53 protein-coding genes and 1 pseudogene (1 of these 54 running past the window's edge) are annotated in these 57,671 nt (G+C 36.3%); 38 read left to right on the forward strand and 16 right to left on the reverse strand.

Going from position 1 to position 57,671, the window contains the following annotated elements:
- Positions 1-370, forward strand: a 370-nt coding sequence (locus tag ACFSQ0_RS06725) for a thioredoxin family protein (RefSeq protein WP_379045988.1), incomplete at its 5' end; no start/stop codon positions are given.
- Between the two features lie 34 nt (positions 371-404).
- Here the strand turns inward: ACFSQ0_RS06725 and ACFSQ0_RS06730 are convergent.
- The 3 genes and pseudogenes from ACFSQ0_RS06730 to ACFSQ0_RS06740 all read right to left on the reverse strand — a co-directional run.
- A pseudogene (locus ACFSQ0_RS06730) lies at positions 405-695 on the reverse strand (FKBP-type peptidyl-prolyl cis-trans isomerase); the annotation flags it as partial.
- A 314-nt stretch (positions 696-1,009) separates the two neighbouring features.
- The gene (locus ACFSQ0_RS06735) at positions 1,010-2,527 is read right to left on the reverse strand and encodes a T9SS type A sorting domain-containing protein (protein WP_379045991.1); all 1,518 of its coding nucleotides are present in this window, start codon (positions 2,525-2,527) and stop codon (positions 1,010-1,012) included.
- Between the two features lie 120 nt (positions 2,528-2,647).
- Entirely contained in the window at positions 2,648-2,983 is a 336-nt protein-coding gene (locus tag ACFSQ0_RS06740) for a tRNA-binding protein (protein WP_379045994.1), read from the reverse strand.
- A 56-nt stretch (positions 2,984-3,039) separates the two neighbouring features.
- Between ACFSQ0_RS06740 and ACFSQ0_RS06745 the strand changes: the two genes are divergently transcribed.
- Complete coding sequence (locus ACFSQ0_RS06745; protein ID WP_379045997.1) at positions 3,040-3,609, forward strand: thioredoxin family protein; 570 nt, start codon at positions 3,040-3,042, stop codon at positions 3,607-3,609.
- Positions 3,610-3,643: 34 nt separating this feature from the next.
- On the opposite strand, the gene ACFSQ0_RS06750 is transcribed toward ACFSQ0_RS06745, so the two are convergent.
- A complete protein-coding gene (locus ACFSQ0_RS06750) occupies positions 3,644-4,573 on the reverse strand; it encodes a peptidylprolyl isomerase (RefSeq protein WP_379046000.1) in 930 nt (309 codons plus the stop codon).
- A gap of 111 nt (positions 4,574-4,684) precedes the next feature.
- Positions 4,685-6,883 (reverse strand): DNA helicase RecQ, encoded by a 2,199-nt coding sequence (gene recQ / locus ACFSQ0_RS06755; RefSeq protein ID WP_379046203.1) that lies wholly within the window; start codon positions 6,881-6,883, stop codon positions 4,685-4,687.
- Between the two features lie 85 nt (positions 6,884-6,968).
- Between recQ and ACFSQ0_RS06760 the strand changes: the two genes are divergently transcribed.
- From ACFSQ0_RS06760 to lptB, 4 genes are read left to right on the forward strand one after another with little or no spacing between them, the layout of a single operon-like run.
- Positions 6,969-7,931: a KpsF/GutQ family sugar-phosphate isomerase gene (locus ACFSQ0_RS06760; RefSeq protein WP_379046003.1), complete on the forward strand. Its 963-nt coding sequence runs from the start codon at positions 6,969-6,971 to the stop codon at positions 7,929-7,931.
- 3 nt (positions 7,932-7,934) lie between these two features.
- Positions 7,935-8,786, forward strand: coding sequence for a twin-arginine translocase subunit TatC (tatC, locus tag ACFSQ0_RS06765; RefSeq protein WP_379046006.1), 852 nt, complete (start codon positions 7,935-7,937; stop codon positions 8,784-8,786).
- Complete coding sequence (locus ACFSQ0_RS06770; protein ID WP_147862784.1) at positions 8,779-9,135, forward strand: carboxymuconolactone decarboxylase family protein; 357 nt, start codon at positions 8,779-8,781, stop codon at positions 9,133-9,135. The genes tatC and ACFSQ0_RS06770 overlap by 8 nt, the downstream gene beginning before the upstream one ends.
- A gap of 7 nt (positions 9,136-9,142) precedes the next feature.
- On the forward strand, positions 9,143-9,880 hold the full coding sequence (gene lptB, locus ACFSQ0_RS06775) for an LPS export ABC transporter ATP-binding protein (RefSeq protein ID WP_379046206.1): 738 nt from the start codon (positions 9,143-9,145) through the stop codon (positions 9,878-9,880).
- 2 nt (positions 9,881-9,882) lie between these two features.
- Here the strand turns inward: lptB and ACFSQ0_RS06780 are convergent, their stop codons facing one another.
- Positions 9,883-10,629 carry a CDP-alcohol phosphatidyltransferase family protein gene (locus ACFSQ0_RS06780; protein ID WP_379046010.1) on the reverse strand — a complete coding sequence of 249 codons (747 nt, stop codon included), beginning with the start codon at positions 10,627-10,629 and terminating at the stop codon, positions 9,883-9,885.
- A gap of 117 nt (positions 10,630-10,746) precedes the next feature.
- Between ACFSQ0_RS06780 and ACFSQ0_RS06785 the strand changes: the two genes are divergently transcribed.
- From ACFSQ0_RS06785 to ACFSQ0_RS06805, 5 genes are read left to right on the forward strand one after another with little or no spacing between them, the layout of a single operon-like run.
- Positions 10,747-11,820: a putative type IX sorting system protein PorV2 gene (locus tag ACFSQ0_RS06785; RefSeq protein ID WP_379046013.1), complete on the forward strand. Its 1,074-nt coding sequence runs from the start codon at positions 10,747-10,749 to the stop codon at positions 11,818-11,820.
- On the forward strand, positions 11,807-13,429 hold the full coding sequence (gene lnt, locus ACFSQ0_RS06790; protein WP_379046015.1) for an apolipoprotein N-acyltransferase: 1,623 nt from the start codon (positions 11,807-11,809) through the stop codon (positions 13,427-13,429). Before ACFSQ0_RS06785 ends, lnt begins: the two co-directional genes overlap by 14 nt.
- 53 nt (positions 13,430-13,482) lie before the next feature.
- On the forward strand, positions 13,483-13,821 hold the full coding sequence (locus tag ACFSQ0_RS06795) for a TM2 domain-containing protein (RefSeq protein WP_379046018.1): 339 nt from the start codon (positions 13,483-13,485) through the stop codon (positions 13,819-13,821).
- A complete protein-coding gene (locus ACFSQ0_RS06800; protein ID WP_379046021.1) occupies positions 13,821-14,228 on the forward strand; it encodes a DUF2752 domain-containing protein in 408 nt (135 codons plus the stop codon). The genes ACFSQ0_RS06795 and ACFSQ0_RS06800 overlap by 1 nt, the downstream gene beginning before the upstream one ends.
- Before the next feature lies 1 nt (position 14,229).
- Entirely contained in the window at positions 14,230-14,679 is a 450-nt protein-coding gene (locus tag ACFSQ0_RS06805; RefSeq protein ID WP_379046023.1) for a DUF4870 domain-containing protein, read from the forward strand.
- A gap of 164 nt (positions 14,680-14,843) precedes the next feature.
- On the opposite strand, the gene ACFSQ0_RS06810 is transcribed toward ACFSQ0_RS06805, so the two are convergent.
- The 6 genes from ACFSQ0_RS06810 to dapF form a co-directional block, all read right to left on the reverse strand.
- Positions 14,844-15,098: a hypothetical protein gene (locus ACFSQ0_RS06810; RefSeq protein ID WP_379046026.1), complete on the reverse strand. Its 255-nt coding sequence runs from the start codon at positions 15,096-15,098 to the stop codon at positions 14,844-14,846.
- Positions 15,099-15,336: 238 nt separating this feature from the next.
- The gene (locus ACFSQ0_RS06815) at positions 15,337-16,140 is read right to left on the reverse strand and encodes a hypothetical protein (RefSeq protein WP_379046028.1); all 804 of its coding nucleotides are present in this window, start codon (positions 16,138-16,140) and stop codon (positions 15,337-15,339) included.
- Positions 16,141-16,170: 30 nt separating this feature from the next.
- Positions 16,171-16,611, reverse strand: coding sequence for a hypothetical protein (locus tag ACFSQ0_RS06820; RefSeq protein WP_379046031.1), 441 nt, complete (start codon positions 16,609-16,611; stop codon positions 16,171-16,173).
- A gap of 177 nt (positions 16,612-16,788) precedes the next feature.
- Positions 16,789-17,835: an endolytic transglycosylase MltG gene (mltG, locus tag ACFSQ0_RS06825; protein ID WP_379046034.1), complete on the reverse strand. Its 1,047-nt coding sequence runs from the start codon at positions 17,833-17,835 to the stop codon at positions 16,789-16,791.
- Positions 17,825-18,355 carry a GNAT family N-acetyltransferase gene (locus ACFSQ0_RS06830; protein WP_379046037.1) on the reverse strand — a complete coding sequence of 177 codons (531 nt, stop codon included), beginning with the start codon at positions 18,353-18,355 and terminating at the stop codon, positions 17,825-17,827. Before ACFSQ0_RS06830 ends, mltG begins: the two co-directional genes overlap by 11 nt.
- A complete protein-coding gene (gene dapF / locus ACFSQ0_RS06835) occupies positions 18,349-19,131 on the reverse strand; it encodes a diaminopimelate epimerase (RefSeq protein WP_379046040.1) in 783 nt (260 codons plus the stop codon). The genes ACFSQ0_RS06830 and dapF overlap by 7 nt, the downstream gene beginning before the upstream one ends.
- A gap of 116 nt (positions 19,132-19,247) precedes the next feature.
- Here dapF and ACFSQ0_RS06840 point away from each other — a divergent pair, with 116 nt between their 5' ends.
- The 6 genes from ACFSQ0_RS06840 (at position 19,248) to ACFSQ0_RS06865 (ending at position 26,507) form a co-directional block, all read left to right on the forward strand.
- A complete protein-coding gene (locus ACFSQ0_RS06840; RefSeq protein ID WP_379046043.1) occupies positions 19,248-20,651 on the forward strand; it encodes a S1C family serine protease in 1,404 nt (467 codons plus the stop codon).
- A gap of 132 nt (positions 20,652-20,783) precedes the next feature.
- A complete protein-coding gene (locus ACFSQ0_RS06845; protein ID WP_379046046.1) occupies positions 20,784-22,232 on the forward strand; it encodes a glyceraldehyde-3-phosphate dehydrogenase in 1,449 nt (482 codons plus the stop codon).
- Positions 22,233-22,361: 129 nt separating this feature from the next.
- The gene (locus ACFSQ0_RS06850; protein WP_379046049.1) at positions 22,362-22,952 is read left to right on the forward strand and encodes a hypothetical protein; all 591 of its coding nucleotides are present in this window, start codon (positions 22,362-22,364) and stop codon (positions 22,950-22,952) included.
- A 9-nt stretch (positions 22,953-22,961) separates the two neighbouring features.
- On the forward strand, positions 22,962-23,639 hold the full coding sequence (gene trmD, locus ACFSQ0_RS06855) for a tRNA (guanosine(37)-N1)-methyltransferase TrmD (RefSeq protein WP_379046052.1): 678 nt from the start codon (positions 22,962-22,964) through the stop codon (positions 23,637-23,639).
- A 107-nt stretch (positions 23,640-23,746) separates the two neighbouring features.
- The gene (rplS, locus tag ACFSQ0_RS06860; protein WP_147862801.1) at positions 23,747-24,106 is read left to right on the forward strand and encodes a 50S ribosomal protein L19; all 360 of its coding nucleotides are present in this window, start codon (positions 23,747-23,749) and stop codon (positions 24,104-24,106) included.
- Between the two features lie 178 nt (positions 24,107-24,284).
- On the forward strand, positions 24,285-26,507 hold the full coding sequence (locus ACFSQ0_RS06865) for an NADP-dependent isocitrate dehydrogenase (protein WP_379046055.1): 2,223 nt from the start codon (positions 24,285-24,287) through the stop codon (positions 26,505-26,507).
- Between the two features lie 171 nt (positions 26,508-26,678).
- On the opposite strand, the gene ACFSQ0_RS06870 is transcribed toward ACFSQ0_RS06865, so the two are convergent.
- On the reverse strand, positions 26,679-26,933 hold the full coding sequence (locus ACFSQ0_RS06870) for a type B 50S ribosomal protein L31 (protein ID WP_147862803.1): 255 nt from the start codon (positions 26,931-26,933) through the stop codon (positions 26,679-26,681).
- A gap of 168 nt (positions 26,934-27,101) precedes the next feature.
- On the opposite strand from ACFSQ0_RS06870, the gene ACFSQ0_RS06875 reads away from it, so the two are divergent.
- The 7 genes from ACFSQ0_RS06875 to ACFSQ0_RS06905 are packed head-to-tail and all read left to right on the forward strand — an operon-like array spanning position 27,102 to position 33,742.
- Positions 27,102-27,638: a DUF4199 domain-containing protein gene (locus ACFSQ0_RS06875; protein WP_379046059.1), complete on the forward strand. Its 537-nt coding sequence runs from the start codon at positions 27,102-27,104 to the stop codon at positions 27,636-27,638.
- 3 nt (positions 27,639-27,641) lie between these two features.
- A complete protein-coding gene (locus ACFSQ0_RS06880; protein WP_379046062.1) occupies positions 27,642-28,595 on the forward strand; it encodes a glycosyltransferase family 2 protein in 954 nt (317 codons plus the stop codon).
- Between the two features lie 56 nt (positions 28,596-28,651).
- The gene (locus ACFSQ0_RS06885; RefSeq protein ID WP_379046065.1) at positions 28,652-30,373 is read left to right on the forward strand and encodes a phospho-sugar mutase; all 1,722 of its coding nucleotides are present in this window, start codon (positions 28,652-28,654) and stop codon (positions 30,371-30,373) included.
- An 8-nt stretch (positions 30,374-30,381) separates the two neighbouring features.
- A complete protein-coding gene (locus ACFSQ0_RS06890) occupies positions 30,382-32,208 on the forward strand; it encodes an ABC transporter ATP-binding protein (protein WP_379046068.1) in 1,827 nt (608 codons plus the stop codon).
- Positions 32,209-32,211: 3 nt separating this feature from the next.
- Positions 32,212-32,781 carry an RNA polymerase sigma factor gene (locus ACFSQ0_RS06895; RefSeq protein ID WP_379046071.1) on the forward strand — a complete coding sequence of 190 codons (570 nt, stop codon included), beginning with the start codon at positions 32,212-32,214 and terminating at the stop codon, positions 32,779-32,781.
- A 14-nt stretch (positions 32,782-32,795) separates the two neighbouring features.
- Positions 32,796-33,314 carry a hypothetical protein gene (locus ACFSQ0_RS06900; RefSeq protein WP_379046074.1) on the forward strand — a complete coding sequence of 173 codons (519 nt, stop codon included), beginning with the start codon at positions 32,796-32,798 and terminating at the stop codon, positions 33,312-33,314.
- A complete protein-coding gene (locus tag ACFSQ0_RS06905; RefSeq protein WP_379046077.1) occupies positions 33,311-33,742 on the forward strand; it encodes an OB-fold protein in 432 nt (143 codons plus the stop codon). The genes ACFSQ0_RS06900 and ACFSQ0_RS06905 overlap by 4 nt, the downstream gene beginning before the upstream one ends.
- Positions 33,743-33,746: 4 nt before the next feature.
- Here ACFSQ0_RS06905 and ACFSQ0_RS06910 read toward each other — a convergent pair whose 3' ends face one another.
- Positions 33,747-34,811: a WD40/YVTN/BNR-like repeat-containing protein gene (locus ACFSQ0_RS06910; RefSeq protein ID WP_379046080.1), complete on the reverse strand. Its 1,065-nt coding sequence runs from the start codon at positions 34,809-34,811 to the stop codon at positions 33,747-33,749.
- Positions 34,812-34,886: 75 nt separating this feature from the next.
- Here ACFSQ0_RS06910 and ACFSQ0_RS06915 point away from each other — a divergent pair, with 75 nt between their 5' ends.
- Together ACFSQ0_RS06915 and ACFSQ0_RS06920 are read left to right on the forward strand one after the other, a co-directional pair.
- Positions 34,887-36,098, forward strand: a complete 1,212-nt coding sequence (locus tag ACFSQ0_RS06915; RefSeq protein WP_379046083.1) for an RsmB/NOP family class I SAM-dependent RNA methyltransferase — start codon at positions 34,887-34,889, stop codon at positions 36,096-36,098.
- 2 nt (positions 36,099-36,100) lie between these two features.
- A complete protein-coding gene (locus ACFSQ0_RS06920) occupies positions 36,101-37,981 on the forward strand; it encodes an endonuclease (protein WP_379046086.1) in 1,881 nt (626 codons plus the stop codon).
- Positions 37,982-38,041: 60 nt separating this feature from the next.
- Here ACFSQ0_RS06920 and ACFSQ0_RS06925 read toward each other — a convergent pair whose 3' ends face one another.
- Positions 38,042-38,764, reverse strand: a complete 723-nt coding sequence (locus tag ACFSQ0_RS06925; protein WP_379046089.1) for a hypothetical protein — start codon at positions 38,762-38,764, stop codon at positions 38,042-38,044.
- Positions 38,765-38,897: 133 nt separating this feature from the next.
- Between ACFSQ0_RS06925 and purL the strand changes: the two genes are divergently transcribed.
- From purL to ACFSQ0_RS06970, 9 genes are all read left to right on the forward strand, one after another.
- The gene (purL, locus tag ACFSQ0_RS06930; RefSeq protein WP_379046092.1) at positions 38,898-42,557 is read left to right on the forward strand and encodes a phosphoribosylformylglycinamidine synthase; all 3,660 of its coding nucleotides are present in this window, start codon (positions 38,898-38,900) and stop codon (positions 42,555-42,557) included.
- 185 nt (positions 42,558-42,742) lie between these two features.
- Positions 42,743-44,128, forward strand: a complete 1,386-nt coding sequence (locus tag ACFSQ0_RS06935) for a glycosyltransferase family 2 protein (RefSeq protein ID WP_379046095.1) — start codon at positions 42,743-42,745, stop codon at positions 44,126-44,128.
- 185 nt (positions 44,129-44,313) lie between these two features.
- A complete protein-coding gene (locus ACFSQ0_RS06940) occupies positions 44,314-46,089 on the forward strand; it encodes an AMP-dependent synthetase/ligase (protein ID WP_379046098.1) in 1,776 nt (591 codons plus the stop codon).
- A 402-nt stretch (positions 46,090-46,491) separates the two neighbouring features.
- The gene (locus ACFSQ0_RS06945; RefSeq protein ID WP_379046101.1) at positions 46,492-46,944 is read left to right on the forward strand and encodes a MarR family winged helix-turn-helix transcriptional regulator; all 453 of its coding nucleotides are present in this window, start codon (positions 46,492-46,494) and stop codon (positions 46,942-46,944) included.
- Between the two features lie 2 nt (positions 46,945-46,946).
- Positions 46,947-49,352 (forward strand): 3-hydroxyacyl-CoA dehydrogenase/enoyl-CoA hydratase family protein, encoded by a 2,406-nt coding sequence (locus ACFSQ0_RS06950; RefSeq protein WP_379046209.1) that lies wholly within the window; start codon positions 46,947-46,949, stop codon positions 49,350-49,352.
- Between the two features lie 80 nt (positions 49,353-49,432).
- Entirely contained in the window at positions 49,433-50,623 is a 1,191-nt protein-coding gene (locus ACFSQ0_RS06955; protein ID WP_379046104.1) for an acetyl-CoA C-acyltransferase, read from the forward strand.
- Positions 50,624-50,648: 25 nt separating this feature from the next.
- Positions 50,649-52,454, forward strand: a complete 1,806-nt coding sequence (locus ACFSQ0_RS06960; RefSeq protein WP_379046107.1) for an acyl-CoA dehydrogenase family protein — start codon at positions 50,649-50,651, stop codon at positions 52,452-52,454.
- A gap of 126 nt (positions 52,455-52,580) precedes the next feature.
- Positions 52,581-54,314, forward strand: coding sequence for a mechanosensitive ion channel family protein (locus ACFSQ0_RS06965; RefSeq protein WP_379046110.1), 1,734 nt, complete (start codon positions 52,581-52,583; stop codon positions 54,312-54,314).
- Between the two features lie 117 nt (positions 54,315-54,431).
- Positions 54,432-54,722 carry a YtxH domain-containing protein gene (locus tag ACFSQ0_RS06970; RefSeq protein WP_379046113.1) on the forward strand — a complete coding sequence of 97 codons (291 nt, stop codon included), beginning with the start codon at positions 54,432-54,434 and terminating at the stop codon, positions 54,720-54,722.
- Positions 54,723-54,767: 45 nt separating this feature from the next.
- On the opposite strand, the gene ACFSQ0_RS06975 is transcribed toward ACFSQ0_RS06970, so the two are convergent.
- Positions 54,768-55,727 carry an App1 family protein gene (locus tag ACFSQ0_RS06975; RefSeq protein ID WP_379046116.1) on the reverse strand — a complete coding sequence of 320 codons (960 nt, stop codon included), beginning with the start codon at positions 55,725-55,727 and terminating at the stop codon, positions 54,768-54,770.
- Positions 55,728-55,796: 69 nt separating this feature from the next.
- On the opposite strand from ACFSQ0_RS06975, the gene ACFSQ0_RS06980 reads away from it, so the two are divergent.
- The 3 genes from ACFSQ0_RS06980 to ACFSQ0_RS06990 all read left to right on the forward strand — a co-directional run.
- Positions 55,797-56,657, forward strand: coding sequence for a diacylglycerol/lipid kinase family protein (locus ACFSQ0_RS06980; RefSeq protein WP_379046119.1), 861 nt, complete (start codon positions 55,797-55,799; stop codon positions 56,655-56,657).
- Positions 56,658-56,735: 78 nt separating this feature from the next.
- The gene (locus tag ACFSQ0_RS06985) at positions 56,736-57,551 is read left to right on the forward strand and encodes a hypothetical protein (protein ID WP_379046122.1); all 816 of its coding nucleotides are present in this window, start codon (positions 56,736-56,738) and stop codon (positions 57,549-57,551) included.
- Positions 57,552-57,644: 93 nt separating this feature from the next.
- A protein-coding gene (locus ACFSQ0_RS06990) for an LETM1-related biofilm-associated protein (RefSeq protein WP_379046125.1) crosses the window boundary here: on the forward strand, positions 57,645-57,671 show its beginning. The gene runs 1,161 nt beyond the window's last position; only the first 27 of its 1,188 coding nucleotides appear in the window; the start codon lies at positions 57,645-57,647; its stop codon lies off the right edge, out of view.

The raw sequence follows: 57,671 nt of genomic DNA on the forward strand, positions 1-57,671 counted from the left end.
TTTAGGCTTTGGTTTTGTAGCCGTATCGAGTAATGATGCTACTCAATATCCAGAAGACAGCTTTTATAACATGTGGCAATTTGCCCGAAAACACAACTTTACTTTCCCGTACCTTTACGATGAAACCCAAGCGGTTGCCCGGACCTATCAGGTCGCATGTACGCCAGATTTTTATATTTATAACGCTTCCGCGGAATTGGTTTATCACGGCCAATTAGACGATGCGAGACCGCAAAATGGTATCGCGGTAAACGGAAGAAGTGTTCGTGAAGTCTTGGATGCGTTATTCAATAGTAGGAGCATTCCAAAACCTCAAAAACCTAGTGTAGGCTGCAGCATTAAATGGAAAAAAGAAAAAAGTCACTCGTAAGGAGTGACTTTGTTGATAATGGATTTACTTAAATTTAGGCTTTGATAAGTTCTACCTCAAAAATTAACGTAGCGTTAGGCGGAATTACTCCTCCAGCTCCCTGTGCTCCATAACCTAAATGGGCAGGAATAACAAATTTGGCTTTATCGCCTTGGTTCAATAACATAATTCCTTCGTCCCAGCCTGCAATCACGTGCCCCATTCCTACAGGAAACTGTATAGGTTGGTTACGTTTAAAAGACGAATCAAATACAGTACCATCAGCTAACATGCCTTTGTAATGTACAGAAACGGTATTACCTTTTTTGGGTTTTGGTCCTTTACCTTCTTGAGTAATGGTATGTTGACAGCCGGGTTGTCGACCAGCGCCTGTTTAAACGAAACATCGTTAAATTTTACATACAGGCTTTCATCTGCATTTGTATTTGCATCATCATCAGACGAGCAGCTTGCCAATGCTGCAAAAGCGATTAAAGCAACACTTCATAAGTTTTTTTCATTTTTTTAAAAAACTGAGCCTGAAAAGTTGTACTGCCGCCTAATAAGAATAAGCATTGTAATATAAGTCTCATAGCTTAAAATGAATTTAAAGAGCGTGCACCCAGCTGGTTAAGCTGAATGCACTGCAAATAGATTGGATTAGTTTTTAATGAATTTAAAAGTTTTATTTTGCTGATTTGCTTTTACTTGAATAAAGTAAACACCAGCTGACAGGTGATTCAAATTCATCTTTAATTCTTTAGTGGTATGCACCTTTTTACCGGCCATAGAAAAAACGCTTATTTCATCAACTTGATCTATTCCATTTAGATTTACGCTACCTGCCGAGGGGTTTGGGTAGATAGAAATGGTATCTAAAATATTTTGCTCAATCCCTAAAGTACAAGTAGTATAACCATAAATGGTGTTAGGGTCTTTATCTGAGTCTATAGTCCAAGAAGTACCAGGGCTACTTGCAGGAGGCGTAAACCCATTATCTAATTGCACACAAGAAAGATTAGGACAATTGGTTGCATTAAATTGATAAATTGAAGTATTATTGGCGTTAGCCATATTTATAATTTGTAAGTTAGCGTTATCTGAAACATAAAGAGTGTTTAAAGATGGTAGCATCGAAACATCTATACTAGAGAAAAGATTATCTTGTAGCTCTAAGTGATATATGTTTGGATTATTTGTAACATCTAAAGAAGTTAAATCGTTATCTCCTATATACAATTGTGAAAGTACCGGGTTGTTAGATAAGTCTATACTGGTAAGATCATTTTCTACTAATTTTAAACTTGTAAGCTGAGCTAATGAAGAAAGATCTATAGAAGTAAAATTATTAGTATTTGCCTCTAATTCTTCTAAAACGGTATTGCTAGAAAGATCTATTGTGCTAAGATTGGTATTGTTTACTTTTAATTTTTCTAAATTAGTAAAACTACTTACATCTATACTTCCTAATGGGTTATCACTCAAATAAGCAATGGTAACGATTGATGTATTGGGTAAGGTTAAGCTAGAAGCAGTTAAATTATTAGAATATATAGCAAACACAGTTAAATTTGTTTGATTGCTTAAATCTAAACTGCTCAAATTATTTATGTGCAAGTTTAACATTTCAATAGCTGGATTATTACTTAAATCTATCGTTGTTAATTGATTAAGCCCAGCCGACAAATAAACTAAGTTGGAGTTATTAGAAACATCTAAAGAGGTTAATTGATTGTTATTTAAGCTTAAGGCCTCTAAATTTACATTGGTACTTAAATCTATCGAGGCAAGACTTTGCGTGTAGTCTGCTCCTAATGTGATAAGATTGGTAAGTCCTGTTACATCTAAAGTTGTTAATGGATTAAAGGCTATTGAAATTTTAGTTAAAGCTGTATTAGCAGTAAAATTGGCAAAACTAATATTATTATTAGCTAAGAATACTTCCGTAATATTTGTAAAAGCCTCTAAACCGGTAAGATCTTGAATGTTTAAATTAGGAGCAGAAATTACACCGGTAAAAGCCTGTGCCTCTGCAAAACTAATTTCTCCATCTCCATTAGTATTTATTCCTGTATTACTAATTAAAACATTTTTTAAATCTGGATCTGGGATGTGTACATTTTGAGCAAAAAGGCTAGCACTAGCTAAGCAAAATAATGAGAGTAATGTTTTTTTCATTTAGAGAGGTTTTTAATATTCACCCCAAAAATCTGATAATGATTAGTTTAATTTAATCAAAAATTGCTGAATGCCGTTATTTAGTTGCTGAATGCATATTATAATTTTTAAACTACAATACTAGCCAATTTGCAAGCCGTTAGGTATTTTTGTTTCGGGTTTTAATAAAACAACATCGTCTTTTTGCACTGCCCCCAAAACCAAACACTCGCTCATAAAATTGACAATTTGCTTTTTAGGAAAATTAATCACAGCTATCACTTGTTGTCCTATCAGCTCTTCCTTGCTATAGCGTTTGGTAATCTGTGCAGAAGTTTTGCGTGTGCCAAGCTCTGGTCCAAAATCTAACATTAATTGATAAGCTGGTTTTTTAGCCTCGGGAAAATCCTTTACATCTATAATGGTAGCCACCCGCATTTCAATCTTTTTAAAATCCTCCCAAACTATAGTTTCCAAATTATTTTAACTTTCAAATTAACTCTAAATGTAGTAATTTTAGATAAAACTTGTCCATGAAAAGAGAATCTTCTACTGTAAAATTAGGTGAAAAATACCACGACTTTTTACTACCCGATGCCATTACCAAAGATTTGTATACTTTTAAAGACATACAAGGAGAATTGGGCACGGTTGTTATGTTTATAAGCAATCACTGCCCTTATGTTAAGCTAGTTGCTTCAGAACTCGTTCGCATTGCCAACGATTACAGAATATTAGGCTTTGGTTTTGTAGCCGTATCGAGTAATGACGCTACTCAGTATCCAGAAGACAGCTTTTATAACATGTGGCAATTTGCCCGAAAACACAACTTTACTTTCCCGTACCTTTACGATGAAACCCAAGCGATTGCACGGGCCTATCAGGCCGTTTGTACTCCAGATTTTTATATTTATAACGCTTCCGCGGAATTGGTTTATCACGGCCAATTAGACGATGCCAGACCGCAAAATGGTATTGCGGTAAACGGAAGAAATGTTCGTAAAGTCTTAGACGCGTTATTCAATAGTAGGAGCATTCCAAAACCTCAAAAACCTAGTGTAGGCTGCAGCATTAAATGGAAAAAAGAAAAAAGTCACTCGTAAGGAGTGACTTTGTTGATAATGGATTTACTTAAATTTAGGCTTTGATAAGTTCTACCTCAAAAATTAACGTAGCGTTAGGCGGAATTACTCCTCCAGCTCCCTGTGCTCCATAACCTAAATGGGCAGGAATAACAAATTTGGCTTTATCGCCTTGGTTCAATAACATAATTCCTTCGTCCCAACCTGCAATCACGTGCCCCATTCCTACAGGAAACTGTATAGGTTGGTTACGTTTAAAAGACGAATCAAATACAGTACCATCAACTAACATGCCTTTGTAATGTACAGAAACGGTATTACCTTTTTTAGGTTTTGGTCCTTTACCTTCTTGAGTTATGGTATAATGCAAACCAGACTCGGTTTTACTCAAACCTTCGGTTAAGGCCTTTAGTTTATCCTCTTCTCTTTTCTTAGCTTCGGCTTCTCTTTTTTCTTTCTCTTCATTAAAACTCTTGAAGTTAGCAGCTGCATCAAACTGTTGTGCTTCTTCTCCAACTCGTTCTATACTTAGCTTTTCAATCTGGTCACCCTGCTCAATGCTATCAACTATATCTTGACCTTCTACAACTTCTCCAAAAACCGTATGCTTGCCATCTAGCCAAGGCGTTTCAACGTGTGTGATAAAAAACTGACTTCCGTTTGTACCAGGACCTGCATTAGCCATTGACAATATTCCTGGCTTATTATGCTTTAAATCAGGGTGTATTTCATCGTCAAATTGATATCCTGGTCCGCCAGCCCCTGTACCATTAGGATCACCCCCTTGGATCATAAAATCGGAAATAACACGGTGAAATTTAAGACCGTCGTAATACGGCGTACCTTTTGCTTTTGCATCGTTTTTTATATTTCCTTCAGCAAGACCTACAAAATTTCCTACTGTCCCTGGTGTTTTATCGTGGTGTAATTTTACCAATATTTCGCCCTTAGTGGTTGCGAACTTGGCATAGATTCCGTTTTCCATAATTTATTTTAATTTTTTAAAGTGCAAAGATAAGTCTTCTTGAGGGTTTTTCTAAAAAACAAGAAACCCAAAATTTAAAATTTTGGGCTTCTTTGCATTTATAATGTATTTCTAATTAGCCACTTCACTCATAAACTTGATGCGGTAAAGCCTGAGTTCTTCTTCTTCGTAGTCGCCATCAAACTCATCCATCGCTTCGTCTATTTTATCGCTTTCTGCCTCTAAAAAATACTCTTGTAATTCTTCTTGCTGATCTTCATCTAAAATTTCATCTATCCAGTAAGAAATATTCAGTTTGGTTCCACTATAGACAATTGCTTCAAGTTCTTTAATAAAATCATCCATCGATAAGCCTTTTGCGCTGGCAATATCGGGTAGCGGTAATTTTCTATCTACATTCTGTATAAAATAGAGCTTATTACTACTATTAGCACCGGTAGTTTTTACTACCATATCATCGGGTCTTATGATCTCATTATCTTCTACATAACGTTGTATGAGGCTTACAAACTCTTTACCGAATTTTTTGGCTTTACCTTCACCTACCCCATGAATGTTTCCTAACTCTTCAATAGAAATCGGATATTTTGAAGCCATATCTTCCAACGAAGGGTCTTGGAATACCACATAAGGAGGTACATCTTTTTTTTGCGCTACCTTTTTTCGTAAATCTTTAAGCATTTTCATCAATTGCTCATCGGTTGCACTAGCCGCTTTATTTTGTTGAGCGGCTTTGTTTTGTTCTTCTTCGGTATAAATATGATCTTCAGACATCATAAAAGAACTAGGACTTTCTAAAAAAGCTTTACCTTCTGCAGTCAGTTTTATAACGCCATAGGTTTCAATATCTTTTTTGAGTAAGCCTTTTATCAGAACTTGTCTAATTAAAGCCATCCAATAAAATTTTGGCTTTTCCTTTCCTTTTCCAAAAATGGGAAGCTCATCTGTTTTGTGCGATTTGATCATAGCGTTTACTTCTCCCACCAATGTTTTAACCAAGTCTTTAGCTTTATAAATCGATTTGGTTTTCTTAACGGTATTTAAAAGTAGAACCACTTCATCTTGGGCTTCTTTTTGGGTTTTGGGAAAACGAACGTTGTCATCCATATCGGCTCCTTCACCGGTCTCGCTATCAAAGGCTTCTCCAAAATAATGCAAAATAAATTTACGTCTTGAAATAGAAGTTTCCGCGTAAGCGACAACTTCTTGCAGTAAAGCAAAACCTACTTCTTGTTCGGCTACAGGTTTACCACTCATAAATTTTTCTAGCTTTTCTATATCTTTATAAGCGTAAAAAGCTAAGCAATGCCCTTCTCCCCCGTCGCGACCAGCTCTACCGGTTTCTTGGTAATAGCTTTCAATACTTTTGGGGATGTCGTGATGAATTACAAAACGCACATCTGGTTTATCTATTCCCATACCAAAGGCAATGGTGGCCACCACCACATCTACCTCTTCCATCAAAAACATATCTTGATGTTTAGCTCGGGTTTTACTATCTAACCCAGCATGGTAAGGTACTGCCGATATACCGTTTACTTGCAGCGTTTGCGCAAGTTCTTCTACTTTTTTTCTAGAAAGGCAATAAATGATTCCGCTCTTCCCTTTGCGCTCACGCACAAACCGAATAATGTCTGCGCTTACTTGAGCGGTTTTGGGTCGCACTTCATAATATAAATTTGGCCGGTTAAAAGAAGCTTTAAAGGTATTAGCTTTTGGCATACCTAAATTTTTCAAGATATCTTCTTGCACCTTTGGTGTGGCCGTTGCCGTTAAAGCAATTATAGGTATATCATCGCCTATACGTTTTATAATCTTGCGTAAATTTCTGTATTCTGGCCTAAAGTCATGCCCCCATTCGCTTATACAGTGTGCTTCATCTATAGCTAAAAAAGAAATTTTTTGCGAACGCAAAAAATCAATATACTCTTCTTTGGTTAAAGATTCGGGTGCCACATATAATAACTTTGTAATACCGTTTTCAATGTCGCTTTTAACCTGTTTAACTTCGGTTTTATTTAGCGAAGAGTTCAAAACGTGCGCTACTCCTTTTTCCGAAGAAATACCTCTAATGGCATCTACTTGATTTTTCATTAAAGCTATTAAAGGGGAGACAACAATTGCTGTTCCTTCTTTTATCAAGGCAGGTAATTGGTAACATAGAGATTTACCACCTCCCGTAGGCATAATCACAAAAGTGTGCTCACCATTAATAATGCTTTTTATTACTTGTTCTTGCAGGCCTTTAAATTGGTCAAAGCCAAAATACTTTTTTAGTTCCTGATGTAAATCGATTTCTGTCAAACTGATATTTTAGTGTTACAATTTTACATACCTTTGTCAGTCTAAAGATATATATTTCTTTAGTATTGGCAAATCGAAATTTAAAAAATTGATGAAAGATTCTCAAATCCTTTCTTTTGCAAAAGACACTATTAAAAATGAGGCAGCCGCAATTGCCCAATTAGAAAACTTTTTAACTCAAGATTTCCCCAAAGCTGTAAATTGTATCTATCATAGCAAAGGGCGCGTGGTTATTACAGGAATAGGTAAAAGTGCCATTATCGCACAAAAAATAGTAGCTACTTTAAACAGTACTGGCACACCGGCAATTTTTATGCATGCTGCCGATGCTATTCACGGCGATTTAGGGAATATTCAAAAAGATGATGTTGTAATATGTATTTCTAAAAGTGGAAACACCCCCGAAATTAAGGTACTCGTACCGCTAATTAAGAATTTTAATAACAAATTGATAGGTCTCACCGGTAACAAAGATTCTTTTTTGGGTCAACAAGCCGATTTTGTTCTGAATGCCTATATTGAGCAGGAAGCTTGCCCTAATAATTTGGCCCCTACCACGAGTACCACCGCTCAATTAGTGATTGGCGATGCTCTTGCGGTAAGCTTGCTTCATCTTAAAGGTTTTTCTAGTAAAGATTTTGCAAAATACCACCCTGGGGGTGCTTTAGGAAAAAAACTCTATTTGCGCGTAGCCGATATTACGGCCCAGAACAATCTACCTCAAGTAGCTCCTAACAGTAAAATTTCTGATGTTATTGTAGAGATTTCTGAAAAAATGTTAGGAGCAACGGCAGTTATTGAAAAAGGCGATATACTAGGAATCATCACCGATGGTGACATTAGAAGAATGTTGCAAAAAAGTCAAGATATCAATCAATTAACAGCTCGTGATATTATGGGCGAAGCGCCTAAAACTATCGACAACCAAGCTTTAGCTTTAGAGGCTAAAAATATGCTTGAGCACTTTGGTATTTCTCAGCTAATTGCAACAGAAAAGGGCAGTTATAAAGGTATTGTACACCTGCACAACTTAATAAAAGAAGGTATCATCTAAAGTATGGCGACAAAGACAAAGAAAAATCCTCAAGAAATGTCATTTCTAGATCATCTAGAAACCTTGAGATGGCATTTAATTCGTTCAATAATAGCAGTAGTAGGAGTAGCCTTTATCGCTTTCTTTTTAAAGGATTTAATTTTCGGAATTCTATTTGCTCCTAAGGATGCAGATTTTATAACCTATAAAGTTTTATGTAATTTGGCGCAAAGCCTTGGCTTGGATGAGAGTTTTTGTTTTAACGAAATTCCGTTTAGAATTCAAAGTAGAACTATGAGCGGCCAGTTCTCTGCTCATATGTGGACATCGATAACCACCGGCTTTATTGTGGGGTTCCCCTATATTTTGTATGAACTTTGGCGTTTTATTTCACCGGCTTTGCACCCCAACGAACGCAATGCATCACGAGGTTTTATAGTTATTGCCTCCCTTTTATTCTTTACGGGAGTACTTTTTGGTTATTATATTGTCTCTCCCCTATCTATAAACTTCTTAGGTAGCTACCAAGTAAGCGAGCAAGTGTTTAATGATATTGACTTAAGCAGTTATTTCGGATTAGTTCGCGCTTCGGCACTGGCTAGTGGCGTGATTTTTGAGCTACCCATTATAATTTACATTTTAACCCGTATAGGCTTGGTTACACCAGAGGCACTTAAAAAATATAGAAAATTTGCCTTGGTCGGAATTTTAATTTTATCGGCCATCATAACGCCTCCAGATATTGCTAGCCAAATAGTCGTGGCCATACCGGTTTTAATTTTATACGAGATAAGTATATTTATTTCGGGTTATGTCATCCGTAAAGAAGAAAAAAAATTAAAGAAAGAGAAAAATATTATCCGAAAAAATGAGTAATCAAGTAGAAGAATTTAATACGTACCGCGCCAAGATGAACACCAAAATCTTAGGTGAAAACAATAAAGTTCTAAAACGAATTTTTAATTTAGACACCAACGCTTTCGCGGAAGGAGCTCTAGATATAAAAACCAAAGAGCTACTAGGTCTAGTAGCTTCGTTAGTGTTGCGTTGTGACGATTGCGTACGCTATCATTTAGAATCAAGTTTTAAAAATGGCGTAAACAAAGATCAAATTATGGAAACCTTAAGTATTGGTACACTTATAGGTGGGACCATCGTGATACCTCACCTACGAAGAGCACACGAATACTGGGAAGAATTAGAAAACCACTACTCAAATCAATAACGATATGATGAAACTGCGCGCAGAAAACTTGATGAAATCCTATAAAGGTAGAAAGGTAGTTAAAGGCATCTCGGTAGAGGTAAAACAAGGTGAAATTGTAGGCCTATTAGGTCCCAACGGAGCAGGAAAAACCACTTCTTTCTACATGATTGTTGGTCTTATTAAACCCAATGGCGGTAACATTTTCTTAGATCAAAAAAATATTACCAATTACCCCATGTATAAACGCGCGCAAAACGGTATTGGTTATTTGGCTCAAGAAGCCTCTGTTTTTAGAAAGCTTAGCATAGAAGATAATATTATGAGTGTATTGCAACTTACCAAACTTTCTAAAAAAGAGCGTCAATATAAAATGGAGAGCCTTATAGATGAGTTTAGTCTAGGACATATTAGAAAAAACCGAGGCGATTTATTATCGGGAGGCGAACGCCGACGAACAGAAATTGCTCGAGCCTTAGCCACAGACCCAAAATTTATCTTGCTAGACGAACCTTTTGCTGGGGTAGATCCAGTGGCCGTTGAAGATATTCAGCGTATTGTCGCACAACTCAAAGATAAAAATATAGGTATCCTTATAACAGACCACAACGTTCAGGAGACACTAGCCATTACAGATAGAACTTATTTAATGTTTGAAGGTAGTATATTAAAACATGGGCAACCTGAAGACTTGGCCTCTGATGAAATGGTTCGCAAGGTGTATCTAGGACAAAATTTTGAATTGCGTAAGAAAAAACTTTTCTAAGCTTAAGCTGATGCCGATTTTCGCACAAAAACACTTAACAACACATAACCCAAGATAATACAAGGAACGGCCAAAAACTGGAAAAAACCTATACCCAATACACAAGCGAAAACAAACAGAAATCTAAACCAGTTTTCTTTAAAATTAAGGTTCTTGAACTTCAACGCAAACAAAGGAATTTCTGCATTTAAAATAATCGCGCTAAAAACACATAATCCAATCAACACTACTGGCAACTTTGTAACCGTTGCTAACCAAGATTCGGGATGGTAGTGAATTATAAAAGGTAAACTAAGAATTAATAAGGCGTTGGCGGGCGTAGGCAAACCAATGAAAGAACTGGTTTGTCGCTCGTCTATATTAAATTTAGCCAAGCGATAAGCCGAACCTAAGGGTATTAAAAAAGCAAACAAAGACCAAGCATAAAAAGATAAATTAAAAGTCTTATCCTCCCAATTACTGTATAAAATCGCACTATTGGCAGGCAAATATTGCTCCAACAATTGAAACACGATTAAACCCGGCACCAAACCACTAGTTACCATATCGGCCAGCGAATCAAGTTGTAAGCCCAAATCGCTTTTGACATCTAAAGCTCTAGCAGCCAACCCGTCAAAGAAATCGAAAAAAATTCCTAGGCATATAAAAATACCGGCTAATAACAATTGGTTATTCAAGGCGCAAACAGCCGCTATACTTCCTGAGAGTAAGTTGAGTAAGGTTATAAGGTTAGGAATATGTTTTTTCATAAGGTATTAGGTGTTTCAAACAAATCAAATATAGCCTGTACACGATAGCAAAAGCAATATAAAGCACAAAATTAAGTTAATAAAAAATAAAATAAGATATTTGCAAAAAAGAAAACCTTGACAAAACAGGCGCTTTATATTCTAATTCTACTCCTAGGCATCGGTTTACAAGCACAAACGGCTCGTAAATATTCTAACGAATTTTTAAACATAGGAGTAAACGCAGCTGCATTTGGAATGGCCAACGCCGTAACCGCCACTACAGACGACGTGTATGCTGGATATTGGAACCCCGCCGGACTCACCCGCATCGAAGATCACGAAATTGCGCTAATGCACGCCAACTATTTCGCCAATATCGCCAATTATGACTACCTAGGATCGGCTTTAAAAATAGATGACGAAAGTAGTCTTGGGATACACGTTTTGCGTTTTGGTGTAGATAATATTTTAAATACTACACAACTTATAGACGATCAAGGTCAAATTGATTATGACCGTATTAGCCTATTCTCGGCGGCAGACTATGCTTTTACGTTTTCTTATGCCAAGAATTTACCGCTCGAAGGTTTTTCTTTTGGTGTAAATGCCAAAGTGATTCACCGCATAATAGGTGAATTTGCTAATTCTTGGGGATTTGGGCTAGATGCTGGCATTCAGTTTCAAGGCAAAAACGGGTGGGAGTTTGGTGCTATGGCACGAGATATTACTACTACCTATAATACTTGGAGTATCGATGAAGATGCCTACAGCCAAGTACAAGATGCCGTTGAAGGGCAAAACCAAGAATTACCAGAAACTACAGAAATAACTTTACCAAAACTGCAATTAGGAGTGGCCAAAAATTTTCGCATTCGATACGATTGGGACATTAAAGCAGCCCTTGATTTGCAAATGCGATTTGCACAAACACAAGATTTAATAGCAACAGAAGCGGTAAGTGTAAGTCCTGCACTTGGCTTTCAAGTAGGCTACCTAGACTTGGTTTATTTACGAGGCGGTGTAGGTAACTTTCAAAATGTAGAACAACTTGAAGGCGGTTCAAAAGTTGGTTTTCAGCCAGGATTCGGGTTAGGTTTTAAATACAAGGGAATACATATAGATTATGCCTTTACCGATATTGGTGATCAAAGTGTAGCGCTCTACTCTAATGTATTCTCACTTAAAATTGACTGGCGTGTTTTTAGATAAGTTGTTACCAAAAACAGTACTTCAAAAGTTGACTTACTGCGTTTTAAGCGGTTTACTTTTGGCTTTAGCCTGGCCTACTTACGGCTTTCCTTTATTATTATTTTTAGGATTTGTTCCTTTATTATTGGTAGAGTACCAGCTGCTTCTAGAAAACAAAAAAAGCAGTGTGGTTTTAGGCTATGCTTTTACCACTTTTCTGGTGTGGAACAGTATCACCACCTTTTGGATCTACTACTCTACTGCCTTCGGGATGGTGTTCGCCTTATTGGTTAACTCCTTGCTTATGAGTTTGGTGTTTTTCTTATTTCACAAAGTGCATCACTGGTCTCACAACAACCGAATTGCTTATATTTTTCTGGTAGGATGCTGGATTGGATTCGAGTATATGCATTTGCATTGGGAATTTTCTTGGCCTTGGCTTAATTTAGGAAATGGTTTTGCTACTTATTATCAATGGATTCAATGGTATGAATACACGGGCACCTTTGGCGGAACCCTTTGGGTCTGGTTGGTTAATTTGCTAATATTTTTCAGCTTAATGGCAACGCAACCAAAAAGAATCAACATACTACGAGCAATGGCTGTTTCTTTTGTGCTTTTGCCCATTGGTGTTTCTTATCTCATTTTTCCCGATTACGCTTCCGCGGAAGCTAAAGAAGAATATATAGAGACTTTAATTTTACAGCCCAATATCAATCCGTATACAGAGAAATATAACACTACCGATAAAAGAGTGGGCGATTTATTACTAAAACTAACAGAAGAAAAAATAACTTCAAACACCCAATTAATACTGGCCCCAGAAACGGTTTTTGCCGATGGAACCAATATTGATTCTTGGTCCTTTTCAGTTGCCAAGCGACAGGTAGAAGAATTAAAAAACAAGTACCCGAATACCGCTTTTATTGGAGGCATTTCATTTTATAAACTAATCAAAGATGAGGCAAAAATTGAAAAACAAACCAATTTTGCGCGTCCTGGTCTTTGGTTTAACGACTACAATTCGGCTATTGCAGTGGTTCCCGGTCGTGAAGATGATTTTTATCACAAATCAAAATTAGTGGTTGGGGTGGAGAACTTTCCCTACCAAGATTGGCTAAAGCCTATTCTAGGAAATGTGATGATAGACCTAGGTGGTACAGTAGCTATGAAAACCACTCAACCCGAACGTAGCGTTTTTGAGCTAACCGACCAAACCAAGGTAGCTCCTATTATTTGTTATGAATCGGTTTATGGTGAATATGTGGGAGGCTATGTAAATAACCAAGCACAGATTTTGGCAATTATTACTAATGATGCTTGGTGGGAAGATACGCAAGGCCATCAACAGCACTTAAGTTATGCGCGCTTACGAGCCATTGAGCACCGTAGGGCTGTGGTTCGCAGTGCCAATACTGGTATTTCTGCCGGCATACTACCCAACGGAGAAATCACTCAAAAATTAGGGTATGAAAAGCAAGGCAGTCTTTTGGTTAACTTACCGCTTGAGAACAAAATTACTTTTTATGCCCGTTTTGGCGATTACATCGCTAGAATAGGTATATTTCTTGCTATTTTTAGCTTTCTATTGGCTTTAAGTCAAAAGTTACGAGACAAAAAAATAAAATAAGTTAATTACTAGCTTATTTTTTATTAAAATTGCCATCTAATATAAAAAACATCATGGAATCACAGAAAGTAGACATGTTCATTATGGGTAATGCCAAATATTTTGAAGGGCATCAAATACCGCAAATTCGCAAAAGACTTCTCGAATTAGATGACGACGCTTGGCTAAACCTTCAAAGCATTCAGTTTAAAGACCCTACCACTTCACTTATTGTTTCTTTGCTAGCAGGTGGCTTAGGCATAGACCGCTTTTTAATAGGTGATACCGGCTTGGGCGTAGGTAAACTAATTACTTGTGGCGGCTTTGGAGTTTGGGCCATTGTAGATTGGTTCATCATAATGGGTGCTACCCGTCAAAAAAATCTTGAAAATCTTTACAGAGTGCTATTATAATGCATAGCAGACCTAAGTTTTACACTTATTTTATAGTATTCTTAGGCGCTTGTTGGACTTGGATCGCCTTGAACCTATGGTCGATTTTTGACACATCTACTCATTGGAATGTTTGCATTTTTAAAAACACCACCGGTTTAAATTGCCCCAGTTGTGGTTTAACTACTGGGGTAATTTATTTTCTAAAAGGGGAGCTATACGCGGCACATCAAGCACATATTTTAAGCCTGCCAGCACTCTTGGTTTTAATAAGTCTTTCGTTAATTTGGTGCATAGACATAATAGGTAAAAAACGAAATCTCTTAAATTATTATAGCAAATTTGAGCGTTTACTTAAAAAACCATTATATTTAAGCATATTTTTAACACTAGTTGCTATTGTGTGGCTTTTAAACTATTTTTTTTAATATGTACCTCAAAACCGAAACCCGCATCTATGAAAGTGAGTGCGAGCGTGCGAGTAACGCCTATTTAATGTCATTAGTGGGTATTATAGTTGGCTTGCCCTTACCTATTATAAATGTAATTGCTACCTTTTTCTATTTATTGAGCCAGCGTAAAAGTACTTTTTTTGTCCGTTGGCACGCAACTCAAGCTTTAATGTCACAATTGGTTTTAGTTCCCTTTAATAGTATTTTACTGATAAGTACTATCATCTGCATTCAAACAGATGTGGGGCCTTTAAAAATATTTTATTGGTTTTATCTAGGCTTCGTATTATTACTAAATTTGATTGAATTTATTTTTACAATCGTCATTGCAGATCGAGTAAGAAAAGGCCACCATATGCGCTGGCCTATTTTGGCATCAATTACCGATTCATTGGTGAGCAAAAATCAATATTCAAACAGTTTGTAAAATCATTAATCTCCTTTATTCTGCAAGAAAAATAGCCAGTACTTATTATTGGCTATTTTTTTATAAAAGAATGGGCTAGGAAAAACTAAAGGGACAAAACAAAAACGCCAATAACAAGAAAACTTCGCTAGCCCAAACTTTTAGAATTTATTGCATCGTTTATTTTACTCCCCTTGACCTAGAGAGAAACCACGCTGACCATCAAACTCATATAGATTTTCAGTTTTAATAACATCAAAATCAGAGGCTTGTAATTCTACCAATAAATCAATCACATCAGAATAATTTATTGTTAAATACTGTGGGGTTTCATTTTTTAATTGCACTTGTTGGTTTACAAACCTACAACGCCAATGGTCTGTACAATAAGTTTCCGGGTTTCCGTTAGGAAAAACCTTTACTCTACGATTGGTTATCATTTTTAATTTTAAACTGTTGGATGTTGCTTTCTGCAAATCATAACCGCAGTTTACCGAAACAAACACAGCAGTTTATGATTACAAGCTCAGCAGTTTATAATTACAAGCTCAGCAGCTTACGAGCACAAGCACAGCTGTTTGCAATTACAAACACAGCAGTTTGTAAAAAAAACACAGCAGTTCGTTTAGAGTGAGTAATTTTAAAATTTTTGAAAATAATTTGTAGAAATAAATAATCCTACAAATCGGTTATGAGGATGCGGTTATCGCTTAATCTATATTCGAAAACAGTTTTTAAGGCCGAGGAATAAACTTTGAAATGATCTAAACCATATAGGGGTGCATATAATCTAAATGTACAAATATCGGTAGCCGTGATATACGGCGTAGTTTTTACGTGAGAGTGCATCGCTGAGCTGATTTTTTGTTCATCAGTTTTGGGAATATCTATAGGAATAAAAGTGTTATGAAACTTTCGCCAATGACTAATCTTCCCCTCTTGATCGGCAACAAAAAGATAATCATTGCCTAATGGAATTCTATTTTCTTGGCTCGTGCCCAAAATCAAATACAAACGGTATTGAGCTTCGCCTTCCAGTAATACCAAATTAGGGCTGCAACCCTCGGGAATTGTAATATCTTTATGCTGAGTAAAAATTTGATTAAGAATTTTATTTTTGATATTCCACAGATTCAACTCGGTTTTTGAAAGTGTTCGTAGTTCTTCGTTAAAACTAGGTTTTCCCTGCCCTGCAGCCGAACTAAAACCGTATTGCGCCATAACTTTTTCCTGATTATTCTCTAAAAAACTAACGTAGATACTATCGTTTTTTTCATATACCAGATATCCTCCATATTGCGCTTTTAAATGATTTTGCTGCATTAACAAATCGGTTGCCTGCCAAGCAGCCCATTCATAGGCATAAAGCTTATCGGCTTCTTGTACAATAGAATCTAATTTTTGTTGGCTAGGCAAAGATTCGCTCTGTGCGTTCATTCCGAAAGCCAAGAATATGAAAAAACTTCGTATAAAATAGGTCAAACTCAAATGGATTTAATTAATATTTCAAATTTAGCAAAAGTGACCATCCCAGTCAATTCTGAGACTTTCACCCCTCTTCTGCACACGGTTGTCTAGGTAAAACCCTATAAGTCCGCCTACGATCATCCCAATAAAAAGAAAAAGGAAACCAAAAATAAAAGCCGCCAAACCTCCTACTACAACACCGATTTGCGTGAAATAATAATTAGGTGTTAGCTTAAGTTCTCGCTTAAGAAATTTAAGTAATTTATGGTATTCCTTTTTGACATGCGTTTTATGTCCATTGATTTGAAAATTCTGATGCAACAATTGAAGCTCATTTTCTAGGCGTTCTCTTGCAAAATCATCGAGTTGCCTTGCTTGTAATTCATTTATCAGGCGAATAAACTGCTCGGTATATTGCTGGTTTCTCTTAGATAGCGGATTTGCTCTAAAGTCAACTAAAAATTCTTTAAACTGTAATAAGGTCATTTTTCTTTTATAATTGAATACTCCCTAATAAAATTAGAGGTGCCGAATTGAAATTCTACTTTTTAAAGATAGGTAATTTTTAAAAAAAAACTACATAGAAAATTAAATCAAAATTCTAAAAAATCCGCTTTAAGCGATATAAACCAACGTAAGATAAAGAATTTTATAGAAAAAAATCTAACGCTTTATACCCATTTTGTTTATCCAGGCCACATACTTGCGTTTGTTAGCATTGTGCTGCGCTAAGGTTTTGGCAAACATATGGAAACCTGGTTTTTCTGGATTTGCTACAAAATAAAAATATTTATGCTTTTCATAGTTTAGCACGGCATCTATACTAGAGATATCGGGCATTGCAATGGGTCCGGGAGGCAGGGTTTTGTATTTGTATGTATTGTATGGACTATCTATTTCTAAGTCTTTATATAGTACCCTTTTGATTATGGTATCAAAAGATTTGTTTTGTAACTTGATGGCATAAATAACTGTAGGATCTGCATCTAATTTCCAGCCGTTATTATATCTATTCATATATACCCCGGCTACGCGTTTACGTTCACTAACTTTTGCGGTTTCTTTTTGAACAATACTCGCTACGGTAATTACCTCTTGTTTTTTGAGTCCTATTTTTTTTGCTTGTTGGGTTCGTTTCTCGTTCCAAAATCGTTTGTATTCTTTAAGCATCCGTGCTCTAAATTCGTCTGCAGAGGTGTTCCAATATAATTCATACTGGTTAGGAATATACATCGCTAAAGCAGTAGCAGGTTTAAATCCGTTTTCTGCTAAAAAAGTAGCGTCTTTAAAACTATTTAGCAAAGACAAACTATCGGCTTCTATTTGTTGTGCTACACGTCCCGCCAGATTTTCTAAGCGCTCCTGATTATTAAATACAACAGCTACGGGTGTATTGGCACTGCGCAATGTATTTACTATGTCATTATTACTCATACCTCGGCGTAAAATATATTTCCCTGGTTTTAGGTTTTGCATATAGCCTTTTTGCTTGGCCACCATATGAAAACTTTGGGCATCTTGTAGCAAAGGTTTTAATTGCTTTAAAACATCTTTCTCATAATTAGGTTTACTGGGAATATAGATTGCCTGAGTTTCGCTTTCAAAGGCAGTATTGGGTGCAAAAATACTTTGATAAATATGGTAACTAAAGAAGCTAAGCACCACAATACCTAATACCGCGATAATAACAAGAATTTTTTTAATATACATGATTAATAAGTTGATATAAATATTGGTCTTTAAAAGTTCCTTGACACAGCACCCAATCTTTTTGCACGCCGGTACGTTTAAAATTGAGTTTTTCAAACAATTGAATACTGGGGTGGTTATCGGCTAATATACCCGCGTAAATTTGATGCACTTTTAAATGTTCTTGGGCAAATTCACAAGCTTGCTTTACCGCCGTATAGGCATAACCTGATTGCCTGTATTTGGGATCAAAAATAATAACTCCTAGCGCAACCCTTCGGTTTTGAGGATCAAAATCATAAAAATCTAATAGACCTATGTTCTTATCCGCTTTAAGCGAAATAACCAAGCGTAATTGCTTAACTTCATAAATATCACGATGTGATTCGGCTAAATATTGCTTTAATATATAGCGCGAAAAGGGTTTTTGTGTACCGCTAAGATGCCAATATTGACTATCATTTTCTACCTGCTCTATAAAATCTAAATCCTCAGGCTCTAGCGCACGCAGGTATATAGTATCTTCTGGATTGCTTAACATGTGATACTGCCTTTAAAAACTTGTTGAGCGGGCCCTTTTAAAAAGACATTAGTAAAGCCTCGTTCTTTAGGAATAAAGGAGATCTGCAAAGAACCACCTAAGGTTTTTATTGCTACTGGGCTTTTGATTATTTGCTTGCTATGATATGCGACTAAAGCGGCAGCCGTTACACCTGTACCACAAGATAAAGTTTCGTCTTCTACGCCTCGCTCGTATGTTCTAACAAAGAGACCTTTTGATTGTACTTCTACAAAATTGATATTGCTACCTTCTTTACCATACAAAGAACTGTTGCGAATTTCTTTTCCGTTTGCATAAACGGGGAAATTGACTAAATCATCAACAAAAGCCACGTGATGAGGTGAACCCGTATCAGTAAAATAGGCGTTATCGCTTACTTTTTTTACAAACGATACGTCTTGCATTTGCAAACTTACCTCATTGTTTTCTACAGCCGCAGCGTGTAGTCCATCTACAGCCATAAAGTGAGTTTCTTCTTTAAAAATACCCAAAAAATGAGCAAAATGAACCAAGCAACGCCCACCGTTACCGCACATAGTACTTTCTTTACCATCGGCATTAAAATAAACCATCTTAAAATCAATTTCTTGATTCGGATGATTCTCTAAAAGAATAAGTCCGTCTGCTCCTATGCCAAATTTTCGGTCACACAGCCTAGCTATGAGTTTGGTATCATTTTTGAAAAATTCTTTGCGATTATCTATAAGGATAAAATCGTTACCGGTTCCTTGATATTTGTAAAATTCGAGTTGCATAAGTGGACTTAATTGCCGCAAATATACAACCTTTCATGATTTCTAGGAGCCGTTAAGGTAGCGTTAAGTTTGTAACATCAGAAAAATTATAGCGTATTTTTAAAATAAAAAGAATTATGAAAAGAAACTTGCAATTACTTTTAGTTGCCGTTTTGGCTAGCGGCATATCTTTATTCTTGTACCAACAGTATCTTTTACCTGTTACCGAGGTTGCCCAGCAAACGGTTTCAAAATCTAAAGTAAAAATTGAAGATACTCTGCCTCAAGATACCGGAGTTAAGTTTGTAAAGCATTTTAATAGCAGCGACGCTGATTTTACCCAGGCGGCCAAGAAAACCGTTCACGCAGTGGTACACGTGAAGAATGTAAGTATTGGAAGAGCACCTAGAACCATACAAGAATACCTGCGGGGTATGCGAGGAGGTCGAGCAGTGCAAGGAGCTGGTTCTGGTGTGATTATAACCGAAGACGGCTATATTGTGACCAACTATCATGTTATTAAAGATGCCTCTGAAATTGAGGTAACGCTTAACAACAATCGCAATTACAAAGCAAAGCTCATTGGTGCAGAACCAAACTCTGACATCGCTTTACTTAAAATTGAGGCCAAAGATTTAGAGTATTTAACTTTTGGCGATAGTAATGACACCCAGATTGGCGAGTGGGTGTTAGCTGTTGGTAATCCGTTTAATTTAACTTCTACAGTAACAGCCGGAATTATAAGTGCAAAAGGGAGAAATTTGGGTGCCGAAACAGCCGGTTTACCTTCTTTTATTCAAACTGATGCTGCCATAAATCCAGGTAACAGCGGTGGCGCTTTAGTTAATATTAATGGCGAGCTCATTGGCATAAATACGGCCATCACTTCACAAACAGGCAGTTATATAGGGTATGGGTTTGCTGTACCAAGTAATAACGCACGGAAAATTGTAGAAGATTTAATTGAATATGGAAATGTAAAACACGCCGTACTAGGCATACAAGCAGCCACTATCAACCCCAATATGGTAGAAGAAAATGAGCTTAAAATTTCGCAAGGGGTTTATGTAGCTGGTGTTTCTGATGGTGCAAAAGAAGCCGGTTTAAAAAAAGACGACTTAATTACCAATATTGATGGTTTAAGAGTCCGTAAACTAGAAGATCTCACTTCGTATGTTCAAACTAAAAGACCCAATGATGTGGTAAGCATTACTTTTATTAGAAATGGTAATGAAAAAACAACCGAAGTAAAGCTAACCGAGTTTGAACGATTACGCATCATCAAAGCAGGTATTGAGATTGGTAACGCCTCTAGTGAGTACCTCCAGTATTTTAAAGCAAAATACGGTGTTAAAATATTAGGCACACTCAACGACCGCATTAATATTCCCGATGACCAATTTATCATAACCAGAATAGACGATCAAAAGATTTCGAGCGTGAAGGATGCTAAAAGAATAATTCAAAACAAAGCCGAAAACGAAAAAACCAAAATAACTTTTAAAGACCGTCTTGGCCGAGAAGAAAGCTATTATTTTTAATCGGTGTTTATATTAAAAACATAAAATCCTCTTTTAGCTTTAAAAGAGGATTTTTGTTTATTATACATGCCATTACATTTAAATGTATATTTTTGCACAGACTTTTAATTTTCATAACACAACAAAACAAAAATGAGTCAGCAAACAACTTACGAGAAAGAACTTGCTTTCCAGGCCGATAGACGCAAGGCTACAGTAGAGTTCATAAAAGTATTAAATGATTTATGGTACGATAAATCGATAGAACTTGTTCTTTTTAAAAATCAATTATTAGATCAAAACGTTAGCGAAATTCTTTATTTGCACGAATACGCTGGAGAATTTGTTCAAAAACCAATTTCAATTTTTGACAGTGTAGAGATTGCTAAAGCGATAAAAGACTTAGACCTTCCCGCCTCAAAATTAGACATAGGCAAACTCACTTACGAGTTTCAATTAGACAAAAATGAAGCCAACAGCGCTACATCATTTGTATCAAAAAAACTTGCTAAAGCAAAAGAATTTGCTGGCTTTGAACCTAAAGACGTGGTGCTTTACGGATTTGGGCGTATTGGTAGGCTATTAGCTCGCGAACTAATGATGAAAACCGGTAAAGGTAGCCAACTGCGCTTGAGAGCCATTGTGGTAAGAGGAAAAATTGATAAAACCGTTCTTGAGAAAAGAGCCTCACTTTTAAAAAGCGATTCGGTTCATGGTGATTTTTCTGGTACAGTAAAAGTAGATGAAGCCAACCAAAGTTTGATTATAAACGGAACAACTGTTCATATTATAAGTGCCAACCAACCAGAAGATATTGATTATACCCAATACGGAATCAACAATGCTTTGGTTATTGATAACACAGGAGCATTTAGAGATAAAGAAGCTTTACAAAGACACTTGGTACCAAAAGGTGCAGACAAGGTGCTATTAACAGCTCCCGGCAAAGGAGTTCCTAATATTGTACATGGTGTAAATGAGTTGGAGCACAATCCAGATGAAATTGACATTTTCTCGGCCGCATCTTGTACTACTAACGCCATTACCCCAGTACTTAAAGCAATTGAAGACACTTTTGGTGTAGAACACGGACATTTAGAAACTATTCATGCTTATACCAACGATCAAAACTTGGTAGACAACATGCACAAAAAATACCGAAGAGGTCGAGCAGCTGCCTTGAACATGGTTATAACCGAAACAGGAGCCGGAAAAGCAGTGTCAAAAGCTCTACCTGCCTTAGAAGGTAAACTAACTTCTAATGCTATTCGTGTGCCAGTTCCTAATGGTTCATTAGCTATTTTAAACTTAGAAATAAACAAGGCCACTAGCTTAACAGAACTTAATGGTGTTTTAAAGCAATATGCTTTAGAAGGTAATTTGGTAGAGCAAATAAAATATTCTATCGATAATGAGCTGGTATCGTCTGATATTATAGGATCATCGGCCCCCTCTATTTACGACAGTAACGCCACAATCGTAAATAAAGATGGAAAAAACATCATTCTATACATTTGGTATGATAATGAATACGGTTATAGTCACCAGGTAATCAGATTAGCAAAATACATCGCCAAAGTAAGACGTTTTACCTATTATTAATGGCAGCAGACTAAAATTAAGCAAACCTGTACTTTGGTACTGGTTTGCTTTTTTTGTTTAAAATAAATACAAATACGACTTTAATTACAATAATGCCGATTATAAATCGTTTTGGCAAGAAAAATTTTTATGAATAATATTCTTAAACTCTCGGTAACCTTTTTGCTATGTTTTTTCGCTTTAACCGGAATACGAGCTCAAGATAGTGTTCAAAAAGAACCCACTATTAATGAACAGTTCAGCGAACTTATTGAAAACGCCAATAACTACCAAGAATATAAAGTTGTTAAACACGCTTTACTACTTCAGCTTCAAAAGAAAACAAAAGTAAAGATCGACGGGTTGAATAAAAACATACAACAACTTGAAGACAGTTTAAGTGCTAAGCAAAATAGAATTGAGAAGCTAAATCATTCTTTATCTTCTACCCAAGAAGATTTAGACTTGGTAAATAGTGAGAAAAACAACATACAATTTTTAGGCATATCAACCGATAAATCAACTTACCAAAGCATCATGTGGGGGGTTGTATTCGTACTATTAATTATCTTATTGTTTTTTATCTATAAATTTAAGAGCAGTAACGCAGCGACGAGAGAAGCCAAGCAGAATCTACAAGAATGCGAGGCTGAGTTTGATGATTATAAAAAAAGAGCTCTAGAAAAACAGCAGCGTCTAGGCAGACAACTGCAAGATGAAATCAACAGAAATAAAGCATAAGAAACGGCCATGCGCATAGACATCATCACGGTTGTACCGGATTTACTCAAGAGTCCCTTTGAGGCTTCCATTTTAAAACGAGCCATAGAAAAAGGTTTAGTTGCTGTCCATTTACATAATCTGCGCGATTACGTTAGTGACAATTACAAACAGATAGATGATTACCAATATGGTGGCGGCGCAGGAATGGTGATGATGATAGAACCCATTGATAAATGCATTAGTCATTTAAAATCACAACGCGACTATGATGAAGTGATTTATATGACGCCCGATGGCTCAACATTAAATCAAGGCACAGCCAATCAGCTTTCGCTAAAAAAAAATATAATCATTTTATGTGGGCACTATAAAGGCGTAGACGAGCGCGTTCGTGAACATTTCATCACACGCGAGATCTCTATTGGTGATTATGTTCTCTCTGGTGGCGAATTAGGAGCAGCGGTATTATGCGACGCTGTGATACGCTTGATACCTGGAGTATTAGGAAACGAGACCTCTGCCCTAACCGATTCTTTTCAAGACAACTTATTGGCTCCACCCATCTATACGCGCCCTGCTGAATACAAAGGCTGGAAAGTACCCGAAATATTGACAACTGGTAATTTTCCTAAAATAGAAGCCTGGAGAGAAAAAAAAGCCTACGAACGCACCCAAGAACGCAGGCCCGACCTATTAAAAGACTAATAAAAATTGGTTATTTAAAAAAATAAAATTATTTTTGCACGCAATTCTAAAACAACCTCTGGCGAAATACGTGTATGTTGATTAGAAAAATTTTAAACCATAAAAACATGGAATCTTTAATTAAATTTGTTCAAGACGAATTTGTAACCAAGAAAGACTTCCCAGAATTTAAAGCGGGAGACACAATCACGGTTTACTACGAAATCAAAGAGGGTCAAAAAACCCGTACACAGTTCTTTAGAGGTGTGGTAATTCAGAAAAAAGGAACTGGAGCTTCACAAACTTTTACCATTAGAAAAATGAGTGGTACAGTGGGTGTTGAAAGAATTTTCCCTATCAACCTTCCTGCACTTCAAAAAATTGAAGTAAACAAAAGAGGTAAGGTACGTAGAGCTAGAATTTTCTACTTTAGAGAACTTACTGGTAAAAAAGCACGTATTAAAGAGCGTATGCACAAAGCTAAATAAGCCTTTTTTACGTTACAAAACAAAGCCTTTTTTCTTGCGAAAAAAGGCTTTGTTTTTTATAATTTTTCTAAACTTTTATCCTTTAAATTAGGCGTATAATTAACTATATTTGCTCCGATTTTAGTGCTGACTTTAAAAGAGTAGCGCAAATGCATTTAATAATTAAAAATAAACAGTTATGGCAGACCAACCCAAGATAATGTACACCAAAACAGACGAAGCTCCTTTTTTAGCTACGCATTCACTATTACCTATTATCGAAGCTTTCACCGCTTCCTCTGGTATAGATGTTGAAACCAAAGACATTTCTTTGGCCGCTAGAATTCTAGCTGTTTTTCCTGAAGTTTTAAAACAAGACCAGCGTGTACCCAATGCCTTGGCTGAATTAGGTGAATTGGCAAAAAAGCCAGAAGCAAATATTATTAAATTACCCAACATTAGTGCTTCGGTTCCTCAATTAAAAGCTGCCATAAAAGAGTTACAGGCAAAGGGCTATAACCTACCAAATTATCCCGATGAGCCACAAAATGAAAAAGAAAAGCAAATCAAAGCTACCTATGATAAAGTAAAAGGTAGTGCGGTAAACCCTGTGTTGCGCGAAGGAAACTCAGATCGTAGAGCACCACAAGCCGTTAAAAATTATGCCAAAAAGAACCCACACCGCATGGGAGAATGGTCAAAAGATTCTAAAACACGCGTAGCAAGTATGAGCTCGGGTGATTTTAGGAACTCAGAAAAATCGACTACCCTAAAACAAGCCGGTGAGGTTAGCATAGAATTACATCAAGATAATAACGAAGTTCTGGTATTAAAACCTCAAACCAAACTTCTAAAAGGTGAGGTTATTGATGCTTCTGTACTAAGCAAAAAAGCTTTAATTCAGTTTTTAAAAGAACAGGTAAAAACTGCAAAGGAAGATGGCGTATTGTTCTCCTTACACATGAAAGCTACCATGATGAAGGTATCAGACCCTATCATTTTTGGACACGCGGTAAAAGTGTTTTTTAGCGATGTATTCGAAGAGTTTGGAGAAGAGCTGGAAAAAGCAGGTGCCGACACAACCAGTGGTTTTGGTGATGTGATTAGAGCAATCAATACACTACCTGAAGAATTACAAAAGAAAATAAATGCCAAAATTGAGGAAACCTATGCCGAAGGTCCCGCCTTAGCCATGGTAGATTCAGATAAGGGCATTACCAACTTACACGTACCTAGTGATGTGATTATTGACGCTTCAATGCCAGCTATGATAAGAACTTCAGGTCAAATGTGGAATGCCGAAGGCAAAACACAAGATACTTTAGCCGTGATTCCAGATAGCAGTTACGCCGATTTATATGAAGCAACCATTCAATTTTCTAAAGAAAACGGAGCTTTTGACCCGACTACTATGGGTACCGTACCCAATGTTGGCTTAATGGCCCAAAAAGCAGAAGAGTATGGTTCTCACGATAAAACCTTCGAAATCCCAGCGAATGGAACGGTTAAAGTCGTAATGAACGGTGAAACTCTTTTGGCTCACGAAGTAGAAGAAGGTGATATCTGGAGAATGTGTCAAACCAAAGATGCTCCTATTAAAGATTGGGTAAAGCTTGCCGTTTCGCGTGCAAAAGACACCCAATGGCCAGCTGTTTTCTGGTTAGATAAAAATAGAGCCCACGATGCCGAATTAATCAAAAAAGTAGAAACTTACTTAAAAGATTATGACACCTCAGATATAGACATCCGTATAATGAATGTCGCTGAAGCTACTCAATTTACTTTAGAGCGCGTTAAAAGAGGTGAAAATACTATTTCGGTAACAGGAAATGTTTTACGAGACTATCTAACCGATTTGTTCCCTATTTTAGAATTAGGAACAAGCGCAAAAATGCTTTCAATTGTACCCTTGATGAATGGAGGCGGCTTATTTGAAACCGGTGCCGGCGGATCTGCTCCAAAACACGTACAACAATTCTTAGAAGAAGGCCATTTAAGATGGGATTCTTTAGGAGAGTTTTTAGCATTGTCGGTTTCTCTTGAGCACCTTAGCAAAACCTTTAACAACAAAAAAGCATTGGTGTTATCAAAGGCGCTAGACGAAGCTACCGATAAATTTTTAGACAATAAAAAATCCCCTTCTCGTAAGGTAAATGAATTAGACAACAGAGGCTCACACTTCTATTTGGCTATGTATTGGGCAGAAGCTTTGGCAAATCAAAAAGAAGACGAAGCTCTACAAAAAGAATTTGGAAGAATTGCCAAAGAGTTAAAAGCTAACGAAACAGTTATTCTGCAAGAGCTTAACCATGCCCAAGGTAAACCAGTTGATATCAATGGCTACTATTTCCCAGACGTAAAGAGAACTTACGAAGAAATGAGACCTAGCAGCACTTTAAACAAAATTATCAATAAAGCTTAAGCTTATATTCCTTTAAAAGAAAGCCATTAGTGTAAAAACTAATGGCTTTTTTTTATTTTTAAATATGAAGCATCTCCCTACCGTTAAAAAAATTTAATTGCTTATTCTTAGGCATAAAAAAAAGCCAAATTCTAGTAGAATATGGCTCTTTAAATATGTGTCAAACAAAGTTTAGTTTTTCTTAAACTTCGCGTATTTGTTTTTGAACTTATCTATACGTCCAGCGGTATCAATTAATTTCTTCTTACCAGTATAAAATGGATGAGAAGTTCTAGAAATCTCTAATTTCACTAGCGGATACTCTGTACCGTCTACTTCAATAGTTTCTCTGGTTTTTACCGTCGACTTAGTAATAAAGACTTCTTCGTTAGACATATCTTTAAAAGCTACAAGTCTATAATTTTCGGGATGTATTCCTTGTTTCATCTTCTTAAACTTTAAATCTTATGATTTTTTCGAGGTGCAAATTTAAACAATTATCAGAATAAAACAATATTTTTCCAATAATTATTCTACAAATATAAACTTTTTATTCTAACCCTGTAACCTTTTCCTATATTTGTACACCTATAAAGAAATCAATCCTTTTTTCCTATGCAAAATTCTACTAATCTTAAATCAGTTGCCAGCAATTATGGGCTTTATTTAGCTTTAGCCGTAGTACTCATCTTTAGTTTAGCTTATGCCCTTTCGGTTGAAATGTTTACCAAATGGTATTTAAGTCTAATTCTCTTTTTTGTCCTTGTGGGATTTGGAGTAGCCTCCACAAAGGCTTGTAAATCGGCTGCGACCGAAATATTTTCATTCAGAAAAGCTTTCACTGCCTACTTTATTTGCGTAATCATTGGCTTGGTAGCACAAAGCCTTACACAGTTTAGTATTTTTAACCTTATTGATCCCGAGGCAGGGGCTTATATCGTAGAATTTAGCAAAGAACAAGTGGCCGATACCATGGCAAAATTTGGTTCAACTCAAGAACAAATTGATTTGACAATAGCCGGTATGGAGCAAGAAAATCAATTCTCTTTAAAAAATCAAGCCATCGGCTTGGCTACCAATATTGTATTTTACTCGATCATCGGATTAATTGTTGCTCTTGTTTTTAGACAAAAACAACCCGACAACTTATAATTTATGCAGCTTTCTATTGTTATTCCTTTATTAAACGAAGAAAAATCAATACCCGAGCTTTATCAATGGCTGGTTAAGGTGCTCGAAGCTAACCAATTTAGCTTTGAGGTTATCTTTATCAACGATGGCAGCCAAGATCAATCAGGTAAAATATTAGATGCTTTAGGAAGTCAAGATTCTCGAGTACGGGTTATACATTTTCAAAAAAATTACGGGAAATCTCAAGCATTGCATGCCGGATTTTTAAAGACTAAAGGAGAAGTAGTAATTACTATGGATGCAGACTTGCAAGATAGCCCCGAGGAAATTCCAGAACTGTATTCTTTAATTAACCAAGAAGGTTATGATTTGGTATCGGGATGGAAAAAAAGGCGATATGACAATGTGCTTACCAAAAACATTCCCTCTAAATTATTCAATGCCGCAGCCAGAAAAATTAGCGGTTTAAGCTTACACGATTTTAATTGCGGACTTAAAGCTTATAAAAGCGAAGTGGTTAAAAATATTGAGGTTTACGGCGAAATGCATCGCTACATTCCGCTACTGGCCAAAAACCAAGGTTTCTCTCATATTGGTGAAAAGGTAGTTAAACACCAGGCGAGAAAGTACGGCTCTACCAAATTTGGCGCAGAACGTTTTATTTTTGGTTTTTTAGACCTTATAACCATTTGGTTTTTTTCAAAATTTGGTAAACGTCCTATGCATTTATTTGGCTCAATGGGTGTGCTTATGTTCCTTATCGGATTTATGACGGCCTTCATTATTGGAGCCTCTAAACTTTACAAGCTATGGAACAATATTCCAGACATTTTGGTTACTCAAAATCCTTGGTTTTATATTGCTTTAAGCGTTATGATAATAGGTAGTTTGTTTTTCCTTGCCGGATTTTTAGGCGAACTCATTTTACGCACGCAAAAAAATCAAAAACGCTATAAAATCAGTAAAACTGTAAATTAAGGCCCTAGCCTATTTAATAATATTTACTTTTGTAAACACACTTAACAACAAGTTGAATGGATGCAATTAAACAAAAAGCACAAGTGTGGCTAAATAGCCCATTTGATCAAAATACAAAGCAACAAGTACAAGCTTTAATAAATGAAAACCCAGAAGAACTTAAAGACGCATTTTATAAAGATTTAGCCTTTGGTACAGGAGGTATGCGCGGTATTATGGGGCCAGGTACCAATCGGATAAATCGGTATACGCTGGGAAAAAACACCCAAGGAATAGCAGCCTATTTAAAAAAAACCTTCCCTAATGAGGCCTTAAAAGTTGCGATTGCCTATGACTGTCGGCACAACAGCCAAAGTCTAGCACAAACAGTTGCCGATGTTTTTTCGGGTAATGGTATTGAGGTTTATTTATTTGAAGATTTAAGACCTACACCCGAACTTTCTTTTACCGTAAAGCATTTAAAGTGCCATTGTGGTATTGTATTAACTGCAAGTCATAATCCGCCTGAATACAATGGCTATAAGGTATATTGGCAAGATGGCGGTCAACTGGTTCCCCCGCAGGATCAAGAAATTATCGCCGAAATTAATCAACTTACCTACGACCAGATTGTTTTTGAACCAAAGCCCGAATTGATTCAAAATATAGGTAAAAACCTTGATGAAGCCTACATCAATACGGTGCTAGAAAAAGTAACTTTTAATACCCCAACTAAAGCTAAAAAAGAATTAAGTATTGTTTTCACTAGTTTACACGGTACTTCAATTACCCTTATACCAGAAGTTTTAAAACGCGCAGGCTATGAAAATTTACATATTGTAGAGGCTCAAGCAACTCCCAATGGCGATTTCCCTACTGTAAAATCTCCCAACCCAGAGGAACCAGAGGCACTAGAGATGGCACTAGAATTGGCCGAGGAAGTTAATGCAGATATCGTAATTGGTACAGATCCAGATAGTGACCGCCTAGGAGTTGGAATTCGAGATAAGACAGGAAAAATGATCTTGTTAAACGGTAACCAAAGCATGGTGCTAATGACCGATTTTCTTTTAAAACAACACACTCAGCAACACGAGTTAATTGGAAATGAATTTATTGCCTCTACCATTGTTTCTACTCCGCTTATGCAGAAACTAGCTGAACATTACCAAGTGGAATGTAAAGTTGGTTTAACCGGATTCAAGTGGATTGCCAAAATGATTAAAGATTTCCCTGAACAGAAATTTATTGGTGGTGGCGAAGAGAGTTTTGGCTATATGGTAGGCGACTTTGTTCGAGATAAAGACGCGGTGAGCGCCACCTTATTAATGTGCGAAATGGCTGCTCTGGCCAAGCATAAAAACAAAAGTATTTACGAGCAATTGATAAGTCTCTATACAACACACGGTTTGTATCAAGAACACTTGGTATCGCTTGTTAAAAAAGGAATTACGGGTGCTCAAGAAATCAAACAAATGATGGAGGATTTGCGCGCCAATCCGCCAAAAGAAATTAATGGAGTCAATGTAATTCGCCTCGAAGACTATTCTACCTCATTAGCATTAGACCTAAGTCAAAATAAAAAGAGCATTTTAGACATTCCTAAAAGTAACGTTTTGATTTTCTATTTAGAAGACGGAACAAAAATTGCGGCTAGACCTAGCGGAACAGAACCAAAAATAAAGTTCTACATTAGCGTACAAACTCCTTTGGCCGATGCAGATAAATATAATCAGCAAAAAGAAATTTTGACGCAGAAAATAGCCCAAGCCCTAACCTATTTTAGACTTAACGATTAAGTATTGTAATGAATTATATTAAAAAGATTTTTCCCTTTGTGCTCCCCTATAAAAAATATGCTTTTTTAAATGTTATAAGCAATATTTTTTATGCGCTGTTTAGCACTCTTTCTATGATATCACTTATCCCTATGTTAAAAGTGATGTTCTCTAATGCAGAGCGGGTAACCAATGAGCCAGAGTATAAAGGTTTAATGCATATTTCAGATTATTTCGAGAATTATTCCAACTACTTCATAACCACCTACACTGCACAAAATGGTGGGGTGGCTACGTTAACGGTATTGGTTATTCTCATTATTAGCCTGTTTTTACTTAAAAATCTTTTTAATTATGCCGGTTTATATTTCATCGCCTTTTTGCGCAACGGCGTTTTACGGGATTTACAAAACAAACTTTACCATAAAATTGTAGCTATGCCCGTAGCTTTTTATAGCGAAAAAAGAAAAGGAGATACCATTGCAAGAATGACCTCAGATGTTGAAGAAGTGCAACGTAGCTTTTTATCTATGCTTGAATTGGTGGTAAAAGAGCCGTTAACCATTTTATTTACAATTATCGGTATGTTAGCGCTTAGCCCACAACTTACCCTATTTGTTTTTATCTTTATTCCTCTTTCAGGCTATATTATTTCGTTAATCGGAAAGCAACTGAAGAAAAAATCAGATGATGTACAACGTGAGCGTGGGCAAGTTTTATCTAATTTAGAAGAAACCCTTTCTGGACTAAAAATCATCAAAGCCTTTAATGCTGAGGAGCGATTTGGTAACAAATTTGAAAATACCACCAACAGGCTATACAATTTTTCAAATAGTCTCATGCACAGACAAAATCTTGCCTCACCAACCAGTGAGTTTTTAGGTATTATTGTTATTGCCATTTTACTTTGGTATGGCGGAAAAATGGTGATTATAGATGGTAATTTAGACGGGGCAACCTTTATAACCTATATGGGGCTGGCATACAATATTTTAACTCCTGCCAAAGCCATTAGCAAAGCATCGTATGCGGTTAAAAGAGGTAATGCTGCTGCAGATCGGGTTTTGGAAATTATTGAAAATGATACAATTTTAAAAGATCAACCCAATAGTCTTAAAAAAGACAGTTTTGATCAAGGTATTCAAATCAACAACCTATCTTTTGGTTATGATAAAAAACAAGTACTCAAAAATTTTAATCTCGAGGTACAGAAAGGTAAAACAGTAGCCTTAGTGGGTCAATCTGGAAGTGGCAAAAGCACCATAGCCAATTTAATCACTCGTTTTTATGATATTGATCAAGGTGAAATTCTAGTTGATGGAGTGAATATTAAAAATATTCAAAAGAAGAGCTTACGCGGATTAATGGGAATGGTAACCCAAGACTCCATTTTATTTAATGATAGTATTTACAACAATATTACATTAGGCAAACCTGATGCCAGTGAAGAGGAAGTTATTGCCGCTTTAAAAATTGCCAATGCTTGGGAATTTGTTTCTGATCTACCAGAAGGCATTCATACCAATATTGGTGACGCTGGAGGTAAACTAAGCGGAGGCCAAAAACAACGACTTTCTATTGCTAGGGCAGTACTTAAAAATCCGCCAATAATGATTTTAGACGAAGCCACATCTGCCCTAGACACCGAGAGCGAACAGTTGGTACAAAGAGCCCTAGAAAATATGATGCTAAATCGCACCTCAATTGTAATTGCACACCGTCTTTCTACCATTCAAAATGCCGATTTAATTGTGGTTATGAAACAAGGCGAGATTGTAGAGCAAGGTAAACACCAAGATTTATTAGCTGCTCAAGGAGTTTATAAAAATTTAGTCGAAATGCAATCTTTTGAATAAGCCATGCTAACACCAGAGGAAAGCCATATTGTTAAAGCACTCAAAGCTTCTCGTGCAGAGGCTGAGCAAGCTTTTAAACAGTTGGTAGACCTTTATAAAGAACCGCTTTACTGGCACGTCCGGCATATGGTTAAGAATCATGATGATGCGCACGATGTCTTGCAGAATACTTTTGTAAAAGTATATCGATACATTCATAATTTTAAAGGTGATAGCAAACTTTATAGTTGGATGTATCGTATTGCCACTAATGAGGCCATTACTTTTTTAAACAAAAAAGCAAAACGCCTAAATATCTCCAGTCAAGAACTACAAGAAGAGCTTATAGAGAACTTAAAAGCTGATATTTACTTCGATGGTGATGAAATTCAATTGGAATTGCAAAAAGCGGTTAACAATTTACCTGAAAAGCAACAACAAGTATTTATTATGCATTACTTCGAAGGTTTAAAATACAAAGAAATCGCAGAAATATTAGAGGTAAGTGAAGGGGCTCTAAAGTCAAATTATCACCATGCCGTTCAAAAAATAAAAGAATTTTTAGCGCGCAATCAAACCTTTAATACACATTAAAGTCTAAAAACTAAATGGATACCTCAAAAAATAAACATAAGGCTGCTGGTTTCAAAGTTCCTAAAAATTACTTTGAAGATTTTCATGTTGCTTTTCCTGATAAATCTTTTACAGAGGAGCAAGAATTGCATGCATCCCTAAACTCAGGTGAAGCATATAAAACGCCAGGATACAAAACACCAGCCTTGTATTTTGAAAACCTCACTATAGATTTACCAGATACTCATAAGAAATCGGTAATTCTTCTTAGTGTGCGAAAGACTTTACCTTATGTTGCTGTGGCAGCTGCATTAGCTATAGTCTTTCTAGTCAATTCAAATTGGTTTTCAAGAGGAGATTATAGGTCGCAAATAGATCCGTTAGCCCTTGAATCCTATTTAGAAAAATCTTTATTTGAATCTGATTTTAATGAAGATTTAGAAACTATATATCCCGATGTAAATCGGTCAATAGAAAATATCAGTATTTCTGAACAAACAATTCTCAACTACGTTGATGAAAACCAAGAATTTTTAAGCTATTTAGAACCATGAAAAAACTCATTTTCTGTATTGTTTTCGTTATGTTTTCTGCCTCCTTGGTCTGGAGTCAAGATAATTCTGAAGAGAAAAAAATAGAATCGCTTAAAGTAGCCTTTATCACAGAAGAATTAAATTTAAACAGTCAAGAAGCTGAAAAGTTTTGGCCGATTTATCGTAAATATGAAGCCAAAAACGATAAACTTTATGACGAAAAATGGTGCGCCGTTAAAAATGGACTTGATTTAATCGATGAGATAGACGAAGCCACCGCTAGCGCTTTATTAGACGAATATATTGATTTAAAAATGCAAAGTGCACAATTAAAGGAAGATTTTGTCAATGAATTGAAAGGCGTAATACCATCCAAAAAGATTTTACATTTAAAAAAAGCCGAGCGAGATTTTCACCGTGATTTATTGAAAAAGTTAAAAAACAAATAATTCATTAATCCATCGATTCTTCTAGAAAAACAATTTTCTTTATTCCACCTTTTCCGGCGGCGTATGCGGTATACTCATTCAAAAATGATAGCGTGTAAAAGCCTTCATCGCTTAGTTGTTTCCACGTTTTACCGAAATCACTAGAATAAGCAATTCCTGTAAAACCTACCGCCACCATTTCTTGTCCGCCAGAGTTTGGAATAAACTTAATGCAACTTTTATATCCCGGTAAAGCCTGATCACTTATAACCTGCCAACTTTTACCTCCATCAAAAGTAATTGCTTTGTTATTATGCATTTGATTTGGTTGCGTATAATCCCCACCAACGATTACGCCTAAATCTTCATTGTAAAAATCTACGCTATAAATTCCCTGGGTGGCTTTTCCCGAGACTATAGGTGTGTCATAAGCCTTCCACGTTGCTCCCTTATCGTTGGTAAAATAAACCCTCGCCGCAGCCCCTCCGGTAACTACCCAAGCTTTATTTCCTTTAATATGAATATTGGTGTTGCTTGCTGCAAAACCAGCTTCGCCCGGTATATAAAAAGGCAATTCACTGCATTGAACAGGATTCCAAAAGTCACCCCCGTCTCGGGTAATTAAAAGCCGTAAGCAATTATCAACAGGATCTCCAAGGGCAAGCCCCTCTTGATCATTCCAAAAAGCTAATGCATTATAAAAAATTCCTGCTGTACTATCTTGGTGTACTAACCTACGCTTACCAAAAAAATTTACTTTATATAATAGAGCTGGGTTACCAGCACTTAAAATAAAATCGGCTTGACCGGTATGGGCAATGGCTCTAAATTCTGGCGGGTTACCATTAAATTCTACTCCTCCAATATATGCAATCGAATGGTCTGCCGTGTTTAAATATCCAAATTCTCCCTTATCACAACCATAAAAAATATGTTGATCATTCACATTCAATGCGCGAATACTAATATCGCGATCTAAAACCGATTCAATTTTCACCTTCGTATAAACATGTGGTCTCTGTTGATTTTGAGAAACTTTCACGCATGAAAAACATAATAATGCCATTAAACAGAGGGAGATATACTTCATAACTTGGTATTTATATTCAAATATAAGATTATTCCCTTATAAAATTATGTAACTTTGCAAGCTAAATTTCAATCTATGAGATTACACAGAAATCTTGTTTTTGCCGTAGTAGACACCCTGAATTTGGTATTTAATGAAGGCAAATATGCAGATAAAGAACTGGCTAACACATTAAAAAGAGATAAGCGTTGGGGATCAAGAGACCGCAGTTTTATAGCCGAAACCGTTTACGACATTGTACGCTGGAAAAGACTTTATGCCGCAATTGCAGAAGTTAAAGAACCTTACAGCAGGCCTAATTTATTTAGGTTATTCGCGGTATGGGCAACCTTAAAAGGAATCGCTTTACCTGACTGGAAGCAACTAGAAGACACCCCTACAAGACGAATCAAAGGTAAGTTCGACGAGCTCTCTCAAATTCGTGTTTATAGAGAGTCTATACCAGACTGGTTAGATCAAGTTGCGGTTCAAGAAATGGGCGAAGAAAAATGGTCTAAAGAAATTGCCTCGCTCAATAAAACTGCTCCAGTAGTTTTACGTACCAACAAGCTTAAGATAGATTCAAAAAACCTTCGCGACCTTCTATTTCAAGAAGAAATTGAAGCTCGAAGCATTCAAAATTACCCCGATGCCTTGGTGCTTGAAGAAAGAACCAATGTCTTCAAAACCCAAGCTTTTAAAAATGGTTTCTTTGAGGTGCAAGATGCTTCTTCGCAATTGGTGGCTCCATTTTTGCAAGTTGAACCTGGTATGCGCGTAGTTGACACTTGTGCGGGAGCTGGCGGAAAATCTCTACATTTAGCAGCACTAATGGAAAATAAAGGCCAGATTATTGCGCTAGATATTTACGGTAATAAATTAAAAGAATTAAAACGAAGAGCTAAACGAGCCGGTGCTCACAACATTGAAACCAGAACTATTGAAAACAATAAGGTTATCAAAAAACTGCACCAAAAAGCCGATCGTGTTTTGATTGATGCTCCTTGTAGTGGCTTAGGTGTACTAAGCCGGAATCCTGACACAAAATGGAAATTACAACCAGAGTTCCTAGATGAAATTAAATCCGTTCAACGCGAAATATTAAATAATTATTCAAAAATAGTGAAGTCAGGAGGAAAATTGGTCTATGCAACCTGCTCTATACTCCCTTCCGAAAATCAGCAACAAGTCGAATTTTTCTTGAATTCTGAGGCAGGAAAAGACTTTACTCTAGAGGACCAAAAAATAATTTTAAGTTACGAATCCGGTTATGACGGATTTTATATGGCACGTTTAATTAAAAAATAGAAATGAAAAAACTTTTACTTCTTAGCTTTTTAGCAATCGGATTTTTGGTAAACGCACAAGCGCCTGCAGGATATTACAGCAGTACTCAAGGCAAAACAGGCTTTGCACTAAAAACCGAATTAAGTCAAATTATTAGTAGCGGTCACAATGCGCAAAGTTATGGTGCACTTTGGACGGCTTACCAAACTTCGGATGTAGACACTTACTATGAAAACGATGGCAGTGTTTTAGATATCTACTCAGAAAACCCAAGCAGCACAGACCCCTATAATTTCGTATTTGGGTCAGACCAATGCGGGAATTACAGCGGTGAAAGTTCTTGTTATAACAGAGAGCATTTATTCCCGAAGAGTTGGTTTAATGACCAATCGCCAATGTATACAGACATTCACCATATCTACCCTACTGATGGTTACGTAAACGGGCAACGAGGAAATTTCCCTTTCGGGGAAGTAAATAACGCGAGTTGGACGTCGCAAAACGGATCAAAAAAAGGAAATAATACCTACAACCATCCCAATGCATACAACGGCACTGTTTTTGAACCTATTGACGAGTTTAAGGGTGATGTTGCAAGAGTTTGGTTTTATATGGCTACCCGTTATGAGAGTCAAATTGCAGGATGGGAAAACAACACCTCCCAAAGTGATGTAGCTTTAAATGGAACCTCAACTCAAGTTTTTGAAGATTGGGTATTGGCTATGCTTTTAGAATGGCACAATAACGATCCTGTTTCTCAAAAAGAAATAGATCGCAACAATGCCGCTTTCAACTTTCAGGGAAACCGTAACCCATATATCGATAATCCTGCTTGGGTAAATCAAATCTGGAATCCGAATCCAGACAATCAAGCCCCTACCGCACCAACAAATTTAGCGGCAAGCAATATTACTTCAAATAGTGTAATACTAAACTGGACCGCTGCTACAGATAATGTTGGGGTAACCAGTTACCAAATTGAAGAAAACAATCAAATTGTTCAAACTACAGCTAACACACAAGCTACCGTTACCAATTTGAATCCGCAAAGCACTTATAGTTTTATAGTTAAAGCTTTAGATGCATACGGCAACGTTTCTGCCGCAAGTAATGCTGTAAACGTTACCACACTGGATGCACCGGTTATCATCTTTAGTGAAGATTTTGAAGACTGCAATAATCTTAATTTTATAAGCGTTTCAGAACAGAGCGCTCAAGATTGGGAGTGCCTTTCTCAATACGGCGAAAATAATTCAGGAGCTTACCAAATGAATGCCTATGCAAATGGTCAGCAATACCCAAGTCTTGATTGGTTGATCACAGATAGTCCTATAGACTTTAGTAATTTAAGTCAGGCTCAACTTAGCTTTTTTACTGCAGCAACTTTTGGAAATACGCCTTTGAATTTAGTATATAGTACAGATTACACACCAGGAAGTACACCAAGTAATGCCACCTGGACGCCTGTACCTAACGTAAATATTCCTATGTTTAGTGGAAGCGGTAGTACGATTGAAGAGAATACTTTTAGTAATATCGATATACAAGGAATCGCAGGTAACGCTTACTTAGCTTTTAAATATGACACTACCAATGGTGAAGATGCTACGCGTTGGACAGTAGATAGTTTTTCTATTACCGCTAAAGCAACCGCTGGTTTGTCAACTACAAGTTTAAAAGCGCAAATTTATCCCAACCCCAACTATAATGGAGTGCTGTTTGTTGAGCTTAGCAATGCTCAAAGCTATGATTATGCTCTTTACGATTTAAATGGAAGGTTAATTATAAACAAACAAAACGCAAATACCAGAAACATTAAGCTTCCTCAACTAGAAGCTGGTATCTATCTGTTTGAAATTAAAAGTCAGCAGCAACGCGTAATTAAAAAGCTAATTTTAAATTAATCCTTAAATTAATTGCACAAAAAAGCCATTAGTTAAAATGTAACTAATGGCTTTTTTATTTTAAGCATTGAAATACGTACTGTCCCAAACGGCCGAATTAAAATTCTTACCCATTTTAAATCCGTAAAACAAAGCAAGACCAACTATCCATTTAAAAATAAATAGACTCAAAATTCCGGTTTTGAAAAAATCTATTCCTGTATCAAATATGACCAATGAAATTAGATTACCCATAAGCAGACTAACAGCAGCCAATAAAAGTAAAAAATTTTCTAAGCTCTTCAACGGCCACATCAACAGCTTTCGAAATGCATTCAAATCATTTCCCCATTTATGCACCAAATAATAGTATCCGTTTCCTAACGGAACAAAAAGTAGAGGGTCGTCGGCATTTCTCAATTTAAACCAAGAAGCGGGGGCCATTATCTTATAAGCATTCAACTCGGTTTGATGCTGCTGCTCTAAAGCTTTAATCTTAATCAGAACTTCTTGAGGAAGCCTTTTTTTATAATAAAAACTTGGCAAAAAACGCAACCTATAAGTGGTACATATAGATTTTATATGTTCTTGATGAAAAATTCTGTCTAAATCCAACTCATCAAAATTTAAGCGATTTATTTTTTCTTGTGAGTGATTTGTAAGTAGGCGCTTTTTAATTTGTTCATCTTTTGAAATTTCTAATTCCAAATGTTTCTTAATGACTTCTAGATGTTGATTAAAAAGAGGATTTTTTTCTCTGTTCTTCCTTAATTCAATTTCTAAATTTACCGATTTCCATCCCATCTGCATTCAACTTAAATTGATCATACTTTTAAAATTAAAAAAACCTCATTTAATATTTAAATTTTTAACTACAAATATTTTTAAAAAAGTAAATTTGCAAGACATTACACAACACATTATTTAACTTTTTACTATGATAACTTTTTTTGGGCAAGCATCAGACAAAATTTATGCGGTACACACCAAACAAAACTTGCCTCCCCAAGATTTAGAAAAATTAAGCTGGCTATTTGGCGAACAACCTATGCTTGAAAATAAGCAAATTGAAGCAAGCTTTATAGGCCCTCGTGCGGCAATGATTACCCCTTGGAGCACCAATGCCGTTGAAATAACTCAAAATATGGGGATTACGGGAATACTCCGTATCGAAGAATTTATAGCCGAAGAATTGGCAAGCCAGGTAGATCCCATGCTTTCTCAAAAATATGAAACTTTAAATCAGTCTATTTTTGACATTGATGTAAAGCCACAAGGCATCATTGTGATTAAAGATATTCAAAAGTTTAACGAAGAAGAAGGTTTAGCGCTAAATGCGGAAGAAGTAACTTATTTAGAAGAACTTTCCGAAAAATTAGAAAGACCTTTAACCGATTCTGAGGTATTTGGCTTTTCGCAAGTCAATTCAGAACACTGCAGGCATAAAATTTTTAACGGCACATTTATTATTGATGGTAAAGAAAAAGCGGAGTCGCTGTTTAAATTAATTAGAAAAACATCTGAGAAAAATCCAAATGATATTGTTTCTGCCTACAAAGACAATGTTGCTTTTATTTCTGGGCCACGTGTAGAACAGTTTGCACCTAAAACCGCTCACCAACCCGATTTTTACACCCAAAAAGAATTTGATTCTGTAATTTCTTTAAAAGCAGAAACCCACAACTTTCCTACCACAGTAGAACCATTTAATGGAGCGGCAACTGGAAGTGGTGGAGAAATTAGAGATAGACTAGCCGGAGGTAAAGGCTCTTTACCGCTGGCAGGAACCGCTGTTTATATGACTAGCTACAGTCGATTGAATGATCAAAAAAGTTGGGAAAATGAAATCCCCCAGAGAGATTGGTTATACCAAACCCCAAAAGATATTCTTATCAAAGCCTCTAATGGCGCATCAGATTTTGGAAATAAATTTGGTCAGCCGCTTATCGCTGGCTCGCTTCTTACTTTTGAGCACGAAGAAAACGAGCAAACCCTGGGTTATGATAAGGTTATAATGTTAGCCGGAGGTATTGGTTATGGTAAGAAAGAACAGGCTTTAAAAGACACCCCAAAAAATGAAGACAAAATTGTTATTCTTGGGGGTGAGAACTACCGCATTGGTATGGGAGGGGCTGCTGTTTCATCGGCCAATACCGGAGATTTTAGCAGTGGTATCGAGTTAAATGCCATACAACGCTCTAATCCAGAAATGCAAAAAAGAGCTGCTAACGCCATTCGTGGAATGGTTGAAGCCGATTTTAATCCTATTGTTTCTATTCACGATCACGGAGCTGGCGGACATTTAAATTGCCTAAGTGAATTAGTAGAGGAAACAGGAGGTAAAATAGATTTAGACAAACTTCCTGTTGGAGACCCTACCCTTTCGGCCAAAGAAATAATTGGTAACGAGTCACAAGAAAGAATGGGATTAGTAATTGGTCAAGAACATATTAAAATCTTAGAAGAAGTAGCTTTGCGAGAGCGTTCTCCTATGTATACGGTTGGTGAGGTTACCAATGACCACCAATTTACCTTTGAGGGGAGCAAATCAAAACAAAAACCCATGGATCTCGCATTAGACGATATGTTTGGAAGCTCTCCAAAGACCATTATGCAAGATAATAGCGTAAAAGCTAATTATCAAGATGTAGATTATCAAGCCGATAAGGTTTATGAGTATACCAAGCAGGTATTGCAGTTAGAAGCTGTGGCTTGTAAAGATTGGTTAACCAATAAAGCTGACCGTTGTGTTACCGGGAAGGTAGCCAAACAACAAACGGTAGGCGCATTGCAATTACCCCTAAATAACCTTGGAGTTATGGCACTTGATTATAAGGGTAAACACGGTGTAGCCACAAGCATTGGGCACTCTCCTATCTCAGGTTTAATCGACCCCGTAGCCGGAGCTAAAAACTCAGTTGCCGAAGCTTTAACCAATATGGTATGGGCACCTTTAGAAAAAGATTTAAAATCGGTTTCGCTATCGGCCAACTGGATGTGGCCCTGTAATAACCCCGGTGAAGATGCTCGACTGTATGAAGCTGTTGAGGCCCTTTCTGAATTTGCAATCGATTTAGGTATAAATGTACCTACGGGTAAAGACTCTTTATCGATGAAGCAAAATTATAAAGATAAATCGGTTCTATCTCCAGGTACAGTTATTGTTTCGGCTGCCGCACATTGCAACGCCATTCAACAAGTAGTTGAACCCGTACTACAAAAAAACGCTGGTAGTATTTACTACATGAATATGAGTCAAGACTCCTTTAAATTGGGCGGGTCTTCGTTTGCTCAAATATTAAATAAAGTGGGACAAAATGCTCCAAGTATTCAAGATAGTAGCCAGTTTAAAAGCATGTTTAATGCACTGCAAGATTTAATCAAACAAAATTTAATCGTTGCAGGACACGATGTAGCCTCAGGTGGACTACTCACCACATTACTCGAAATGTGTTTTGCAGATCAAGATTTAGGAGCACAAATCGACCTTAGCAATTTAAAAGAAAGTGATTTAATCAAAACCCTTTTCAATGAAAATTCGGGTGTTGTTTTTCAGACTAAAAATGCTTCCGCGGAAGCGATTCTAGAAAAGCATAATGTTGAGTTCTTTAAAATAGGAGAAGCTAACTCATCAGCCGAGCTCGCAATCAAACACTTCAACACACAGTTAAATTTTGATATAGGTACTTATAGAGATATCTGGTATAAAACCAGTTATTTATTAGATCAAGAACAAAGTGGTAAACAAAAAGCTCAAGAACGCTTTGAAAATTATAAAAATCAAGCTTTAAATTTTAGGTTTCCCGAGCATTTTACCGGTAAAAAACCCCACATAGTTAATGACAAACCTCGTATTAAAGCCGCCATTATACGCGAAAAAGGCTCTAATTCTGAGCGCGAAATGGCGCAAGCTATGCATTTGGCTGGTTTTGATGTTAAAGATGTGCATATGACCGATTTGATTTCGGGTAGAGAAAATTTAGAGGATATTCAATTTATAGCCGCAGTAGGAGGGTTCTCTAATTCGGATGTACTGGGTAGTGCAAAAGGATGGGCCGGTGCCTTTTTATACAACGAAAAAGCTAATACTGCTTTAAAAAAGTTCTTTGACAGAGAAGATACTTTATCTTTAGGAGTATGTAACGGTTGCCAGTTATTTATAGAATTAGGACTAATAAACCCAGATCACGAGCAGAAGCCAAAAATGCTACATAACGACTCGCATAAATTTGAATGCAATTTTACTTCGGTAACTATTCAAGAAAACCAATCGGTTATGCTGTCGAGTTTAAGCGGTAGTACCTTAGGAATTTGGGCGGCACATGGCGAAGGTAAATTTAGTTTCCCGTATGCTGAAGACCGCTATAATATAGTAGGAAAATATGCTTATGATGCCTATCCTGCAAATCCTAACGGATCTGATTTTAACTCGGCAATGTTAACCGATGAAACTGGACGCCATTTGGTAATGATGCCGCACTTAGAGCGCTCAACCTTTAGCTGGAATTGGGCACATTATCCTAAAGACCGCAAAGACGAAGTAAGTCCGTGGTTAGAAGCTTTTGTAAATGCGCGTAAATGGTTAGAAAAAAAATAAATTTATTTCATAATTATTTGTAATAAAACGCAGGGTAAAAACCCTGCGTTTTTGGTATACAATCCACACAATTGTAGAAAAAAACCACAATTCACAAAACCACCATTACCACTAACTTACTGATAAACAATTAAAAACAACTACGGCAAGCCTATTGAATATTCTCTTTTCAAAAAAGAAACAAAATGAAAGAGAAAAGAAAACAAGATTCGGCTTATCAATCCAAGCCAAAAGAATCCTCACCAAAAAAATCACTTAAAGCGGCAATGGTAATTGGCATTACCTCTTTATTGCTTTTGCTTGCATTATTTTCAAACATTTATTTTAACGATTACTTTGAAGCAATACACCTGAGTCGAATTCAAAATCTATTTGGAAAAAGCATTTGGATAATTGGCTTAGCATTATTGGGCCTTAACATCAGTTTTTTAATTTATTTATTGGTATTATACCTCAAGTACGAACCTGTGCTGCCTTCTTCTAATCAAGAATTACCAAAATGTACGGTTATTGTGCCCGCTTATAATGAAGGAAGTTTGGTTTATAAAACGCTACATAGTTTGGTAAATAGTGACTATCCCGCCGAAAAACTTCAAATAATAGCCATAGATGATGGCAGCCAAGATGATACTTATGATTGGATGATAAAAGCCAAGCAAGCTTTAGGCGAACGCATTCAGTTATTGAGACAAGGAGTCAACCAAGGAAAACGGCAAGCGCTTTACCGTGGGTTTCATTTGGCAACGGGTGAAATATTTATAACAGTAGATAGCGATTCGGTAGTAAAAGAAGATACTTTACGACAAATGGTGAGTCCGTTTATTGATAATCCCACCTGCGGTGCCGTGGCAGGAAATGTAAAAGTACTCAATAAAGACCAAGCGCTTATACCCAAAATGCTACACGTGAGTTTTGCTTTTAGTTTTGAGTTTGTACGTTCTGCGCAAAGTGTTCTGGGTAGCGTGCTATGTACACCAGGAGCTTTATCGGCCTACCGTAGAAAAGCAGTTATGAAATGTTTAGATAGCTGGATCAATCAAACTTTTATGGGAAAACCCTCTACCATCGGAGAAGATCGAGCTATGACAAATATGATTTTAAAGCAAGGCTATACGGTTAAATTTCAAAAAGATGCTTGGGTATATACCAATATTCCCGAGCGTTATAAAAATTTATATAAAATGTTTATTCGCTGGGAACGTAGCAACGTACGTGAAAACATCGCTATGAGTAAATTTGCATTCACTCAATTTAGAAATTCAGGAAAACTAGGACCTCGTCTACTTTTGCTCCATCAATGGCTAAAAATAATCATGGCTTACCCAATGATTTTATTAATGCTTTTTTTAGTAATTAGTTATCCTTTGGTATTTTTAACCTCAACTCTACTGGGTGTACTTGTTTTTTCAAGCATACAAGCTCTATTTTTTGCCAAAAAGCATAATTTTAAAGAATCTGTCTGGGCTTACCCCTATAGTTTATTTTATGCCTTTACTTTATTTTGGATTACCCCATATGCCATTGTCACCGCGAGTAAAAGTGGTTGGCTTACTAGAGAACTTACTAAATAAATAAAAATTCAAAACCCTGGTTAAAATTAATTAGCTGGGGTTTACACTAATATTATTTAATTTAAAATAAGTTTTGTGTCATAAATTCAGCCTTATTTAAAGAAAACTTATTTTTTTTAGTTACAAGAAATAAAATTACCGAGTTAATTTACTATTTTGCAATAGACAATTTTATCTTATAGACTATGACATCGGTAAAAAGACTTTTTGATTTTCCTGCTTACCAACTGGAAAAATACAACTTGGAAGCAGCGTTAATCACCAAGAAAAATGGAAAATGGATTGAAACTTCTACTAAAGAATACTTAGACAAGGCAAATCAAATCAGTAGGGCCTTGCTCAAAATGGGTGTAAAGCCAAACGATAAAATTGCTATTATCTCTACCAATAATCGTACAGAATGGAATATTGTAGATATTGGTGTTTTACAAATAGGAGCGCAAGACGTGCCCATTTACCCAACCATCTCTGAAGAGGAATATGCGTATGTTCTTAATCATAGTGAAAGCATATATTGTTTTGCATCAGATAAAGAAGTACTTGATAAAATTGAAAAGATTCGAGACAAAGTACCACATTTAAAAGCTGTTTATACCTTTGACGAAATTGCGGGTGCACAGAACTGGCAAGAGGTCTTAGATTTAGGTAAAGATGATAGCCATCAGCAGCAGGTAGAAGAAATCAAGCAGAAAATAGATGAGAATGATTTAGCTACAATTATTTATACTTCGGGCACAACGGGAAAACCTAAAGGAGTTATGCTTTCGCATAAAAACATTGTAAGCAATGCTCTAAATAGTTCTACAAGGCTCCCTATGGATGAGGGAATTCAAAAAGCGATTAGCTTTTTACCCGTTTGCCATATTTATGAGCGTATGCTTTTATATATGTATCAATACAATGGGGTAAGTATATATTATGCCGAGTCTATTGATAAAATCAGTGACAACTTAAAAGAAGTACAACCTCATGTAATGTCGGCGGTACCGCGTTTGCTTGAAAAAGTATATGACAAAATCATTGCCAAGGGGTCTGAACTGAGTGGCATTAAAAAGAAATTATTTTATTGGGCCGTAGATTTGGGTTTAGCTTTTGAACCCTATGAAAAAAATGGCTGGTGGTATGAATTTAGACTCAACATTGCACGTAAGTTGATTTTTAGTAAATGGCAAGAAGCTCTAGGTGGCCAACTAAAAGTTATTGCTTCTGGAAGTGCAGCACTTCAACCACGACTAGCTCGTGTATTTAATGCTGCAAATATCAAAGTGATGGAAGGCTATGGTCTAACAGAAACTTCACCGGTGATTGCGGTGAATGATACCCGTGACCGCGGATTTAAAATTGGTACCGTAGGAAAACCAATTCCAGAAACAGAAGTAAAAATTGCCGAAGATGGAGAAATTCTTATCAAAGGTCCGCAAGTAATGCTTGGGTATTATAAAGATACCGAAAAGACAAAAGAAGTTATGCAAGGTGATTATTTTTGTACGGGAGATATAGGAGAAATTGATGCAGAAGGCTTTTTAAAGATTACAGATCGTAAAAAAGAGATGTTTAAAACTTCGGGTGGGAAATATGTGGCTCCCCAAATCATTGAGAACACTATGAAACAATCTCGATTCATAGAGCAAATCATGGTAATTGGTGACGGCGAAAAAATGCCCGCGGCTTTAATACAACCAAATTTTGAATTTATAACTGATTGGGCTAAAAGAAAATCTATTGATTTAGGTAATGATCAAGCATCTATTGCGCAATCTACAATGGTACAAGAACGCATACAACAAGAAATTGATTTCTATAATAAGAAATTTGGAAAATGGGAACAGGTAAAAGCGTTTCGCCTTACACCAGATACATGGACGGTTGAAGACGGTCACCTTACTCCTACCATGAAAATGAAACGAAAACAAATCAAAGAAAAGTATCAAAACTTATACAACCAAATTTACCAATTTTAATCCTGCTACTTAAAGCCATATTAAGCGATTAAAAAATAAAAATCTAGAAGCTAATGCAGACCAAAACCCGTTTCGATGAGCGGGTTTTTTTTATTATTACATTTTAAAATGAGGTCATAGTTATGATTAAAGGACAAATCAAAATTAAAAAATCAGCCATTTTTAAATTTTTACCATAGTTTTTTTCGTTCAAATTCCCATTTGAGCTGAAGCATTAAGCTCTAGTCACTTAATAAGGTAGTTTCTATTTATCTTTTTTCAACCTGAAACAAATTCAATGGTTCTACTTCCTTTTAGAATGAAATAATTTCTTTAAATTTATAAACAAACGAAATAATAATTTACTTATATACTATGCGTGCATAATATTTTTTTATTATCTTTGAGAGAATCAAATTTAATATGAAAGACAAAACAATCGACTATCTCTTACGAGCCACTTGGATTGCAGTGGCTAAGATGTACAATGAGGAAGCTAGTAAAAAGGGAAGCACCATGGCTACCGGATTTGCCTTATTAAATATTGATCCTGAAGAAGGGACACCTTCTACCTCTCTAGGACCCAAAATGGGAATGGAGGCAACCAGTCTTTCTCGTACTTTAAGAAGTATGGAGGATAAAGGGTTAATTGTACGCAAAAAAAATCCAGAAGACGGAAGAAGTGTCCTTATTCAATTAACCGATTTTGGTAAAGAAATGCGCATCTTTTCAAAGCAGGTGGTGCTTAAGTTTGATGAGGCCGTACATCGCGAAATAAATCAAGAAGATTTGGACACTTTTAGCAGAGTTGCCCAAACAATTATGGACTTGATCAACAATAAAAAAATTTATAAAAAACAAATTCCTTCAAAATGATGATGAAAAGAACAATTAAAAAAGTTGCAGTAATAGGTTCTGGGATTATGGGAAGCGCTATTGCTTGCCATTTTGCCAATATAGGAGTGGAAGTTATACTGCTCGATATTGTACCTCGAGAGCTAAATGAACATGAAAAGAAGAAAGGCTTAAGTTTAGAAAATAAAACGGTTAGAAATCGTATTGTAAATGAAGCCCTAAAAAACGCATTAAAATCCAAGCCCTCCCCCATTTATCATCAAGAATTCGCTAAAAGAATACAAACGGGAAATTTAGAGGACGATATAGAGCTTGTAAATCAAGTTGATTGGATTATAGAAGTTGTTGTAGAACGACTAGACATAAAAAAACAAGTTTTTGATAATATAGAAAAACACAGAAAACCTGGCACTTTAATTACTTCAAATACTTCTGGAATCCCTATAAAATTTATGAATGAAGGCAGAAGTGAAGATTTTCAACAACATTTTTGTGGTACTCACTTTTTTAATCCACCACGATATTTACGTCTCTTCGAAATCATTCCAGGGCCAAATACGAAGCCAGAAGTGATTGCATTTTTAAACGAATATGGCAAAAAATTCCTCGGCAAAAAATCGGTTATAGCTAAAGACACGCCAGCATTTATAGGTAACCGCATTGGTATTTTTAGCATTATGAGCCTGTTTCATATCGTGAAAGAAATGGATATGACTATTGAAGAGGTTGATAAACTAACTGGACCGGTTATCGGTAGGCAAAAATCGGCTACTTTTAGAACCGTAGACGTGGTAGGGCTAGATACTTTGGTTCACGTAGCAAATGGTCTTTATGAAAACGTACCTCACGATGAACAACACGAACTCTTTAAACTTCCTGACTTTATAAAAACAATGATGGAAAACAACTGGCTAGGAAGTAAAACTGGGCAAGGGTTCTATAAAAAAGAAAAAAAGAAAGATGGCTCTAGCGAAATAAAATCACTCGACCTTAATACACTCGAATACCGAGATCGCAAACGTGCCTCTTTTGCTACTTTAGAGCTTACAAAAACAATTGATCGCGTTGCCGATCGTTTTGAAGTTCTGATAAAAGGAAAAGACAAGGCTGGAGAATTTTACCGTAAAAATTTTGCGGCTCTTTTTGCTTATGTATCTAACCGCATTCCCGAGATTACCGATGAGCTTTATAAAATTGATGATGCGATGCAAGCCGGGTTTGGTTGGGAACACGGGCCATTTCAAATCTGGGACGCCATTGGTGTTGAAAAAGGAATAAAAATGATGGCTGAACAAGGCATACAACCTGCAAATTGGGTAAATGAAATGCTTGAAGCTGGATACGATTCATTTTATACGGTAAAAGACGGGAATACCTACTTCTACGATATTCCTAATAAAAAAATGCAGCAAGTACCTGGTCAAGATGCGTTTATTATTTTAGACAATATAAGAGATGCCAAAGCTGTATTTAAAAATAGCGGAGTAATCGTTGAGGATTTAGGCGATGGTATTTTAAATGTAGAGTTTAGAAGTAAAATGAATTCTATTGGAGGTGATGTTCTTGACGGATTAAATAAAGCAATTGATCTAGCTGAGAAAGAATACCAAGGGCTTGTTGTGGCTAATAACGGACAAAATTTCTCTGTAGGTGCTAATATCGGAATGATTTTCATGATGGCGGTAGAGCAAGAATATGACGAGCTAAATATGGCCATCAAGTATTTTCAAGATACTATGATGCGAATGCGTTATTCTTCTATCCCCACCGTTGCAGCTCCACATAATATGACGTTGGGTGGCGGTTGTGAACTTTCGCTGCACGCCGACAAAGTAGTAGCTCACGCAGAAACCTATATTGGTTTAGTTGAGTTTGGAGTTGGTGTAATTCCCGGTGGTGGCGGTTCAAAAGAAATGACGCTGAGAGCTGCAGATACCTATCAAAAAGACGATGTAGAATTAAATCGTCTACGAGAACACTTTTTAACCATTGGTATGGCAAAGGTTTCTACATCTGCCTATGAAGCATACGATTTAAACATATTGCAACCCGGTAAAGACATTGTGGTGGTGAATAAAGACCGACAATTGGCTATTGCCAAAAAACAAGCCTTGTTAATGGCAGAAAATGCTTATACACAACCTATAAAACGTCAAGATATTAAAGTTTTAGGTAAACAGGCCTTAGGAGCCTTTTATGTTGGAACAGATCAAATGCTTGCTGGAAATTATATCAGTGAACACGATAAAAAAATTGCTAACAAACTGGCTTATGTAATGGCTGGTGGTGATTTATCGGCTGCTACAAAAGTTAGTGAGCAATATTTGTTAGACCTAGAGCGTGAAGCATTCTTATCGCTTACAGGAGAAAGAAAGACGCTTGAGCGATTACAACACATGCTTAAAAAAGGAAAACCACTTAGAAACTAATTATAGGATACCCTATAAATTCTATTGTAGGAACTTTAAAAAAAGTGTAGCAAAAATCAATCGATTAAAAATAGAAAGAAATGAACAAAACAGCATACATAGTAAAAGCGTATAGAACAGCAGTAGGAAAATCTTCTCGAGGTGTTTTTCGGTTCAAAAGACCCGATGAATTGGCGGCCGAAACCATCGATTATATGATGAAACAAATTCCAAGCCTAGATAAAAAAAGAATAGATGATGTCATCGTAGGAAACGCCATGCCCGAAGCCGAACAAGGGCTAAATATGGGTAGATTGGTTTCTTTGATGGGTCTTAAAATTGAAGATGTGGCGGGCGTAACGGTTAATCGTTATTGCGCATCAGGATTGGAAACTATCGCAATGGCCACCGCAAAGATTCAAAGTGGCCACGCAGATTGTATAATTGCGGGAGGAGTAGAAAGCATGAGCTATATTCCTATGGGAGGTTATAAACCTGTACCTGATTATCAAGTGGCAAAAGAAGGAAATGAAGATTATTATTGGGGAATGGGCCTAACCGCAGAAGCCGTGGCTAATCAATATAAAGTCTCGCGTGAAGATCAAGATGAGTTTGCCTTTAATTCACACCAAAAAGCATTAAAAGCACAAGCAGAAGATAGGTTTCAAGAACAAATTGTGCCTATACAAATAGATGAAACCTATGTTGAAGAGGGCAAAAAGAAAACAAAAACCTATACCGTAAATAAAGATGAAGGTCCGCGGGCAGATACTTCCAAAGAAGCTTTGGCTCGATTACGTCCTGTTTTTGCTCAAGGCGGAAGTGTTACTGCTGGAAACTCCTCACAAACTAGTGATGGAGCAGCATTTACTATTGTCATGAGCGAAGCAATGGTCAAAGAGCTTAATCTAGAACCAATAGCACGATTAGTAAGCTATACTGCCGTTGGTGTAGAACCGAGGATTATGGGAATAGGCCCTGTTAAGGCTATCCCCAAAGCTTTAAAGCAAGCAGGATTAAGCCTTCAAGACATGGAGCTTATTGAGTTAAACGAAGCTTTTGCCTCACAGTCTTTAGCGGTTAGCCGCGAATTAAATTTAAATCCAGAAATTTTAAACGTGAATGGTGGCGCAATTGCGCTAGGACATCCCTTAGGCTGTACCGGAGCTAAGCTAAGTGTGCAACTATTTGACGAAATGCGTAAAAGAAACCTGCAAAACAAATATGGTATGGTGACCATGTGCGTAGGAACAGGACAAGGAGCAGCTGGCGTATACGAATTTATAAATTAAACCAACATCCAAAAAAAGAAAAATCATGAGTACAGAAAAAAATAAAGAAATACTTCGCGGCGGTCAATTTTTAGTAAAAGAAACTCCGTGTGAAGCGGTTTTTACCCCCGAAGATTTTACCGAAGAACAAAAAATGATGCGAGACTCGGTTAAAGAGTTTGTCGATAGAGAAATCTGGCCTAAAAAAGAGGAGTTTGAAAAGAAAAACTACCAACTAACCGAAGACATCATGAAAAAGTTAGGTGAGTTAGGTTTCCTAGGAGTAGCCGTGCCCGAAGAATATGACGGTTTGGGTATGGGCTTTGTTTCTACCATGCTGGTTTGCGATTATATATCTGGAGCAACAGGATCAATTGCTACTGCTTTTGGAGCCCATACAGGTATAGGCACCATGCCCATAACCTTGTATGGTACCGAAGAGCAAAAAAAGAAATATGTTCCTAAACTTGCAACAGGAGAGTGGTTTGGCGCATATTGCTTAACCGAGCCTGGAGCAGGAAGTGATGCTAACTCGGGTAAAACAAAGGCTGTTTTAACAGAAGACGAAAAGCATTACCTCATCAGTGGCCAAAAAATGTGGATATCAAATGCAGGATTTGCCAATCTTTTTATTGTCTTTGCCCGTATCGAAGATGACAAAAACATTACCGGATTTATTGTAGAAAACGACCCAGAAAATGGTATTAGCTTTGGCGAAGAAGAGAAAAAGCTAGGAATTCACTCCTCTTCTACCCGACAAGTATTTTTTAACGAAACCAAAGTACCGGTAGAAAACATGCTTTCAGAACGTGGTAATGGATTCAAAATAGCTATGAATGCCTTGAATGTAGGCCGAATAAAATTAGCTGCCGCATGTTTAGACGCTCAAAGAAGAGTCACCGAAGGAGCGGTAAAATATGCCAATGAGCGTGTACAATTCGACACCCCAATTGCCAATTTTGGAGCCATTAAATATAAGCTCGCCGAAATGGCTACCTCTACCTACGTGGGCGAATCGGCTTCCTATCGTGCAGCAAAAAATATAGAAGACCGCATCGCAATCCGTCAAGCGGATGGAAATTCTCACGCCGAAGCCGAACTCAAAGGTGTTGAAGAATATGCTATTGAATGCTCCATCTTAAAGGTAGCTTGCTCAGAAGATATCCAAAACTGTAGTGATGAAGGTATCCAAGTTTTTGGTGGTATGGGCTTCTCCGCAGATACCCCAATGGAATCTGCTTGGCGCGATGCTCGTATTTCTCGAATTTATGAGGGAACCAATGAAATTAACCGAATGCTCGCTGTGGGTATGTTGGTTAAAAAGGCAATGAAAGGACACGTTGATTTATTGGGACCAGCTATGGCTGTAGCCGATGAACTTACCGGTATACCTTCGTTCGACAAACCTGATTATAACGAGCTGTTTGCAGAGGAAAAAGAAATGATTGCCAAGCTTAAAAAGGTGTTTTTAATGGTGGCTGGTAGTGCTGTACAAAAGTTTGGTCCGCAATTAGAAGAACACCAACAATTGCTTCTCGCTGCCGCGGATATACTTATTGAAATTTATATGGCTGAGTCTGCCATTTTAAGAACCGAGAAAAATGCGAAGCGTTATGGTGAAGAAAAACAAACCGAGCAAATTGCTATGAGTAAGCTATACCTTTATAACGCTGTTGATATAATTAATCAAAAAGCAAAAGAAGGTATCGTTTCATTCGCCGAAGGTGATGAACAACGCATGATGCTTATGGGCTTAAAGAGATTTACAAAGTATCAAAATATGCCTAATGTAGTAGCCCTTCGAAATGAAATTGCAGATAAGTTAATTGAAGAAAATAAATATTGTTTTTAACTATTAAAGTTTGTTATTCATCCAAGCCGCTTTAAAAAGCGGCTTTTTTTATTAAAAAAAGATTAAAAATATCTTTTTAACAATTCTATAATAAATTGCCTGCGCTTAAAATGATAATTTGAAACTATGAAAAATAATTTCTATTTAAGCATTATATCCGTTCTACTATATACCATTTTTTCCTTTGCCCAAAGCAACGAAAAAAATGAAGACACTATATACAATATGCCTGAAGCAAAATCTGTAGTAGACACCGCAAAGAGTAAGTTTTTAGCCAACCCTATAAGTGAATACAATGAGGCTTACTTCATTTTAGACAGGCTTAACACCAGCATAGGGCTTCCTCCAAATCAAATCAATTTAGAGACCCCGCAAGCAGCATTAGAACATTTTCTAACCAAAGCCGAAGCAGGGAAATACCAAGAAGCCGCATATACCTTTAATTTAAACCTATTACCAAAAACTACGACTATAGAAGAGGCTGCAATATTAGCCGAAAAATTTCATTTTGTACTCAAGCAAAGAGTGAAGATTGACTGGGATAACCTGGCCGATCGACCCGACGGACAATTGGATTTTTCAACCACAACTAATAAAGCAGTAGCGGGTAAACCTAGACGCAGTGTAGCCTTTGGTGCGGTAAAACTGAATAATAGAAACATAGTGTTACGCGTGCAACGAGTTAAATACAAACATTATGGAGCTTTTTGGCTAATTTCTTCTAATACGGTTGAAAATATCGAGCCATTATACGCCGAATATGGTCCTAGAAAATTAGACCGGATGATGCCCAATTGGGCACGAGTACAATTGTGGGATACTCCAATCTGGAAACCAATTGGCACGCTTTGCATTCTTTTTATTTCTTATTTTTTAGGTAGGATTCTCATTTTTGTAATCCGAAAAGGATTAATCAAGTCAAATAAAATTTGGGTACAAAGCATTGCGAAAAAATTAAGTAAACCTGCAGGGATCACCATAGGTATTCTATTTTTTTATATTCTTTTAAATGAATTGATTTCTTTTACGGGAAGGTACGCCAGTACTCTTTATACGATATTATTGATTGTTGTGATAGGCTCAATCACGTGGTTAATTATGAAAATGATAGACTACATTATGGTGCATATTGCAGAAAACCGAATAGGCGATACTAACCCTGAAGAAAATTCTGAGGCACGAATGATGTTAACCTACATTTCGGTAGCTAGAAGAGTTATTACCTTTGTTGTAATTATTGTGGGAGTTGCCGTAATTATATCGCAATTTAGAACATTAGAACGATTAGGCATTTCTTTAATAGCTTCTGCAGGAGTGGCAACTGTAATCATTGGTGTAGCAGCCCAAAGCACCTTAGGGAATATAATTGCAGGTATACAAATAGCTATTACCAAACCTGCTAGAATTGGTGATACCGTTATAATAAAAGATGATTGGGGCTATGTTGAAGACATTCAATTTACCTATATGGTTGTACGTACTTGGGACCTGAGACGTTTGGTAGTCCCTTTAAAATATGTAGTTTCAAATGTATTTGAAAATTGGTCCATGACCAATGCGCATCAAATTAGACCTATTATAATTCATGCAGATTATACGGTGAACGTAAATAAAATTAGAGCAAAATTTAGAGAACTTGTTGAAGCAGATGATGATTGGGATGGCGAACATCCTCCCAAAGTACAAGTAGTAGAGGCAAACGAAAAAACCATTGAAATAAGAGCGCTATGCAGCGCCAAAGATGCAAGTCATACCTGGGATTTTCATTGCCGCCTGCGAGAAGAACTTATTACTTATCTTGTAAGTCTAGATTCGGGTGCTCATTTACCTACCTACCGTTATCAACATGCGCCTGAATAATAGTTATGTTAATTTTTTAATGATTTTGAACTAAATTTTAAATATAGATTAACTACAAAAATAAATTAATCACAAAACCTTGCTGTATATTTGAATAAATAAAAAACACAAACAATTATGAGTAAAGGAAAAGGAAATGTAGTTTTAGGAGTTTTAGCGGGTGCTCTAGCTGGAGCAACAGCTGGTTTATTATTTGCCCCAAAAAAAGGAAAAGACACTAGGAAGCAAATTGCTAGTTCTACACAAGGTTATGTAGCCGGTGCAAAAGAAAAAGTTGATGATGTGAAAAGCTCTATAGAGCATAAAATAGAAGCATTAAAAGCAAAAAAGAATGCTGCCTTAGCAAATAATAAAGGTGAAGAACTGACTGAAGAGGCAAAAGCTAAAATACATAACGTAGCAAGCTAGATTAAGGATTAAATTTAAAAACACCCCAAAATTTGGGGTGTTTTTTTATAGTTTATTCTGACTGTGTTCAATAGCTTCTTTACTTGATTTAAAATATAGAGCTTGAACCCCTAGTGTACTTATATTTTCTAATATTTTTTTAATCTCTTTCTTCTTGTTTTGAGTGGTTTGTCTGATATAAACAGCATAGATATTCGCCGGGAAAATCTTTATTATATCTTGGTAAATTTTCGCATCTTTTTGAGAATCATCACCTAATAATATAAATTGTAATTCGGGATAAAACTCAACTATATGCCTGATTTTATAAAACTTGTGTTGATGATCACCTCTGCCTGTTTTTATAAAATCACGTATTCCGTTTTTAATCTCTTTTAGTTGCAGCACCCCTTTTGGTAGCCGATGTAAATCCGTAAAGGCACTTATAAAATTATATAAATTCCATTCACTACTACTTACATAAAAAAAAGCATTGTTTTTATTTTTATCTTCTCTACCTAGTTGTTCGAGTTCTCGATAATGATTAACCACCCCAGTAAAAACTTTCCTCTTGTATAGGTTTTTGGTAAGCATAACATAGAGTTTTTTAAAAAAATTATTGGAATGGGAAATTAAAAAAGTATCGTCAATGTCTGAAATAATACCATACTCCCCAGGATAAGGCTTAATAAATTCTCCTTTCTTACTTAGTGTTTGTTTTTCATCATTCACTGTAACCTTAAAAGTATGCCACCCAGAGCTTAAACTTTTTTCATAGGGTATCATCACTCGAAAATGCCCGTCGTCTAGCGTTTTAGTCGTTTGCCTAATGTTTCCAAAACTTATGGTAATTGAGATATTAGCTAACGTCTTAACCCTAAACATTTGAAAAACTTGTTTAGCATGTTTCCAACCCTTTCGATCTAATTTAAATATGTCTGGCGTATTTTTTTCAAACACGTGGCCCATTATCAAGATCTTTCTTTGGTTGGCGTAACCTCTATAAATTTTTAAATCTTTTGGCATTCCGTAAAGATATTATTAAGATGATGTATCAAATTTTATAACTAACTTTAAAATTAAAATTAGGCACGTATGGCTATACTACTCATTTTAAATCCAATAAGTGGTGATATTGATAAAAGTAACTTTTTAAAAGTATTAAAAAATAAATTAGGTAAAAAAGTCAATACGTTAAACATTTTTAAAACCACTGGAAAAAATGACTTAGAGCTTCTTAAACAACATTTACAAGAGCATACATATAATAAAGTGTTGGTCGCAGGAGGTGACGGCACTGTAAAATTAGCGGCAGAATGCTTACTGAATACTTCAATTCCTATAGGAGTTATTCCCCTAGGTTCAGCCAATGGATTAGCAACAGATTTAGAGCTACCTACTACTTTAGACGCTAGTATTAACGTTGCGTTAGGACAAAATACAAGAAAGATTGATGCCTTGTTTATAAATGGCAATCTATGCTTGCACATGAGCGATTTAGGTATTAATGCAGCGCTTATAAAATCCTATGAGCGGTCCAGCGTTCGCGGTAAAATAGGTTACCTATTTGCGGGTATCCCTACCCTATTAAATAATAAAAATCCACAAAATTTTAGTATTGAAACCAATGAGCAGAAATTAATTAGGCACGGTATTATGCTAGGAATTGCTAATAGTAGAAGGTACGGAACCGGAGCTTTAGTAAATCCAGAAGGGATTATCGATGATGGTTATTTTGAATTGTTAATTTTTAAAGAATTGAATATAAAAGAGATTATTAAGACCTTAAGAGATGAAAAAAGTTATAATTCTTCATTTTTAGAAATTATCTCCTGTCAGCAAGCTAAAATTTGCTGTGAGACTCCTACAGATTTTCAAATTGATGGTGAATATTTAGGCAAAATAAGCTCAGTAGAAATAAAAATAGAACAAAAAGCTTTAAATATTATGATATAGCCCTAAACTTTTGTTAACTGCAAACCAATATCTTGAGTGTTTGCGACTTACTTTTTAAATTTATAAAAAAGTACTATTATGAAAAATACAACATTAATTTTCAATTTTATTTTACTGATTATATTTAGCTCTTGCAAAGAAAATCAAACGACAAAAAACGAAGAATTAAAAGATACTCAGGAGAAAGAGGAAGTTACCATTGTCACGGATGATATTAAATTAACTAAGCTTCAAAATTCACCTAAATTTAAAAATGCCAAATTACAAATGATAGCACCTGAAACCAATACTCTTGAAGCAGGTGATAATATTTTTTCTTTCCAAGTCGAAAATTATAAATTAGGCGTACCTACCGAAAACGCTCAGGATCTAGGACTTGCGAACTCTAAAAAGGGACAGCATGTACATTTCATTTTAAATAATAATCCGTACTCGGCCCACTATGAAGAGCAGTTTTCAAAAAATCTAGAAGCGGGTGAACATACGGTACTAGCCTTTTTATCACGCTCTTATCACGAGTCAGTTAAAAATAAAAATGCATTTGTCTTAAAGAAGTTAAGTGTAGGCGAAATTAAACCAGAAAACCAGTTGGATATAAACTTAAATAACCCTCATATGTTTTATAGCCGACCTAAAGGATCTTATTCGGGTAAAGATAATGAACGCATACTGCTTGATTTTTATTTAGTTAATGCCAATTTAAGTAAAGAAGAGTATAAAATAAAAGCTAAAATTAACGGTCAAGAATTTATAATTACTGAATGGGCGCCTTATCTTATTGAAGGTTTAAAAATGGGTGAAAATACAATAGAACTAAACTTTTTAGATAAAGACAATAATATGGTTGCTAGCCCATATAACCCTGTAAAAAGAACTATTATACTTGAAGAGTAAATTTGATCTTTAGATAATAAAAAAGAGGGCTACTTCTTGGAGTAGCCCTCTTTTTTATTTTATTTTTACACAATATCACGTTAATACACAAGTATGAACCCTTCTGCGAATGGGTGGATT

Origin of the sequence: Mesonia sediminis, from assembly GCF_042684705.1 — a bacterium.
GTDB lineage: Bacteria > Bacteroidota > Bacteroidia > Flavobacteriales > Flavobacteriaceae > Mesonia > Mesonia sediminis.

Bases quoted from the DNA above. Each gene is read 5' to 3' on its own strand.
- ACFSQ0_RS06760 (WP_379046003.1), top strand. From the start codon at position 6,969: ATGAAAGATTCTCAAATCCTTTCTTTTGCAAAAGACACTATTAAAAAT.
- purL (WP_379046092.1), top strand. From the start codon at position 38,898: ATGATAACTTTTTTTGGGCAAGCATCAGACAAAATTTATGCGGTACAC.
- dapF (WP_379046040.1), bottom strand. From the start codon at position 19,131: ATGCAACTCGAATTTTACAAATATCAAGGAACCGGTAACGATTTTATC.
- ACFSQ0_RS06820 (WP_379046031.1), bottom strand. From the start codon at position 16,611: ATGACCTTATTACAGTTTAAAGAATTTTTAGTTGACTTTAGAGCAAAT.
- ACFSQ0_RS06770 (WP_147862784.1), top strand. From the start codon at position 8,779: ATGAGTAATCAAGTAGAAGAATTTAATACGTACCGCGCCAAGATGAAC.
- ACFSQ0_RS06910 (WP_379046080.1), bottom strand. From the start codon at position 34,811: ATGAAGTATATCTCCCTCTGTTTAATGGCATTATTATGTTTTTCATGC.
- ACFSQ0_RS06865 (WP_379046055.1), top strand. From the start codon at position 24,285: ATGGCAGACCAACCCAAGATAATGTACACCAAAACAGACGAAGCTCCT.
- ACFSQ0_RS06840 (WP_379046043.1), top strand. From the start codon at position 19,248: ATGAAAAGAAACTTGCAATTACTTTTAGTTGCCGTTTTGGCTAGCGGC.
- ACFSQ0_RS06800 (WP_379046021.1), top strand. From the start codon at position 13,821: ATGCATAGCAGACCTAAGTTTTACACTTATTTTATAGTATTCTTAGGC.
- ACFSQ0_RS06805 (WP_379046023.1), top strand. From the start codon at position 14,230: ATGTACCTCAAAACCGAAACCCGCATCTATGAAAGTGAGTGCGAGCGT.
- ACFSQ0_RS06895 (WP_379046071.1), top strand. From the start codon at position 32,212: ATGCTAACACCAGAGGAAAGCCATATTGTTAAAGCACTCAAAGCTTCT.
- ACFSQ0_RS06940 (WP_379046098.1), top strand. From the start codon at position 44,314: ATGACATCGGTAAAAAGACTTTTTGATTTTCCTGCTTACCAACTGGAA.
- ACFSQ0_RS06935 (WP_379046095.1), top strand. From the start codon at position 42,743: ATGAAAGAGAAAAGAAAACAAGATTCGGCTTATCAATCCAAGCCAAAA.
- ACFSQ0_RS06920 (WP_379046086.1), top strand. From the start codon at position 36,101: ATGAAAAAACTTTTACTTCTTAGCTTTTTAGCAATCGGATTTTTGGTA.
- ACFSQ0_RS06975 (WP_379046116.1), bottom strand. From the start codon at position 55,727: ATGCCAAAAGATTTAAAAATTTATAGAGGTTACGCCAACCAAAGAAAG.
- tatC (WP_379046006.1), top strand. From the start codon at position 7,935: ATGGCGACAAAGACAAAGAAAAATCCTCAAGAAATGTCATTTCTAGAT.
- ACFSQ0_RS06845 (WP_379046046.1), top strand. From the start codon at position 20,784: ATGAGTCAGCAAACAACTTACGAGAAAGAACTTGCTTTCCAGGCCGAT.
- ACFSQ0_RS06960 (WP_379046107.1), top strand. From the start codon at position 50,649: ATGAGTACAGAAAAAAATAAAGAAATACTTCGCGGCGGTCAATTTTTA.
- rplS (WP_147862801.1), top strand. From the start codon at position 23,747: ATGGAATCTTTAATTAAATTTGTTCAAGACGAATTTGTAACCAAGAAA.
- ACFSQ0_RS06810 (WP_379046026.1), bottom strand. From the start codon at position 15,098: ATGATAACCAATCGTAGAGTAAAGGTTTTTCCTAACGGAAACCCGGAA.
- ACFSQ0_RS06965 (WP_379046110.1), top strand. From the start codon at position 52,581: ATGAAAAATAATTTCTATTTAAGCATTATATCCGTTCTACTATATACC.
- lptB (WP_379046206.1), top strand. From the start codon at position 9,143: ATGAAACTGCGCGCAGAAAACTTGATGAAATCCTATAAAGGTAGAAAG.
- ACFSQ0_RS06745 (WP_379045997.1), top strand. From the start codon at position 3,040: ATGAAAAGAGAATCTTCTACTGTAAAATTAGGTGAAAAATACCACGAC.
- mltG (WP_379046034.1), bottom strand. From the start codon at position 17,835: ATGTATATTAAAAAAATTCTTGTTATTATCGCGGTATTAGGTATTGTG.
- ACFSQ0_RS06795 (WP_379046018.1), top strand. From the start codon at position 13,483: ATGGAATCACAGAAAGTAGACATGTTCATTATGGGTAATGCCAAATAT.
- ACFSQ0_RS06830 (WP_379046037.1), bottom strand. From the start codon at position 18,355: ATGTTAAGCAATCCAGAAGATACTATATACCTGCGTGCGCTAGAGCCT.
- trmD (WP_379046052.1), top strand. From the start codon at position 22,962: ATGCGCATAGACATCATCACGGTTGTACCGGATTTACTCAAGAGTCCC.
- ACFSQ0_RS06880 (WP_379046062.1), top strand. From the start codon at position 27,642: ATGCAGCTTTCTATTGTTATTCCTTTATTAAACGAAGAAAAATCAATA.
- ACFSQ0_RS06890 (WP_379046068.1), top strand. From the start codon at position 30,382: ATGAATTATATTAAAAAGATTTTTCCCTTTGTGCTCCCCTATAAAAAA.
- ACFSQ0_RS06980 (WP_379046119.1), top strand. From the start codon at position 55,797: ATGGCTATACTACTCATTTTAAATCCAATAAGTGGTGATATTGATAAA.
- ACFSQ0_RS06750 (WP_379046000.1), bottom strand. From the start codon at position 4,573: ATGGAAAACGGAATCTATGCCAAGTTCGCAACCACTAAGGGCGAAATA.
- ACFSQ0_RS06900 (WP_379046074.1), top strand. From the start codon at position 32,796: ATGGATACCTCAAAAAATAAACATAAGGCTGCTGGTTTCAAAGTTCCT.
- ACFSQ0_RS06970 (WP_379046113.1), top strand. From the start codon at position 54,432: ATGAGTAAAGGAAAAGGAAATGTAGTTTTAGGAGTTTTAGCGGGTGCT.
- ACFSQ0_RS06735 (WP_379045991.1), bottom strand. From the start codon at position 2,527: ATGAAAAAAACATTACTCTCATTATTTTGCTTAGCTAGTGCTAGCCTT.
- ACFSQ0_RS06950 (WP_379046209.1), top strand. From the start codon at position 46,947: ATGAAAAGAACAATTAAAAAAGTTGCAGTAATAGGTTCTGGGATTATG.
- ACFSQ0_RS06905 (WP_379046077.1), top strand. From the start codon at position 33,311: ATGAAAAAACTCATTTTCTGTATTGTTTTCGTTATGTTTTCTGCCTCC.
- ACFSQ0_RS06875 (WP_379046059.1), top strand. From the start codon at position 27,102: ATGCAAAATTCTACTAATCTTAAATCAGTTGCCAGCAATTATGGGCTT.
- ACFSQ0_RS06945 (WP_379046101.1), top strand. From the start codon at position 46,492: ATGAAAGACAAAACAATCGACTATCTCTTACGAGCCACTTGGATTGCA.
- ACFSQ0_RS06915 (WP_379046083.1), top strand. From the start codon at position 34,887: ATGAGATTACACAGAAATCTTGTTTTTGCCGTAGTAGACACCCTGAAT.
- ACFSQ0_RS06885 (WP_379046065.1), top strand. From the start codon at position 28,652: ATGGATGCAATTAAACAAAAAGCACAAGTGTGGCTAAATAGCCCATTT.
- ACFSQ0_RS06925 (WP_379046089.1), bottom strand. From the start codon at position 38,764: ATGGGATGGAAATCGGTAAATTTAGAAATTGAATTAAGGAAGAACAGA.
- ACFSQ0_RS06870 (WP_147862803.1), bottom strand. From the start codon at position 26,933: ATGAAACAAGGAATACATCCCGAAAATTATAGACTTGTAGCTTTTAAA.
- ACFSQ0_RS06985 (WP_379046122.1), top strand. From the start codon at position 56,736: ATGAAAAATACAACATTAATTTTCAATTTTATTTTACTGATTATATTT.
- ACFSQ0_RS06955 (WP_379046104.1), top strand. From the start codon at position 49,433: ATGAACAAAACAGCATACATAGTAAAAGCGTATAGAACAGCAGTAGGA.
- ACFSQ0_RS06850 (WP_379046049.1), top strand. From the start codon at position 22,362: ATGAATAATATTCTTAAACTCTCGGTAACCTTTTTGCTATGTTTTTTC.
- ACFSQ0_RS06780 (WP_379046010.1), bottom strand. From the start codon at position 10,629: ATGAAAAAACATATTCCTAACCTTATAACCTTACTCAACTTACTCTCA.